The 57,671-nt window shown below is 67.9% G+C and carries 46 protein-coding genes (2 of these 46 cut by a window edge); 26 read left to right on the plus strand and 20 right to left on the minus strand.

Annotated features, from left to right (window positions below; genetic code table 11):
• Positions 1-2,257: the 3' portion of a catecholate siderophore receptor Fiu gene (locus tag CAL29_RS08215; RefSeq protein ID WP_094852393.1), read on the plus strand. It extends 53 nt beyond the left edge of the window; only the last 2,257 of its 2,310 coding nucleotides appear in the window; its start codon lies beyond the left edge, outside the window; the stop codon is at positions 2,255-2,257.
• Positions 2,258-2,427: 170 nt separating this feature from the next.
• Positions 2,428-3,108, plus strand: coding sequence for a Fe2+-dependent dioxygenase (locus tag CAL29_RS08220; protein ID WP_094852394.1), 681 nt, complete (start codon positions 2,428-2,430; stop codon positions 3,106-3,108).
• Positions 3,109-3,141: 33 nt separating this feature from the next.
• Here the strand turns inward: CAL29_RS08220 and serB are convergent, their stop codons facing one another.
• Together serB and mfd are read right to left on the minus strand one after the other, a co-directional pair.
• Entirely contained in the window at positions 3,142-3,999 is an 858-nt protein-coding gene (serB, locus tag CAL29_RS08225; RefSeq protein ID WP_094852395.1) for a phosphoserine phosphatase SerB, read from the minus strand.
• 110 nt (positions 4,000-4,109) lie between these two features.
• Positions 4,110-7,583: a transcription-repair coupling factor gene (gene mfd / locus CAL29_RS08230; RefSeq protein WP_094852396.1), complete on the minus strand. Its 3,474-nt coding sequence runs from the start codon at positions 7,581-7,583 to the stop codon at positions 4,110-4,112.
• A gap of 29 nt (positions 7,584-7,612) precedes the next feature.
• Between mfd and CAL29_RS08235 the strand changes: the two genes are divergently transcribed.
• The gene (locus tag CAL29_RS08235) at positions 7,613-8,455 is read left to right on the plus strand and encodes an IspD/TarI family cytidylyltransferase (protein WP_143277637.1); all 843 of its coding nucleotides are present in this window, start codon (positions 7,613-7,615) and stop codon (positions 8,453-8,455) included.
• Positions 8,452-8,937 (plus strand): 2-C-methyl-D-erythritol 2,4-cyclodiphosphate synthase, encoded by a 486-nt coding sequence (gene ispF / locus CAL29_RS08240; protein WP_094852397.1) that lies wholly within the window; start codon positions 8,452-8,454, stop codon positions 8,935-8,937. The genes CAL29_RS08235 and ispF overlap by 4 nt, the downstream gene beginning before the upstream one ends.
• A gap of 67 nt (positions 8,938-9,004) precedes the next feature.
• Here ispF and CAL29_RS08245 read toward each other — a convergent pair whose 3' ends face one another.
• The 4 genes from CAL29_RS08245 to risA all read right to left on the minus strand — a co-directional run bounded on the left by CAL29_RS08245 (position 9,005) and on the right by risA (position 12,386).
• Complete coding sequence (locus CAL29_RS08245) at positions 9,005-9,523, minus strand: carboxymuconolactone decarboxylase family protein (RefSeq protein WP_094852398.1); 519 nt, start codon at positions 9,521-9,523, stop codon at positions 9,005-9,007.
• Positions 9,524-9,618: 95 nt separating this feature from the next.
• Entirely contained in the window at positions 9,619-10,167 is a 549-nt protein-coding gene (locus tag CAL29_RS08250) for a peroxiredoxin (RefSeq protein ID WP_094852399.1), read from the minus strand.
• A 52-nt stretch (positions 10,168-10,219) separates the two neighbouring features.
• Positions 10,220-11,599, minus strand: coding sequence for a sensor histidine kinase RisS (risS, locus tag CAL29_RS08255; protein ID WP_094852400.1), 1,380 nt, complete (start codon positions 11,597-11,599; stop codon positions 10,220-10,222).
• Positions 11,600-11,651: 52 nt separating this feature from the next.
• Entirely contained in the window at positions 11,652-12,386 is a 735-nt protein-coding gene (gene risA / locus CAL29_RS08260) for a response regulator transcription factor RisA (protein WP_066639002.1), read from the minus strand.
• Positions 12,387-12,515: 129 nt separating this feature from the next.
• Between risA and tsaB the strand changes: the two genes are divergently transcribed.
• Together tsaB and CAL29_RS08270 are read left to right on the plus strand one after the other, a co-directional pair.
• Positions 12,516-13,808, plus strand: coding sequence for a tRNA (adenosine(37)-N6)-threonylcarbamoyltransferase complex dimerization subunit type 1 TsaB (gene tsaB / locus CAL29_RS08265; protein ID WP_094852401.1), 1,293 nt, complete (start codon positions 12,516-12,518; stop codon positions 13,806-13,808).
• Entirely contained in the window at positions 13,801-14,898 is a 1,098-nt protein-coding gene (locus CAL29_RS08270; protein WP_256977260.1) for a uracil-DNA glycosylase, read from the plus strand. Before tsaB ends, CAL29_RS08270 begins: the two co-directional genes overlap by 8 nt.
• A gap of 39 nt (positions 14,899-14,937) precedes the next feature.
• Here the strand turns inward: CAL29_RS08270 and lplT are convergent, their stop codons facing one another.
• Positions 14,938-16,272 (minus strand): lysophospholipid transporter LplT, encoded by a 1,335-nt coding sequence (gene lplT, locus CAL29_RS08275; RefSeq protein ID WP_094852402.1) that lies wholly within the window; start codon positions 16,270-16,272, stop codon positions 14,938-14,940.
• Between the two features lie 451 nt (positions 16,273-16,723).
• Here lplT and smc point away from each other — a divergent pair, with 451 nt between their 5' ends.
• The 5 genes from smc to CAL29_RS08300 all read left to right on the plus strand — a co-directional run bounded on the left by smc (position 16,724) and on the right by CAL29_RS08300 (position 25,987).
• On the plus strand, positions 16,724-20,254 hold the full coding sequence (gene smc / locus CAL29_RS08280) for a chromosome segregation protein SMC (protein ID WP_094852403.1): 3,531 nt from the start codon (positions 16,724-16,726) through the stop codon (positions 20,252-20,254).
• A 45-nt stretch (positions 20,255-20,299) separates the two neighbouring features.
• Positions 20,300-21,409 (plus strand): cell division protein ZipA C-terminal FtsZ-binding domain-containing protein, encoded by a 1,110-nt coding sequence (locus CAL29_RS08285; RefSeq protein WP_094852404.1) that lies wholly within the window; start codon positions 20,300-20,302, stop codon positions 21,407-21,409.
• Positions 21,406-23,529, plus strand: a complete 2,124-nt coding sequence (ligA, locus tag CAL29_RS08290) for an NAD-dependent DNA ligase LigA (RefSeq protein WP_094852405.1) — start codon at positions 21,406-21,408, stop codon at positions 23,527-23,529. Before CAL29_RS08285 ends, ligA begins: the two co-directional genes overlap by 4 nt.
• Before the next feature lie 512 nt (positions 23,530-24,041).
• Positions 24,042-24,470, plus strand: a complete 429-nt coding sequence (locus CAL29_RS08295) for a tripartite tricarboxylate transporter TctB family protein (protein ID WP_094852406.1) — start codon at positions 24,042-24,044, stop codon at positions 24,468-24,470.
• The gene (locus CAL29_RS08300) at positions 24,470-25,987 is read left to right on the plus strand and encodes a tripartite tricarboxylate transporter permease (RefSeq protein ID WP_094852801.1); all 1,518 of its coding nucleotides are present in this window, start codon (positions 24,470-24,472) and stop codon (positions 25,985-25,987) included. Before CAL29_RS08295 ends, CAL29_RS08300 begins: the two co-directional genes overlap by 1 nt.
• An 88-nt stretch (positions 25,988-26,075) precedes the next feature.
• On the opposite strand, the gene CAL29_RS08305 is transcribed toward CAL29_RS08300, so the two are convergent.
• From CAL29_RS08305 to CAL29_RS08315, 3 genes are read right to left on the minus strand one after another with little or no spacing between them, the layout of a single operon-like run.
• Entirely contained in the window at positions 26,076-26,852 is a 777-nt protein-coding gene (locus CAL29_RS08305) for a peptidylprolyl isomerase (RefSeq protein WP_094852407.1), read from the minus strand.
• A 55-nt stretch (positions 26,853-26,907) separates the two neighbouring features.
• The gene (locus CAL29_RS08310; protein ID WP_094852408.1) at positions 26,908-27,192 is read right to left on the minus strand and encodes a BolA family protein; all 285 of its coding nucleotides are present in this window, start codon (positions 27,190-27,192) and stop codon (positions 26,908-26,910) included.
• On the minus strand, positions 27,193-27,765 hold the full coding sequence (locus tag CAL29_RS08315) for a septation protein A (RefSeq protein ID WP_094852802.1): 573 nt from the start codon (positions 27,763-27,765) through the stop codon (positions 27,193-27,195).
• A 196-nt stretch (positions 27,766-27,961) separates the two neighbouring features.
• Here CAL29_RS08315 and CAL29_RS08320 point away from each other — a divergent pair, with 196 nt between their 5' ends.
• The 10 genes from CAL29_RS08320 (at position 27,962) to CAL29_RS08365 (ending at position 37,727) form a co-directional block, all read left to right on the plus strand.
• Positions 27,962-28,639 carry an energy-coupling factor ABC transporter ATP-binding protein gene (locus CAL29_RS08320; RefSeq protein WP_094852409.1) on the plus strand — a complete coding sequence of 226 codons (678 nt, stop codon included), beginning with the start codon at positions 27,962-27,964 and terminating at the stop codon, positions 28,637-28,639.
• Complete coding sequence (locus CAL29_RS08325; protein WP_094852410.1) at positions 28,636-29,232, plus strand: energy-coupling factor transporter transmembrane component T family protein; 597 nt, start codon at positions 28,636-28,638, stop codon at positions 29,230-29,232. The genes CAL29_RS08320 and CAL29_RS08325 overlap by 4 nt, the downstream gene beginning before the upstream one ends.
• A 125-nt stretch (positions 29,233-29,357) precedes the next feature.
• A complete protein-coding gene (locus CAL29_RS08330) occupies positions 29,358-29,912 on the plus strand; it encodes a biotin transporter BioY (protein ID WP_094852411.1) in 555 nt (184 codons plus the stop codon).
• Between the two features lie 126 nt (positions 29,913-30,038).
• On the plus strand, positions 30,039-31,205 hold the full coding sequence (locus tag CAL29_RS08335; RefSeq protein WP_094852412.1) for an ABC transporter substrate-binding protein: 1,167 nt from the start codon (positions 30,039-30,041) through the stop codon (positions 31,203-31,205).
• A complete protein-coding gene (locus CAL29_RS08340; protein ID WP_094852413.1) occupies positions 31,205-32,242 on the plus strand; it encodes a branched-chain amino acid ABC transporter permease in 1,038 nt (345 codons plus the stop codon). The genes CAL29_RS08335 and CAL29_RS08340 overlap by 1 nt, the downstream gene beginning before the upstream one ends.
• A gap of 13 nt (positions 32,243-32,255) precedes the next feature.
• The gene (locus tag CAL29_RS08345; RefSeq protein ID WP_094852414.1) at positions 32,256-34,088 is read left to right on the plus strand and encodes a branched-chain amino acid ABC transporter ATP-binding protein/permease; all 1,833 of its coding nucleotides are present in this window, start codon (positions 32,256-32,258) and stop codon (positions 34,086-34,088) included.
• Positions 34,085-34,840 (plus strand): ABC transporter ATP-binding protein, encoded by a 756-nt coding sequence (locus tag CAL29_RS08350; RefSeq protein ID WP_094852415.1) that lies wholly within the window; start codon positions 34,085-34,087, stop codon positions 34,838-34,840. The genes CAL29_RS08345 and CAL29_RS08350 overlap by 4 nt, the downstream gene beginning before the upstream one ends.
• A gap of 144 nt (positions 34,841-34,984) precedes the next feature.
• Positions 34,985-35,713 carry a haloacid dehalogenase type II gene (locus CAL29_RS08355; protein ID WP_094852416.1) on the plus strand — a complete coding sequence of 243 codons (729 nt, stop codon included), beginning with the start codon at positions 34,985-34,987 and terminating at the stop codon, positions 35,711-35,713.
• Positions 35,714-35,903: 190 nt separating this feature from the next.
• On the plus strand, positions 35,904-36,692 hold the full coding sequence (locus tag CAL29_RS08360) for a class II aldolase/adducin family protein (protein ID WP_094852803.1): 789 nt from the start codon (positions 35,904-35,906) through the stop codon (positions 36,690-36,692).
• A 141-nt stretch (positions 36,693-36,833) separates the two neighbouring features.
• Entirely contained in the window at positions 36,834-37,727 is an 894-nt protein-coding gene (locus CAL29_RS08365; protein WP_094852417.1) for an amidohydrolase family protein, read from the plus strand.
• Positions 37,728-37,730: 3 nt separating this feature from the next.
• Here CAL29_RS08365 and CAL29_RS08370 read toward each other — a convergent pair whose 3' ends face one another.
• From CAL29_RS08370 to CAL29_RS08400, 7 genes are all read right to left on the minus strand, one after another.
• Positions 37,731-38,645, minus strand: coding sequence for a LysR family transcriptional regulator (locus tag CAL29_RS08370; RefSeq protein ID WP_094852418.1), 915 nt, complete (start codon positions 38,643-38,645; stop codon positions 37,731-37,733).
• 76 nt (positions 38,646-38,721) lie between these two features.
• The gene (locus tag CAL29_RS08375; protein WP_094852419.1) at positions 38,722-40,227 is read right to left on the minus strand and encodes a M81 family metallopeptidase; all 1,506 of its coding nucleotides are present in this window, start codon (positions 40,225-40,227) and stop codon (positions 38,722-38,724) included.
• A gap of 75 nt (positions 40,228-40,302) precedes the next feature.
• Entirely contained in the window at positions 40,303-41,946 is a 1,644-nt protein-coding gene (locus CAL29_RS08380) for a dipeptide ABC transporter ATP-binding protein (RefSeq protein WP_094852420.1), read from the minus strand.
• Between the two features lie 49 nt (positions 41,947-41,995).
• The gene (locus tag CAL29_RS08385; protein ID WP_094852421.1) at positions 41,996-42,880 is read right to left on the minus strand and encodes an ABC transporter permease; all 885 of its coding nucleotides are present in this window, start codon (positions 42,878-42,880) and stop codon (positions 41,996-41,998) included.
• A 7-nt stretch (positions 42,881-42,887) separates the two neighbouring features.
• Complete coding sequence (locus tag CAL29_RS08390; RefSeq protein WP_094852422.1) at positions 42,888-43,829, minus strand: ABC transporter permease; 942 nt, start codon at positions 43,827-43,829, stop codon at positions 42,888-42,890.
• A gap of 16 nt (positions 43,830-43,845) precedes the next feature.
• On the minus strand, positions 43,846-45,447 hold the full coding sequence (locus CAL29_RS08395; protein WP_094852423.1) for an ABC transporter substrate-binding protein: 1,602 nt from the start codon (positions 45,445-45,447) through the stop codon (positions 43,846-43,848).
• A 94-nt stretch (positions 45,448-45,541) separates the two neighbouring features.
• Positions 45,542-46,837 carry a D-serine ammonia-lyase gene (locus tag CAL29_RS08400; protein WP_256977262.1) on the minus strand — a complete coding sequence of 432 codons (1,296 nt, stop codon included), beginning with the start codon at positions 46,835-46,837 and terminating at the stop codon, positions 45,542-45,544.
• Between the two features lie 244 nt (positions 46,838-47,081).
• On the opposite strand from CAL29_RS08400, the gene CAL29_RS08405 reads away from it, so the two are divergent.
• Positions 47,082-48,098, plus strand: a complete 1,017-nt coding sequence (locus CAL29_RS08405) for a LysR family transcriptional regulator (RefSeq protein WP_094852425.1) — start codon at positions 47,082-47,084, stop codon at positions 48,096-48,098.
• A gap of 4 nt (positions 48,099-48,102) precedes the next feature.
• On the opposite strand, the gene CAL29_RS08410 is transcribed toward CAL29_RS08405, so the two are convergent.
• A complete protein-coding gene (locus tag CAL29_RS08410) occupies positions 48,103-50,334 on the minus strand; it encodes a TonB-dependent receptor (RefSeq protein ID WP_094852426.1) in 2,232 nt (743 codons plus the stop codon).
• A 360-nt stretch (positions 50,335-50,694) separates the two neighbouring features.
• On the opposite strand from CAL29_RS08410, the gene CAL29_RS08415 reads away from it, so the two are divergent.
• Both CAL29_RS08415 and CAL29_RS08420 read left to right on the plus strand, forming a co-directional pair.
• Complete coding sequence (locus tag CAL29_RS08415; protein WP_094852427.1) at positions 50,695-51,138, plus strand: Rrf2 family transcriptional regulator; 444 nt, start codon at positions 50,695-50,697, stop codon at positions 51,136-51,138.
• Between the two features lie 2 nt (positions 51,139-51,140).
• Positions 51,141-52,064, plus strand: a complete 924-nt coding sequence (locus CAL29_RS08420) for an NAD(P)/FAD-dependent oxidoreductase (protein WP_094852428.1) — start codon at positions 51,141-51,143, stop codon at positions 52,062-52,064.
• A 72-nt stretch (positions 52,065-52,136) separates the two neighbouring features.
• Here CAL29_RS08420 and CAL29_RS08425 read toward each other — a convergent pair whose 3' ends face one another.
• Positions 52,137-52,994 carry an SDR family oxidoreductase gene (locus CAL29_RS08425; protein ID WP_094852429.1) on the minus strand — a complete coding sequence of 286 codons (858 nt, stop codon included), beginning with the start codon at positions 52,992-52,994 and terminating at the stop codon, positions 52,137-52,139.
• Between the two features lie 220 nt (positions 52,995-53,214).
• Between CAL29_RS08425 and CAL29_RS08430 the strand changes: the two genes are divergently transcribed.
• A complete protein-coding gene (locus CAL29_RS08430; protein ID WP_256977265.1) occupies positions 53,215-54,141 on the plus strand; it encodes an AraC family transcriptional regulator in 927 nt (308 codons plus the stop codon).
• A gap of 126 nt (positions 54,142-54,267) precedes the next feature.
• On the opposite strand, the gene acnB is transcribed toward CAL29_RS08430, so the two are convergent.
• Positions 54,268-56,853, minus strand: a complete 2,586-nt coding sequence (acnB, locus tag CAL29_RS08435) for a bifunctional aconitate hydratase 2/2-methylisocitrate dehydratase (protein ID WP_094852431.1) — start codon at positions 56,851-56,853, stop codon at positions 54,268-54,270.
• Positions 56,854-57,095: 242 nt separating this feature from the next.
• On the opposite strand from acnB, the gene CAL29_RS08440 reads away from it, so the two are divergent.
• On the plus strand, positions 57,096-57,671 hold the 5' portion of the coding sequence (locus CAL29_RS08440; protein ID WP_094852432.1) for a transglycosylase SLT domain-containing protein. It continues 36 nt past the right edge of the window; the window shows 576 of its 612 coding nt (coding positions 1-576); it begins with the start codon at positions 57,096-57,098; the stop codon falls past the right edge of the window.

Below are 57,671 nucleotides of genomic sequence, written 5' to 3' on the forward strand. Positions count from 1 at the left end.
CAGCGCCATGGGTACGGCCGCTGCATCCGTCCTGGCCACACTCGCGCTGGGCCCGGCGCCCGCCATGGCGCAGAGCGCCGCGTCGTCGGCCAATACGACCACGCTGGCGCCGGTCAAGGTCACCGGCGACACCGGCAACGCCTACAAGGCGGGCAAGCTGGAATCGCCCAAGTTCACGCAGCCGCTGGTGGACACCACCCAGACCGTGCAGGTGATCACGCAGCAGCAGATGAAGGACCAGCAGGCCACCACGCTGACGGAAGCCATGCGCAACGTCGCCGGCGCCGGTACCTTCTTCGCCGGCGAGAACGGCAACACCAGCACGGGCGACACGATCTACCTGCGCGGTTTCGACACTTCGAACAGCATCTATATCGACGGCATCCGCGACACGGCCTCGGTCAAGCGCGACATGTTCAACTACGACTCGGTCGAAGTCATCAAGGGCCCGTCCGGTTCGGACTACGGCCGCAGCGCGCCCAGCGGCTCGATCAACCTGAACACCAAGCAGCCCAAGCTGGAAGACAGCTTCGACGCCAGCTTCGGCATCGGCAGCGCCCGCTACAAGCGCGGCACCCTGGACTGGAATCGCCAGCTCGGCGACACCTCGGCCTTCCGCCTGAACGTGATGGGGCTGGACTCGGACCAGGCCGGCCGCAAGGAAGTCGAGAACAACCGCTGGGGCGTGGCGCCCTCGTTCGCCTGGGGCCTGGGCACCGAGAACCGCGTGTACGTCGATTTCATGCACCTGCGGCAGACCAACGTGCCGGATGGCGGCGTGCCCACCGTGGGCCTGCCCGGCTACAGCGCGCCGAGCGCGGCGCTGGGTTTCCTGAACAACGCCCCGCGCGTCGACACCAACAATTTCTACGGCACGTCCTCGGACCACGACTACGTGACCACGGACATGGCGACGATACGGCTGGAGCACGACTTCAACGCCAATACCACGCTGCGCAACACCACCCGCTGGGCGCGCACTAAGGAAAACTACCTGCTGTCGTCGTTCCTGGTGTCCGGCCTGCAGGCGGGCTATCGGGCCAACGATCCCTCGACCTGGTACGTGGCGCGCACGCCCAACCTGAAGAACGTCAGCAACCGCATCATCACCAACCAGACCAACCTGACGACCAAGTTCGACACCGGGCCGCTGAAGCATGACGTCAGCGCGGGTTTCGAACTGACGCGCGAAATGCAGGAAAACTACGGGATGAGCACGCCGGTCGCGACGGCGTTCAACCTGTACCACCCCGACAGCAGCGTCAGCGCGATGGGGATCCACAACAACGGCGCCGACGCGCATGCGCAGACCGACACCGTCGCCGCGTATATCTTCGACACGGTCGACGTGAACGACTGGTGGCAGGTCAACGGCGGCATCCGCGTGGACCACTACCGCACGACCTACGACAGCGCCACCGCCTGCGGCGGCACGGGCCGCACCGTCGTGCCTTGCGGCGGCGCGCCGACGGGTACGCCCATCACCACCATCGACACCAAGGCGTCGGGCAACCTGGTCGACTGGAAGCTGGGCACCTTGTTCCGCGTGGCGCCCAACGGCAATATCTACGCCAACTACGCGGTGTCGCAGCAGCCGCCGGGCGGGGCCAGCTTCACGCTGGCGGCCGACGGCGCCAACGCCAACAGCCCCGATTTCAAGCCGCAGAAGGCCAAGACCGCCGAACTGGGCACCAAGTGGGAGTTCTTCGACCGCAACCTGCTGGTCTCCGCCGCGCTGTTCCGCACCGAAGTCGAGAACGACGTGCAGACCGAGCCGGACGGCACGATCTCGCAGACCGCGAAAAAGCGCGTGCAGGGCCTGGAGCTGGGCCTGGGCGGCCAGATCACGCCGAACTGGTCCGCCACGGCCGGCTACACGATCCAGAACGCCACGGTGGAAAACGGTCCGGCGGTCACGCAGGCGGGCAACAACAACCTGAGCTACACGCCCAAGCACGCCTTCACGACATGGACGACCTACCAACTGCCCTACGGCTTCCGCCTCGGCGGCGGCGCGCGCTACGTGGGCAGCATGAGCCGCGGCACGGACGGCGCGGTGGGAACGCCGGACCACGTGCAGTCCTACTGGGTCTTCGACGCCATGGCCGGCTATACGGTGAACAAGAACCTGGACTTCCAGTTCAACGTCTACAACCTGTTCAACAAGGACTATGTGGCGGCGATCAACAAGAGCGGCTATCGTTACTTCCCGGGCGCGCCGCGCACGGTGCTGCTGACGGCGAATATCCACTTCTGATCGCGGATGCCGGGGAAGCCCACCCCGTACCCGCTTCGCGGGCCCCCTCAAGGGGGCGGCGTTGGCGGACCGGCAAAGCCGGCTCCGCTACGCCCTGGATGGGTACCGAGGCTTGCGCTCGGCCTTTTTTTGCAGGCAGGCCGCTTGAAGGTGAAGACGAGGCAATCGACATGATGCTGCACATACCCCAGATCCTGCGGCCCGAAGAGGTGCAGGAGATGCGCCGCCGCCTGGACGCGGGTTCCTGGGTGGACGGCCGGGCGACCGTGGGTACGCAGGGCGCCACGGTCAAGCGCAACCGCCAGCTCGACGAGAACTCGGAGCTGGCGCAGGCGCTGGGCGAATACGTGCTGCGCGCGCTGGCCCGCAATCCCGTCTATTTCTCGGCCGCCTTGCCCGCGCGCACGGTGCGGCCGCTGTTCAACAAGTACGCGTCGGCCGAGACCTACGGTTTTCACGTCGACGGCGCCGTGCGCACGTTTCCGGGCCCGGCCGGCTGGCTGCGCACCGACCTGTCGGCCACCCTGTTCCTGTGCGACCCGGAGGAATACGAAGGCGGCGAGCTGACCGTGCGTGACACCTATGGCGAGCATGCCGTCAAGCTGCCCGCCGGCGACATGGTGCTATACCCCGCCAGCAGCCTGCATTGCGTCACCCCCGTCACGCGGGGCGAACGCACCGGCTGCTTTTTCTGGATCCAGAGCATGGTACGCGATGCCGGGCGCCGCCAGATGCTGTTCGAGCTGGACCAGACCATCCAGGCGCTGCGCACGCAGCACGGCGAGAACGAGCATACGCTCGCGCTGACGAACCATTATCACAACCTGCTGCGCGAATGGACCGAGGTCTAGTCCATCGAATGCATTTCGCATTTCAGCCCAAGGTCACGCCTCGAACCAGTTCAGCACGCCGTCCAGTCCGGACACGTTGAGCGCATAGCGCGTCTGCTCGCGCACGATGGGCTTGGCGTGATAGGCCACGGACCAGCCCGCGGCGCCCAGCATCTGCAGGTCGTTGGCGCCGTCGCCCATGGCGATGACCTGCTCCGGCGCCGCGCCATGCCGGCGGGCGAATTCCCGCAGGCGCACGGCCTTGCCCTGCGCGTCGATGATCTCGCCGCGCACCTTGCCGGTCAGCACGCCGTTTTCGATCTCCAGATCATTGGCCTGGGCGCTGTCCAGCTTCAGGCGCTCGCGCAGCCGGTCGGTGAAGAAGGTGAAGCCGCCCGACACCAGCATGACCTTGATGCCGGCCGCCTGCGCGGTTTCGATCAGGCGTTCCGCGCCCGGGTTCAGGCGCAGACGCTCCGCGTAGACCTGCTCCAGCGCGCGCGCCGGCAGGCCGGCCAGCAGCGCGACGCGGCGGCGCAGGCTTTCGGAGAAATCGGCGATCTCGCCCCGCATGGCGGCCTCGGTGATTTCCGCCACCTTGGGCTTGACGCCCGCGATGTCGGCGATTTCGTCGATGCATTCGATGTTGATCAGCGTCGAGTCCATGTCCATCACCAGCACCTTGCAGTCCGACAGGCGGCTGCCCTTGGGCACGAAGGCCTGGTCGATGCCGTTGCGCTCGCACCAGTCGCGCACCTCGGCGCGGGTGGCGGCGTCGGTCTGCACGTCGAGCAGGCGGGCGGCGGTGGCGCTCAGGCGTTGCAGGCCCTGGGCCTGCGCCAGGGCGGCGACTTGCTCGGCCTGTTCGGCCGAGAGGGTGAGCGATTGCAGGACCAGGTGGTGGATCGTCATGGCGGGAAGGAGGATGGTGGGTGCGGTGATGGCCGCCGATCCGGTCCCGGGGAACAGGACGGGCCGGCGGCCGGGGCAGGGTCAGGTTTGCGAGGGTCGTTTCATGGCGGTCACGCCAGGGCGCGCAGCACGGTGCGTACGGCATCGACGCGCGCCGCGACCTGCTGGCCCTTGATCTCGACGCGCAGCTTGTCCTGGCCGGCCAGCTTGATGTGGCGCTGCTTCTGCACCAGCTCGATGATGCGCAGCGGGTCCACCGAGGGCTTGGGACCGAACTGGATCAAGGCCTGGCTTTCGCTGGCGTCGATCTTGACGATGCCCAGCGCCACCGCGGCCAGGCGCAGGCGGTGGGTGGCCAGCAGCGTGGTGGCGGCTTCCGGCAGCTTGCCGAAGCGGTCTATCAGTTCTTCCTGGATGCGGATGACCTCGTCGTCGTTCTCCGCGTGCGACAGGCGCTTGTAGACCGCCAGGCGCGCGTGCACGTCGGCGCAATAGTCCGAGGGCAGCAGGGCGGGGGTATGCAGGTTGACTTCGCAGGCGGCGTTGAAGGGCGCGTCCAGGTCCGGCTCCTCGCCGGCCTTGAGCGCGCGCACGGCCTCGTTGAGCATTTCCGTATACATGGAGAAGCCCACTTCCTGGATATTGCCCGACTGCGATTCGCCCAGCACTTCGCCCGTGCCGCGGATCTCCAGGTCGTGCATGGCCAGGTAGAAGCCCGAGCCCAGTTCCTCCATCGCCTGGATGGCCTCCAGCCGCTTCTTGGCGTTGCTGGTGATGGCGTCCTCGCCCGGCGTCAGCAGATAGGCGTAGGCCTGGTGGTGCGACCGGCCGACCCGGCCGCGCAACTGGTGCAACTGGGCCAGGCCGAAGCGGTCGGCGCGGTGGATGACGATGGTGTTGGCGCTGGGCACGTCGATGCCGGTCTCGATGATGGTGGTGCACAGCAGCACGTTGAAGCGCTGCTGGTAGAAGCCCTTCATCACCTGTTCCAGCTCGCGTTCGGCCATCTGCCCGTGCGCCACCGCGATGCGCGCCTCGGGCACCAGTTCCTCCAGGCGCGCGCGGCGGTTGTGGATGGTCTCCACCTCGTTGTGCAGGAAGTAGGCCTGGCCGCCGCGCTTGAGCTCGCGCAGCAGCGCCTCGCGTATGGTGCTGCCGTCCTCGCGCCGCACGAAGGTCTTGATGGCCAGGCGCTTCTGCGGCGCGGTGGCGATGACGGAGAAATCGCGTATGCCTTCCAGCGACATGCCCAGCGTGCGCGGGATGGGCGTGGCCGTGAGCGTCAGCACGTCGACCTCGGCGCGCAGGGATTTCAGCGCTTCCTTCTGGCGCACGCCGAACCGGTGTTCCTCGTCGATGATGACCAGCCCGAGCTGCTTGAACTGGACGTCCTTGGACAGGATCTTGTGGGTGCCGATGACGATGTCGACGCCGCCGCTGTTGATGCCCTGGATGGCGGCGGAGATTTCCTTGGCCGAGCGGAAGCGCGACAGCTCCACCACGCGCACCGGCCAGTCGGCGAAGCGGTCGGAGAAGGTCTGCGCATGCTGTTCGGCGAGCAGCGTGGTCGGACAGAGCAGGGCCACCTGCTTGCCGTTGGCCACCGCCAGGAAGGCCGCGCGCAGCGCCACTTCGGTCTTGCCGAAGCCGACGTCGCCGCAGACCAGGCGGTCCATGGGCTTGCCGGAGGTCATGTCCAGGATCACCGCCTGGATGGCGGCCGCCTGGTCGGCGGTCTCCTCGAAGCCGAAGCCCTCGGCGAAGGCCTCGTAGTCGTTCAGGGGCAGCTTGAAGGAGTAGCCTTCGCGCGCGGCGCGCTTGGCGTAGAGGTCCAGCAGTTCGGCCGCGGTGTCGCGCACCTGCTTCGCCGCTTTGCGGCGCGCCTTGTCCCACTGCCCGGAACCGAGCTGGTGCAGCGGCGCGGCCTCGGGGTCGGCGCCGCTGTAGCGCGCGATCACGTGCAGTTGCGAGACCGGCACGTACAGCGTGCTGCCGTTGGCGTATTCGAGATGCAGGAACTCCATCTCGCCTTCGCCCATGTCCATGTTCACCAGGCCGTGATAGCGGCCGATGCCGTGCTGGGCATGCACCACCGGGTCGCCTTCGCGCAGCTCCGACAGGTCGCGCACCATGGCTTCGACGTTGCTGGCGCGTTCCTGGGCGCGGTGGCCGCGGCGCGTGGCGGCGCCCTGGCCGGGGTAGAGATCGTTCTCGGTGATGAAGGCGACGCGCTCGCCGGGCAGGCTGAAGCCGGCCGTCAAGGGCGCGGCCAGCAGGGCCAGCTCGCTGTTGGAGGCGCGGAAGTCGTCGATGGACGCGGGCTCGGCGTCGGGCCGCAGGTCGAACTCGCCCAGCATCTGGCTCAGCGTTTCGCGCCGGCCCGCCGAGTCGGCGCACAGCAGCACGCGCCAGTGGCCGCTTTCCACCACCGCGCGCAGGCGGTTGACGGGATCGTCGGCGCGCCGCGTGACGGCCACGTCCGGCGCCGGGCCGATATCCGGATGCTTGCCGTCGGCCGTCAGCGCCAGGCGCTCGAACTGCTTGAGATGGCCGAACAGGCCTTCGCCGTCCAGGAACAGGCTGGCCGGCGGCAGCACGGGACGCTCGCGGTCGCTCTTGAGGAATTCGTAGCGGCTGGCCGTGTCCTGGCCGAAGCGGCGCATGGCTTCGTCGATGTCGCCCAGGGTGACGGTGATGGTGCCGGGCGCCAGGTAGTCGAAGAGGGTGGCGACCTCCTCGAAGAACAGCGGCAGGTAGTACTCCACGCCGGCGAAGGCGATGCCGGTGCCGATGTCGCGGTAGGGCACGGCGCGCGAAGGATCGCCCTCGAAGACTTCGCGAAAGCGCGCCCGGAAGCGGTTGCGCGCTTCCTCGTCCATGGGGAATTCGCGGCCCGGCAGCAACTGCACCTGGTTGACGGGGTACAGGCTGCGCTGGGTGTCGACGTCGAAGGCGCGGATCGATTCGATCTCGTCGTCGAACAGGTCGATGCGGTACGGCACCACCGAGCCCATGGGGAACAGGTCGATCAGGCCGCCGCGCAGGCAGAATTCGCCGGGCGCGGTGACCTGGGTGACGTGGGTGTAGTTGGCCAGCGTCAGTTGGGCGCGCAGGGCGGCCTCGTCCAGCTTGTCGCGCTGCTTGAAGGAAAAGGTGTACGCCGCCATGAAGCTGGGCGGCGGCAGGCGGTACAGGGCCGTGGTGATGGGCACCGTCAGCACGTCGACCGCGCGGTGCATGAGCGCGTCCAGCGTCTGCAGGCGCTGGGAGATCAGGTCGTGATGCGGCGAGAAAGCGTCGTAGGGCAGGGTTTCCCAGTCGGGCAACTGGCGCACGCGCAAGGCCGGCGCGAACAGGCGGATCTCCTCGGCCAGGCGCTGGGCCTCCAGCGGGTCCGCGGTGAGGATGACCAGCGGCCTGCCCGCCTGGCGCGCGATATCGGCCAGCAGCCACGCATCGCCGGAACCCGGCGGGCGCGGATGCGCGTATCGGGTTCCAGGCTTGAGCGCCGCGAGCAGGGAAGCGGTCGACGGGACCAGGGCGGCCGTGGCGGCCGCGATCGTGGAGGAGGATTCTGCTGACATGAGTGGAAGGATTATAAAATCTCCGGCCTATGTCCGTGTCTCTTCTTGCTCTCGTACCCGCCGCCGGCATCGGCGCCCGTGCCCAGCGTTCCGGCGCCGGCGCCGTCCAGGCCGGCCGCGCGCCGGCCTCCGCCGCGGGCGGCCCGGCGGCCGGGGGGGCTCATGCCGTGCCCCATGCCGTGTCCGATGCTGTGCCCGCGCCCACGCTCGCCCCCGCGCCGCTGCCGAAACAGTACCGGCTGCTGCGCGGCCAGCCCATGCTGCGCCATGCCGTCGCCGCCTTGCTGGCGGATCCGCGCATCGGCGAGGTGCGGGTGGCCGTCGCGCCGGACGACCCCTGGGCGGCGCCGGCGCTGGCCGGGCTGCCGCGCACTGTCGTGCGCTATTGCGGCGGGGCGACGCGCGCCGGCACCGTGGCCCAGGCCCTGGCCGACAGCGGCGCGGCGCCGGACGACTGGGTGCTGGTGCACGACGCCGCGCGGCCCGGCCTGCCGGCCGACGCGCTGGCGCGGCTCATCGACGCCTGCCTGGGCGACGCGGTGGGAGGGCTCCTGGCCCTGCCGGTCGCCGACACGGTCAAGGCTGGGCGGAAGGACGCCGGCGGGACGGCGGGCGCCGCGGCGGACGGGCCGGTGCGGGTGGCCCGCACGGTGGATCGCGACGGACTGTGGCTGGCGCAGACGCCCCAGATGTTCCGCGCGGGGATGCTCGCCGATGCGCTGGCCGCCGCCGCGCGCGACGGCGTGCCGGTCACGGACGAGGCCTCGGCCCTGGAAGCGGCCGGCCACGCGCCTTTGCTGGTGCCCGGCGCCTTGCGCAACTTCAAGGTGACCTGGCCCGATGATTTCGACTTGATGGAAAAATGGCTATGACTATCCCCTTCCGCGTAGGGCAGGGTTTCGACGTACACGCGCTGGTGGAGGGCCGCCCGCTGATCGTCGGCGGCGTGACGATCCCCCATACGCACGGCCTGCTGGGCCACTCCGACGCCGACGTGCTGCTGCACGCGGTGACCGACGCCGTGCTGGGGGCGGCGGGGCTGGGCGATATCGGGCGGCACTTCCCGGACACCGATCCCGCCTACAAGGGCGCCGACAGCCGGGTGCTGCTGCGGGCGGCCATGGCGAAGGTGGCCGAGGCCGGCTGGCAGGTGGTCAACGTGGACGCGACGGTGCACGCGCAGGCGCCGAAGATCGGGCCGCACGCCGCGGGCATGGCGGCGAACATCGCCGCGGACCTGCGGGTGGCGGTGGAGGCGGTCAACGTCAAGGCCAAGACCAACGAGGGCCTGGGCTACCTGGGACGCAAGGAAGGCATCGCGGCCACCGTCGTGGCGCTGCTGGCGCGCGCTTGAGAAAGTGAAAAGCCGATGGAAATCGTTCCATCGGCTTCGTTTCGGCGGCTTCGTTTGCTTGGCCGGCTTACTTGCCTTGCGCGGCCAGCACCTGGGCGGTGGCGTTCACCACGGCGGCGATGCGGCCGACGTCGCGCAGTTGCTCGGTGCTGTAGCCTTCCTGCTTCAGCAAGGCATAGTGCGACTCGACGCAGAAGTGGCACTTGCCGATGATGGAGGCGCACAGGGCGAATAGCTCGAAGCGCTTCTTGTCGACGCCGCCGCTGGTGGCGTAGGCGTTCATGCGCAACTGCGCCGGCAAGCCCTTGAGCTGGGCGTCGCCCGACATCTCGACGTAGGGATACCAGACGTTGTTCATGCCCATCAGCGAGGCGGCGGTCAAGGCGCCGTTGGCATCGGCCTCGGACAATCCTTTCTTGAAGGCCTCGACCAGCACCGGGCTGCGCGCGGCGAAGGCGGCGGCCAGGGCCGCGCCCACGGCATCTTCGGCGGGCAGGGTGGAGCGGCCGATCACCGAGTCCAGATTCAGGCGGATGTCCTTGGCCCAGTCGGGCACGAGTTCCTTGATGGATTGGATGAATTCCATAGTTTCTACCTATAATCCAGGGCTGTTAAAGCCCGGCGAACCGGGCTTGGGGCGCGGCCTGTGCACTCCATCGGAGTCCCAGGCCCGCTTGCGAATTACAGCGTGGCGCCGCCGACCGAGCGGTTGCAGGCGCACAGTTCGTCGGTTTGCAGACCGTCCAGCAGGCGCAGCACTTCTTCAGGGTTGCGGCCCACGTTCAGGTTGTTCACCGAGACGTGCTGGATGACGTTGTCGGGATCGACGATGAAGGTGGCGCGCAGCGCAACGCCGGCCGACTTCTCGCGGATGCCCAGTTGGTCGACCAGGGCGCCGGTGGTGTCGCCGAACTGGTAGTGACCCAGCTTGTTCAGGTCCGGGTGCTCGCGGCGCCAGGCCAGCTTGACGAATTCGTTGTCGGTGGAACCGCCCAACAGCACGGCGTCACGGTCTTCGAAATCCTTGGCCAGCTTGTTGAAGCCGACGATTTCGGTCGGGCACACGAAGGTGAAATCCTTCGGATAGAAGTAGATCACTTTCCACTTGCCGGGGAACGAGCTTTCGGTGATGTCTTCGAAGGCCGACACACCGTTCTCTTCGTGCTGATTGAAACCGGGCTTGACGCCGGCAACCTTGAAAGGCTCGAGCTTATCGCCAACAGTTTTCATGTGAACTCCTATTTGTTGGGGGTAGAAAATCTAGCAAGGAATAAATTCTACGCTATTGATTTTCACTGTCTAATTGATAATTTCTAATCTTGGTTTTGGGTAATTCTATCCGCGCCGTCAGTCCGCCGCCTTGCCGGGGGAGCATTTTCAGCGACCCGCCGACGTGCTTGAGCAGCCGCTCGACGATAGCCAACCCCAATCCCGCGCCGCTCACGCCCGTGCGCGCCGCTTCGCCGCGCGAGAAGGGCCGCAGCAGGCGTTCGACGTCGTCGGTGGCGATGCCCGGCCCGCGATCGGAAACCTCGATGGCGATGATATTGCCTTCGGGTTGCACCGCCATGACCAGGTGGGCCTGGCCGTCGCCGGAGCGGCCGTAGCGGCGCGCGTTCTCGATGAGGTTGCTGACGATGCGCTTGAGGTCCAGGGCGGTGATGCGGGCGCGCAGGCCGGGCGTGATGAAGGCCTCCAGCTCGCCGCCCGTGGAGGCGGTGTGGCTGCGCTCGCGCTCCAGCAATTCGGTCAGCACGCTGGAGATGTCCGTGGCCATCTGCGGCAGCGTGCCGGCGGGGCGCGCGTATTCCATCAACTGGCCGATACTGTGGTCGATCTGGGCCAGGTCCTCGTCGATGGCCTGGCGCGCGTCTTCCGAGACGCCGCTCATCTCGATTTCCAGCCGCATGCGCGCCAGCGGGGTGCGCAGGTCGTGGGAGATGCCGGCCAGCATCAGTTCGCGGTCCGCCTCCGTCTGCCGGATGTCCTTGGCCATGCGATTGAAGGAGGCGTTCAGGTCGCGGATTTCGGCGGGACCGTTTTCCGGCAGCGGCGCCGGGGTCTCCCCGCGCGACAGGATCTGCGCCGCGCGCGCCAGGCGCGACAGCGGCCGGTTCACGAAGCCCACGCTGACGGCCGCGCCCACCAGGGAGAGCAGCAGCGCGGTGGCGCCCCAGCCCAGCCATTCGATGCCGCCGGTCAGGCCGATCTGCTCCCGTTCGAAAACCAGCCAGTAGAGGTCGTGGTCGATCTGGAAGCTGACCCAGAAGCCCGGGACCTGGTTCACGCCCCAGGAAATCTGGGTTTCCGGGCCGAAGCGCGAGCGGATGTGGTCCGCCACGCGCTGCCAGTAGTCGTCATGGGGAAGGGGCTCGGCGAAATCGGTGACTTCGCGCGGATAGACCTGGATGCCTTCGTTGGTGGCGAGGTCCAGCAGCAGCTTGCTGCGCTCGTCCGCCTGCGAATACACCAGGGCCGTGCGTGTGATATTGACGGCCGTAACCACCCGCTGCGCCATCTGATTGGCGCGCGGTCCCAGCTCCATACTGAAAAACACCTGCAACCAGGCGCCCAGACTGACCAGCATCAAGGCGGCAAGCAGGAGAAAAGTACGGCCGAACAGCCCTAGACGTATACGCGACGCCATGCTTGAAAGGATCATGCCCGGGCCGGGCAGGGGCGTCGCCCCTCATGCCCCGGCCCGGGAGTATGGATCAGCTACCGCCGTCCGGCACGAAGACGTAACCCAGTCCCCACACGGTCTGGATGAATACCGGCTTCGACGGATTGGGCTCGATCAGTTTGCGCAGGCGCGAAATCTGGACGTCCAGGCTGCGGTCGAAGGCTTCGTACTCGCGGCCGCGCGCCAATTCCATCAGTTTGTCGCGCGACAGCGGGATTTTCGGGTGGCGGGCGAAAACCTTCAGGACCGAGAATTCGCCGGTCGTGATGGGCACTTGCTCGTTGTTGCGCGTCAGGGTGCGCGTGGACAGGTTCAGGACGTAGGGCCCGAACGCGATCGACTCGTTTTCCTGGCTGGGCGCGCCCGGATGCTCTTCCGTGCCGCGGCGGCGCAGGATGGCGTTGATGCGGGCCAGCAGTTCGCGCGGGTTGAAGGGCTTGGACAGGTAGTCGTCGGCGCCCATTTCCAGGCCGACGATGCGGTCGATTTCTTCCGCTTTCGCCGTCAGCATGATGATGGGCGTGTTGTCATGGCCCCCACGCAGGCGGCGGCAGATGGATAATCCATCTTCGCCGGGCAGCATCAGGTCCAGCACCAGCAGGTCGAAATGTTCGCGCTGCCAAAGCTTGCCCATCTCCTTGGCGTCCTCGGCCACGAATACGTTGAAGCCCTGTTCGGACAGGTAACGCCGCAGCAGGTCGCGCAAGCGGGGATCGTCGTCGACGACCAGGACCTTACGGGTGGGGGTAGTGTTTTGCGTGTTCATGGCGGCAAATGTAACAGCGCGGATTTTCGGCCGCTAGTGGGCGTTCACAAGATATTACACATTGGGAATATCGGTTGAAATCCCCCTTACAAACGAGGGGAAACCCGCTTTTCCGTACAATCTTTCTCCATGAATCTCACCCTTTTGGCCCTGGAAACGTCCTCTTCGCGCTGCGGCGTGGCCCTTCTCCATGGCGATCCCAAGAATCCCCGCGTCCTCGTCCAGGAGCATGAGGGCGCGCAGGAGCACGCGGAGCGGCTGCTGCCCATGGCGCGCGAACTGCTGGCGCAGGCCGGGCTGGACGTGGCCGACCTGGATGCCGTGGCCTTCGGCCAGGGGCCGGGCGGCTTCACCGGGCTGCGGGTGGCCTGCGGCGTGGCCCAGGGCATCGCGCTGGCGCGGGACATTCCGGTCCTGCCCGTGGTCTCCCACCAGGCCGTGGCCGCGCTGGTGCCGGCGCGGCCGGACCAGGCCCTGGTGGTGGCCCTGGACGCGCGGATGGAAGAGGTCTACCTGGCGGTCTACCGCCGGGTGGACGGCGCCGCCGACGATACCCGCTGGGATGTCCTGCAGCCGCCCATGCTGATCGCGGCCGCCGAGGCGGTGCCCTGGACCGAGGCCCAGGTCGCCGGCTGGAGCGGGCGCTGCGGCGCGCCCCTGTCCGTGGTGATCGCCGGCGACGCCTGGGACACCCTGGCCGAGCACATGGCGCCCCCGGCGGATTGGCCGCGTTTCGACGCCACCCGGCCCGAGGCGCGCCAGGTCGCCCGGCTGGCCGCGCAGGCGTGGCGCCGCGGCGAGGCCGTGGCGGCGGAACTGGCGGCGCCGCTCTACGTGCGCGACAAGGTCGCGTTCACGACGGCGGAGCGTATGCAGGGGCAGGGCGGCAATCCCCGGGCGGAGCCGGCCGCGCCCTCGGCGCAGCACCTGCCGCCCGTGCCGGCGGGGGCGGTGGTCGAACTCGGGCCGTTGCACAGCGACGACCTGGACGAAATGGCCCGCATCGAGGCCGCGGTGCAGGCTTTTCCCTGGACGCGCGGAAACTTCGCCGATGCGCTGGCCTCCGGCTACGACACCTGCGGCGTGCGCCGCGCCGGCCGCCTGCTGGGCTTCTGCATCCTGATGCATGCCCCCGACGTGTCGCACCTGCTGGTGATCGCCGTCGAGAAATCCCTGCACGGCCAGGGCCTGGGAACGCAATTGATGCGCTGGTGCGAGGAACGCGCGGCGGCGCGCGGCATCGGCGGCGTGCTGCTGGAGGTGCGGCCGTCCAATACCCGCGCCCTGGCCTTCTACGAACGGCACGGATTTCTCAAGATAGGCGTGCGGCGCGGTTATTATCCGGCCGGAAAAGGACAGCGCGAGGACGCCGTGGTGATGCAGAAGCGCTTGGCGCATGACGAAGAGGCAGGCAATGACTGAGGCGGGAGCCCCGGCGCCCTTGCGCGTCAATGCCCTGCAACGGGCCTGGCTGCGCGAGATCGGCATCGAGAAGGTATGGGCGCGCCAGGAGCCGGGCGAACCGGAGTCCGGCGCTGCCGGCCGTCCCGGCGCGGACGCCGCGATGGCGGGCGCGGCCGCATTGGCGGCGGCGCGCGGTTTGGCGCCGGCATCGGGGCAGGCTTCGGGGCAGGCCGGCGCCGCCACCCAGATCGGTGCGGCAGGCGCCGCGAGGGCCGTCGCCGCGGCGGATCCCGCGGCGGCCGCCGGCGCAATGGCTGCGGCCGCGGCCGGCGACGCTGGTGTCGGATCTGGTTCGGACGCCGGCGCCGGCGCGGCGCGCCCGGACGGCGCTCCCATGCGCCCCGCGGGTCCCGCCGGAGCGGCCGCCGCGGCTGCCCGCGGCCAGGCGCCGCGGCCGCCCGCGATAGGGGCCCGGCCGGGCGCCCAGTCCAGGCCGGCCGCCTCGGCCAAGGGCGAGCATGTCCCCGCGCCGATGCCCGACGTGAACACGCTGGATATCGATCAATTGCGCGAGCAGGTCAGCGGCTGCACCGCCTGCGGCCTGTGCAACGGCCGCCGCCAGGCCGTATTCGGCGACGGCGCGCGTCCGGCGCGCTGGATGGTGGTGGGCGAGGCCCCGGGGGAGCAGGAAGACCGCCAGGGGCTGCCGTTCGTCGGCCGTTCGGGCCAATTGCTGGACGCCATGCTGGCCGCCGTGGGCATGACGCGCCGCGACGACGTGTTCATCGCCAACGTCATCAAGTGCCGGCCGCCCGGCAACCGCAATCCCAAGCCCGAGGAAATCGCCGCCTGCAGTCCTTACCTGATGCGCCAGATCGCCTTGCTCAAGCCGGAACGCATCCTGGTGCTGGGCCGTTTCGCGGCCCAGACCCTGCTGGGAACCGACGCGGCGGTGGGCAGCCTGCGCGGACGGGTGCATACCCTGCGCGCCGACGACGGGCGGGAAATTCCCGTCGTGGTGAGCTATCACCCGGCCTATCTGCTGCGCAGCCCGAGCGAGAAGGCGCGCAGTTGGAAGGACTTGCGGCTGGCCGTGGCCGGCTCCTGAACTCGGAGCTCCTGAACCCGGGGCGCCCGACCCCGGGCGTCAATGCCGGCCGTGACCGTGACCGTGGCCGTGGCTCAGCGCCTGGCCATGGCCTTCCTGGCCGATCTGTTCCAGCAGCTCCGGCGTCTTGCGCAGGTTGTTGTGGCTCCAGCGCATGAAAATCAGCATCAGCAGGGCCACGGCGGTGCCGAAGATGAAGATCACGATGCTGATGGGAAGATCCAGGTACAGCAGCACGGTGTAGATCGCCACCATCAGCAGGATGTTCAACTGCTCGTTGAAGTTCTGCACCGCGATGGAATGGCCGGCGGACAGCAGCACGTGACCGCGGTGCTGGAGCAGGGCGTTCATCGGCACGACGAAGAAGCCGGCCAGGCCGCCGATCACCAGCAGCAGCGCGTACACGCTGGCGGTGGCGTGGACGAAGGGCATGAACAGCACCACCACCCCCATCAGGGCGCCGATCGGCAGCACGTCCAGGGCGCGGCGCAGCGGCACGCGTCCGGCCAGCACCGAGCCGATGACCGTGCCCACCGCCGCGACCAGCATCAGGATGGAGGACTGGCTCAGCTTGTAGCCCAGGTGGTGGCGGCCCCATTCGATCACGATCAGTTGCAGGGTCGCGCCCGCGCCCCAGAACAGGGTGGTGACCGCCAGGGAGATCTGGCCCAGGCGGTCCTTCCACAGGATGCGCACGTAGCCGCCGAAGGTGGTGATCAGCTTGATGGGGTTCTTCTGCTGCGGCGGATAGCGGACGTGGGTGTTGGGGATCACCAGGTTGCAGGCCGCCGCCACCAGGTACACCGCGGCGATCACCAGGATGGCGGCCTCCGCCGGGGTGTGGGCCAGGCGGCGCACCAGGGGGTAATGCAGCAGCGCGTGGGAGACGAAGGGGGAGATCAGCGCGCTGCCCAGGGCCGTGCCGAGGATGATGGAAAACACCGTCAGGCCCTCGATCCAGCTATTGCCCTTGATCAGCATGTGCGGCGGCAGCATTTCCGTGACGATGCCGTACTTGGCCGGCGAATAGGCGGCGGCGCCCACGCCGACCAGCGCGTAGGCGGCGCTGACTAGGTAGACCTGATGATCGTGGCTGATGCCCAGGCTGGCGTAGGAGAACATCAGCAGACAGCCCGCCACCTTCAGGGCGTTGGTCACGAACATGACGCGGCCCTTGGGGTAGGAGTCGGCGAAGGCGCCGACGAAGGCCGCCAGCAGCACGTAGGCCAGGGCGAAGGACCATTTCATGACCGGCGTCATCCAGTCCGGGCCGCGCAATTCCTCGATCAGGGCGATGGCCGCGATGAACAGCGCGTTGTCCGCCAGGGACGACAGGGCCTGTGCGGCCATGACCAGATAAAAGCCTCGTTTCAAAAGTGTCCCCGCGCGACGTCGTCGTCCAGTTGCCGGCCGTTCGCCGTTTTCAAAATATAGGCCGTGCAAGGGCTCCCACGCTCGCGGACGGGCCGCTTCGGCGCCCGCCATGGCGCATTTTTGGGCATGGGATGGCCCGCCGCCAAAAAAAAAAGTGTCAGCGAGTATAGCGTCCGGCGCCCCCATGGCGTCTTGGGAAGATTCCCGAAATGCCGGCGGGCGCGACCCCGCGAAGGTAATCAAGTGCATCGGCGGCGGCCCGTTTCGGGCGCTTGGGCCGCACATGGCGTACCTGCCCGGGGTTACACCTGGGGTATCATAGGGCCCGAATTGATTCCACGCGGTCCCCGAGGACCGGGTGCTTGCGTCGGCCCCCCGGGGCCGATTTGCAATCTGTGCGGCAGGTCCGTTCAACGCTTCGTTCAACCCTCCCGTCCGTCCCTGATCTATTGTGCGTCTTACCCAGTTAAAACTCGCCGGCTTCAAATCGTTCGTCGATCCGACCGTCATTCCCGTGCCCAGCCAGTTGGTGGGCGTGGTCGGTCCCAACGGTTGCGGCAAGTCGAACATCATCGACGCGGTGCGCTGGGTGCTGGGCGAGGCCAAGGCGTCCGAGCTGCGCGGCGAGTCCATGCAGGACGTGATCTTCAACGGCTCCGGCAACCGCAAGCCGGCCGCCCGCGCGTCGGTCGAAATGGTGTTCGACAACAGCGAGGGCCGGGCCGCCGGGCAATGGAGCAGCTACGCGGAAATCGCCGTGCGCCGGGTGCTGACCCGCGACGGCACCAGCAGCTACTACGTCAACAACCAGCAGGTGCGGCGCCGCGACATCCACGACATCTTCCTGGGCACCGGCCTGGGCGCGCGCGGCTACGCCATCATCGGGCAGGGGATGATCAACCGCCTGATCGAGGCGCGTCCCGAGGAACTGCGCGTCTACCTGGAAGAGGCCGCCGGCGTGTCGCGCTACAAGGAGCGCCGCCGCGAAACCGAGAACCGCCTGTCCGATACGCGCGAGAACCTGACCCGCGTCGAGGACATCCTGCGTGAACTGGGCAGCCAGTTGGACAAGCTGGAGGCCCAGGCCGAGGTGGCGCGCCAATACCGCGAACTGCAGGGCGACGGCGAGCAGAAGCAGCATGCGCTATGGCTGCTCAAGGAAACCGGCGCCCGCGAAGAACGGCAGAAGAAAAGCGCCGAGATCGAAAAAGCCCAGGCCGAGCTGGAAGGCGCGCTGGCGGGCCTGCGCGCCGGCGAGGCCGCCCTGGAAGCGCGCCGCCAGGCGCACTACGAGGCCAGCGACCGCGTCCATACCGCCCAGGGCGGCCTGTACGAGGCCAACGGCCAGGTCAGCCGCCTGGAGGCGGAAATCCGTCACGTCGTCGATTCGCGCAACCGGGTCCAGGCGCGGCGCGACCAGTTGCAGGCGCAGATCGCCGAGTGGGACGCCCAGCAGACCCACTGCACCGAACAGATCGCCCAGGCCGAGGAAGACCTGGCGATGGCCGGGGAGCGCGCCGCCGAGGCCCGCGCCCGCGCCGAGGATGCCCAGGCCGCGCTGCCCTCGGTCGAGGCCAGCGTGCGGGACGCCGCGGCCTCCCGCGACGAGATGCGCGTCGCGCTGGCGCGCGTCGAGCAGAACCTGGCGCTGGTGGCGCAAAGCCAGCGCGACGCCGATCGCCAGTTGCAGGCGCTGGAGCAGCGCCGCGAGCGCGTCCAGCAGGAAATGCGCGAACTGCAGACGCCGGATCCGGCCCACCTCGAACAACTGGCGGGCGATCGCGCCGCCGGCGAGGAGCAACTGGAAGAGGCGCAGGGGCAACTGGCCGAACTGGAAGCGCGCGTGCCGGTGGCCGACGCCGAGCGCAGCCAGGCCCAGGAAGCGGCGCAGCGCGAGGCCCAGGCGCTGGCGCGCCTGGAAGCGCGTCTCGCGGCCCTGGTCAAATTGCAGGACGACGTGCAGAAGCAGGGGGCGCTGGAGCCCTGGCTGGCCAAGCACGAACTGGCCAATATGGGCCGCCTGTGGCAGAAGCTGAACGTCGAGGCCGGTTGGGAAACCGCCCTCGAAGCCGTGTTGCGCGAGCGCATGGCGGCGCTGGAATTGCGCAACCTGGACTTCGCCAAGGCCTTCGTCGACGACGCGCCGCCCGCGCGGCTGGCGTTTTTCCAGGCGCCGGCGGCGGGGCCCGCCCCCGCGCCGGCCGCCGGCCTGGCGCCGCTGACCACGATGCTGCACCTGAGCGATCCGGGGCTGCGCAGCCTCATGGGCGACTGGCTGCGCGACGTCTACGTGGCGGACGATATGGCCCAGGCCCTGGCCGGCCGCGCCACGCTGCCGCCGGGCGCCGTCTACGTGGTCAAGAGCGGCCACCTGGTCGACGCCCATAGCGTGCGTTTCTACGCGCCGGACTCGGAGCAGGCCGGCTTGCTGGCGCGCCAGACCGAAATCGCCAACCTGCAACGCGAGGTCAAGGCGCAGCAATTGATCGCCGACCAGTCTCGGGCCGCCGTGGCGCGGGCCGAGGCCGCCTGGCAGCAGGTCTCGCAGTCGCTGGGGCCGGCGCGCCAGCGCGTCGCCGAGGTGACGCGCCGGGTGCACGACATCCAGTTGGAACATTCGCGCCTGCAGCAGCAGGCCGAGCAATCGGGCGAGCGCGGCAAGCGCCTGCGCGAGGACCTGGCCGAGATCACCGCCCACGAAGAGGACTTGCGCGCCACGCGCGAGGACGCCGAGGTGCGTTTCGAGACCCTGGACCAGGAACTGGCCGAACACCAGTCGCGCTTCGCCGACGCCGAGATCGACGGCGAGGCGCTGGCCGCCAAGGCCGACGCGGCGCGCGCCGCGCTGCGCGACCTGGAACGGGCGGTGCACGAAGCCGAATTCGCGCAGCGCGGCATCGAGGCCCGCATCCAGGACCTGCAACGCAACCAGCAACTGGCGGCCGACCAGAGCCGCCGCGCCACCGGCGAGCTGGAACAGTTGCAGGGCGAACTTTTCGAACTGGACGCCAGCGCCGCCCAGGCCGGGCTGCAGGAGGCCCTGGAGCTGCGCGCCGAGCGCGAGGAAGCGCTGCAGCGCGCCCGCATCGAGCTGGACGACCTGGCGGCGCAACTGCGCGGCGCCGACGAGGAACGCGCGCGCCAGGAACAGACGCTGGAGCCGCGCCGCGCCCGCATCACGGAACTGCAATTGCAGGAGCAGGCCGCGCGCCTGGCCGAGGAGCAGTTCAGCGAACAGCTCAATGCGCGCGAGGTGGACCGCGCCGCCCTGGCCGCGTCGCTGGCCGAGCGCCCGGACGAATGGCGCCGCGCCAACTGGCTGCAGTCCGAGGTGACGCGGATTTCGCGCCAGATCGACAGCCTCGGCTCGGTCAACCTCGCCGCCCTGGACGAACTGAACAGCGCGCGCGAACGCAAGGATTACCTCGATTCCCAGCAGAAGGACCTGCTGACGGCCATCGAAACGCTGGAAGACGCCATCCGCAAGATCGACCGCGAAACCCGCGAGCTGTTGCAGGAGACCTTCAACACCGTCAACGGCCATTTCGGCGAATTGTTCCCGCGCCTGTTCGGCGGCGGCGAGGCCAGGCTGTCGATGACCGGCGACGAAATCCTCGACGCCGGGGTGCAGGTGATGGCGCAGCCGCCGGGCAAGCGCAACAGCACCATCCACCTGCTGTCGGGCGGCGAGAAGGCCTTGACCGCGACGGCGTTGGTGTTCGCGCTGTTCAAGCTGAATCCGGCGCCGTTCTGCCTGCTCGACGAGGTGGACGCGCCGCTGGACGACGCCAACACCGAACGCTACGCCAACCTCGTCAGCAGCATGAGCGACCAGACCCAGTTCCTCTTTATCTCGCACAATAAGATCGCCATGCAAATGGCAAAGCAACTGGTTGGCGTTACCATGCAGGAACAGGGTGTTTCCCGTATTGTCGCCGTCGATATCGATTCCGCGGTGCAGATGGCCACCGAGGCCGCTTGATCAAGAACCTACCGAGACGCTGCCCTGGGGGCGCGATATAGACACATGAGTGATTTGCAGATCGGCCTGATCGTCGTGGGTGCCCTGCTGATATTGATGGTGCTGGGATTCAACTGGTGGCAGGATCGCCGGGTGCGCCGCAAGATGCAGGCGCATTTCCCGACCAACGAACACGACCCGCTGCTGGGCGCCGGCGATCCGCCGGCCGTCCGCGGCGGCGACGCGCCGCGCGAAGACGCGGCCCGGGATGCCCCGGCGGCGGCGCGGCGCGAGCCCGGACTGGGCAAGCGCGAGCCCTCGGTCGGGGAGAGCGGCGCGCGCGCGGCGCCCGCGCCGGCCGGCGAGTCGGACGATGCCGAGGAAGCCGATCCCGCCACCGAAGTCGTCATCGAAGTCGCCTTCGCCGAACCGGTGCGCGGCGCCGACCTGCAGTCGAGCCTGCAAGGCCTGCGCAGCGCGGGCCGCAAGCCCATCCGTATTTTCGGCGTGACCGACCGCGGCCGCCATCGCGCCCGCCTGCATGCCGACGAATCCTATAGCGCGCTGCAGGTCGCCGTGCTGCTGGCCAACCGGACCGGTCCGCTGACCGCCATCGAATGGTCGCAGGCCTGGGCCCGCGTGCAGGACCTGGCCGAGCGCTTCGAGGCCACCATCGAAGGTCCCGACCAGCAGGCCGTGCTGGAGCAGGCGGCCCGCCTGGACGACACCTGCGCGGCCCTGGATACCCAGGTCGGCCTGACCTTGCTGCTGGGCAGCGCCCAGCCCGCCGCCGAGGTGCTGGCGGTGGCGCGCGACATGGGCTTCATGCACGACGGTCCGCGCCTGGCGTGGATGTCCGACGAAGGCCAGCCCCGCTTCACGCTGACGCGCGGCGACGGCGCCGCCTTCGACGCCGGCATGGGCGGGGTCGAACGGTTGAACCTGCTGCTGGACGTGCCGTGCAGCCCGCCCGACGAGCATGCCTTCGGCCGCATGGTGGACGTGGGGCATCAATTGGCCCAGCGCCTGCGCGCCGAGCTGGTGGACGACCAGGGCAAGCCCCTGGCCGACGGATCGGCCGCCGTCATCGACGAGCGCCTGCAAGTCCTGTTTTCGCAGTTGGAGCAGGCGGGCCTGCGCGCCGGCAGCGAGCGTGCGTTGCGGGTATTTGCGTGACCGGATCCAAGGCAGCATCTTCGCTTTCGCCGCAGGAGGCGGTCGCCCGCCTGCGCGGCGAAATCGAGCAGCACAACTATCGCTACTACGTCCAGGACGATCCCTCGGTCTCCGATGCCGAGTACGACACCCTGATGCGCGAACTGATCGCGCTGGAAACGGCCCATCCCGAACTGGTCACCGCCGAGTCGCCCACCCAGCGGGTGGGGGCGGCGCCGCTGGCCGCCTTCGGTAGCGTCACGCACGCCGTGCCCATGCTGTCGCTGGGCAACGCCTTCGAGGCCGAGGACGTGCTGGATTTCGACAAGCGCGTCACCGACACCTTGCGCAGCGCCGGCCTGCTGGGGCCGGAGGACGAGACGGATTACTTCTGCGAGCTCAAGCTCGACGGCCTGGCCATCAGCCTGCGCTATGAAAAAGGCCTGCTGGTGCAGGCCGCCACGCGCGGCGACGGCCAGACCGGCGAGGACGTCACCTCCAACATCCGCACCATCAGGTCCGTCCCGCTGAAGCTCAAGGGCGCCGCGCCCGACGTGCTGGAAGTGCGGGGCGAGGTGCTGATGTTCCGCGCCGATTTCGACCGGCTGAACCAGGCGCAGGGCGAACGCGGCGAGAAAATCTTCGTCAATCCGCGCAATGCCGCCGCCGGCAGCTTGCGCCAGCTCGATCCGCGCATCACGGCGCAGCGCTCGCTGCGCTTCTTCGCCTATAGCTGGGGCGAGGTGCACGGCCTGCCGCGCTCGCAGCACGGGGAATACGAGGAACCGGCGCCGGGCACGCGCCAGACCTCCACCCTGCCGCGCGACACGCATGGCGGCATGCTGGCGTGGCTGGGCGAACTGGGCCTGCCCATCAACGTCAAGCACAACAAGCACGTGCGCGGCGCCGCCGGCCTGCTGGGCTTCTATGAGGACGTCGGCAAGCTGCGCGCCTCGCTGCCCTACGATATCGACGGCGTGGTCTACAAGGTCGATGCCTTGCCCGCGCAAAAGGTGCTGGGCTTCGTGGCGCGGGCGCCGCGCTTTGCCCTGGCGCACAAGTTCCCGGCCGAGGAGGCCACCACCGAACTGCTGGACATCGAGGTCCAGGTCGGCCGCACCGGGGCGATCACGCCGGTGGCGCGGCTCAAGCCGGTCTTCGTCGGCGGCGTCACGGTGACCAACGCCACCCTGCACAACGAAGGCGAGATCCGCCGCAAGGACGTGCGCAAGGGCGACACGGTGATCGTGCGGCGCGCCGGCGACGTGATCCCCGAGGTCGTCGGCCCGGTGCTGGCGAAACGGCCGCCGGAAGTCGCCGCCGGCGACAACGCCTGGACCTATCCCACCTCCTGTCCGGTGTGCGGCTCGGCCATCGAGCGTCCGGAAGGCGAGGCCATCGCCCGCTGCACCGGCGGCCTGTTCTGCGCCGCGCAGCGCAAGCAGACCTTGCAGCACGCGGCCGGCCGCAAGGCCCTGGACATCGAGGGCCTGGGCGAAAAGCTGGTCGAGCAACTGGTCGACAAGGGACGCGTGAAATCCCTGGCCGACATCTTCGGCCTGACCGCCGACGAGCTGGCCGAGTACGACCGCATGGGCGCCAAGTCCGCGGAAAACCTGGTGGCGGCGATCGACAAGGCGCGCCAGCCCACGCTGGGCCGCCTGCTGTTCGCGCTGGGCATCCGCCACGTGGGCGAGAGCACCGCGCGCGACGTGGCGCGTCACTTCGGCGATATGGACGCCATCATGAACGCCAGCGAGGAGCAGTTGCTGGCGGTGACGGACGTCGGGCCGGCCGTGGCCGCGTCCATCCATCGTTTCTTCGCCGAGCACCACAACCGCGAAATCATCGAAGCCCTGCGCAAGCACGGTGTGCACCCGGTGGCGGAAGCCGCGGCGCGCGGCGGCGTCCTGGCGGGCAAGACGGTGGTGCTGACCGGCACCATGCCCAACTGGACCCGCGACGACGCCACCCGCCATATCCTGGCGGCGGGCGGCAAGGTGAGCGGGTCGGTGTCCCGCAAGACGGCCTATGTGGTGGCCGGCGAGGATGCCGGCAGCAAGCTGGCCAAGGCGCAGGAACTGGGCGTGCCCATCCTGGACGAGGACGGCCTGAAGGCGCTGCTGGGCAGCGACGAATAGGGGAGTGGCAGGGGGCCCGGCCGGGCGCCGCGCGGGAAAGCGGCGCGCAAGTTCTTCTTAAGCCTGTCCAGATCGGTTCAGCCCCGAGCCCGGGCGCGGTGACGACACCGCCCCGGGCTTTTTTGCGCCCGATTATTCGATAAAGCGTCCATTTTCGCCGTCGGGTGCGGTCCATGGTCGCTTCTTTTGCATTAATTCAGATTCGGGAAAGTATTAATTCAATCGGCAGACAGATTTCATTCAGAAATTTGACATATCAGATTCAGCTAACAGTCGGCTTTCGTTCAGGAACTTGTTGCTTTTGCACCCTAGGTGAATACGCTAAGGCGGCCTATTTCCATAAAAACCGACAGCGAGCTGAAAGCGCCGCTGCCTAGTATCGCCTCCAGCGACGCGCGCAATGCATTTCCCCCGCGATGCGCGCCGCGCCCACAACAGCAATCAGCCTTTGGAGACAGCGATCCCATGCACCCCACCCACCGCCAGGCGGCCCGTCCGAGGGGATATCCGCTATGAACTTCAGTAACCGCAACTTCGTCAGGGGCCTGTTCCTGATCGTCTTCGCCCTGGTCTTCGGCGGTGCGGCGGCGCGCTACCCCTTGGGCACCTTCGCCCGTTTCGGCCCCGGCCTGTTCCCGCTGCTGGTCAGCGGCTGCCTGCTGCTGATCGGCCTCATCACGCTGGTGCGCGCGCGCCTCGTCGAGCCGGTGCCGCTGAACTACAACTTCAAGAACATCGCCATCATCATGGTCAGCCTGTGCGGCTTCGTGCTCGTCTCGCACTTCCTGAACATGCTCGTCGGCATCGTCTTCCTGGTGTTCTGCTCGACGCTGGCCGGCACCTCCTATTCGTGGGTCCGCAACGTGAAGATCTCCCTCGGCCTGATCGCCGTGGCCTTCGCTTTCAAACATCTCCTCGGCCTGGCGCTCCCGATACTATGATCGACATCCTGAACAACCTCGCGCTGGGCTTCGACCACGCCCTGACGCTCGAAAACCTGATGTATTGCGCCCTGGGCTGCACGGTCGGCACGCTGATCGGCCTGCTGCCCGGCCTCGGTCCCCTGTCCACCATCAGCCTGCTGCTGCCCATCACCTACAGCATTCCGGCCAGCGGCGCGCTGATCATGCTGGCGGGTATCTACTACGGCGCCCAGTACGGCGACAGCGTCAGCGCCATCACCATGAAGATCCCGCACGCCAGCAGCATCGTGGCCTGCATCGACGGCTATGCGATGAACCTCAAGGGCAAGACCGGCCTGGCGCTGTTCACGGCCGGCATGTCCAGCTTCATCGGCGGCACCGTGGCCATCGTGGTCCTGTCGACCATGGCGCCCGCGCTGGGCGAGGTGGGCCTGCTGTTCGGCCCGGCCGACTACTGCGCCCTGATGCTGCTGGGCTTCTTCTGCGTCAGCTTCGTCAGCAGCGGCAGCCTGCTCAACGGCCTGGCCATGGCCTTGATCGGCATCCTGCTCGGCGTCATCGGCACCGACGTCAACAGCGGCATGATGCGCTACACGATGAACCTGGTCTTCCTGCAGGATGGCGTGGGCCTGATCAGCATCGCCCTGGGCTGCTTCGGCATCGCCGAGATCGTCAAGAACCTGGACGCGAGGAATACGCTGACGCCCTTCAACGGCAAGATCAAGCTGATCCCGACCTGGGGCGAGTTCAAGCGCATCATCCCCAGCGCCTTGCGCGGCAGCGTGATCGGCTCGATCCTGGGCATCCTGCCCGGCGGCGGCCCGACCATCGCGCAGTTCGCCGCCTATGCCGCGGACAAGCGCTTCAGCAAGCACCGCGCGGAAATCGGCACCGGCGCCATCGAAGGCGTGGCCGGGCAGGCCGCCGCCGACGAGGCCGCGGCGCGCACCAGCTTCATTCCCCTGATGGCCATCGGCATTCCCGAGAACGCCGTGATGGCCCTGATGCTGGCGGCCTTCATCGTCAAGGGCATCCAGCCGGGGCCCAATATGATCGGCACCCACCCCGACCTGTTCTGGGGCCTGGTGGCGAGCATGTGGGTCGGCAACTGCTTCCTGCTGATACTGAACGTGCCGCTGGTGCGCTACTGGCTGTCGGTCTTCAAGATCCCGTACACCGTGCTGTTCCCTTGCATCCTGTTCTTCTGCTGCATCGGAACCTTCAGCATCAACAACAGCCTGGACGATATCTTCATCACCGCGGTGTTCGGCTTCATCGGCTACCTGTTCCTGCGCCTGGGCATGGAAGCGGCGCCGCTGATGCTGGGCTTCATCCTCGGTCCGATGCTGGAAGAAAACTTCCGCCGCGCCATGCTGCTGTCCCGCGGCGATTTCAGCGCCTTCGTGACGCGTCCCATCAGCGGCACCTTGTTCGCGGTCATCGGCGCCATCGTGGCCTGGCAATTGTTCGCCTTCATGCGCAAGGGCCGCAAGAAGGACGCGGCCGCGCTGCAAGTGCAGGCGCAGCACGATTGAAAAACGCCGGCCGGCCGTCGTCCAGGCCATCCGCAATAAAAAACGCGCCGCAATTGCGGCGCGTTTTTTATTCGACGGTCAGGCGGTATTACTGGATCTTGGCCTGGTCGCGCAGCGATTTCTGGTAGTCGGCCAGGGTTTGCTGGCGCAGCATTTCTTCCAGTTGCGGGCGAACCTGGTCCAGCGGCGGGAACTCGACCGGGCGGGTGTCCTCGACCTGGATGATGTGCCAGCCGTATTGCGTCTGCACCGGCTTGTCGGCGATGTCGCCCTTCTTCAGCGCGGTCACGGCCTGCGCGAACGGCGGCACGTAGTTGGTGGCGGGGGCCCAGCCCAGCTCGCCGCCCTTGTCGGCGCTGCCGGGGTCCTTCGAGTTCTTCTTGGCCAGGTCTTCGAACTTGGCCTTGTTGCCCTTGATCTGCGCGAGCAGGTCGTTGGCGGTCTTCTCGTCGGCGACCAGGATGTGGCGCACCTTGTATTCCAGCTTGCCGGCCTGTTCCTGCTTGACCTTGTTGTATTCGGTCTGGACCTGCTGGTCGGTGACCTTGTGCTTTTGCAGGTAGTCGGCCATCAGGGCGCGCACCAGGATGCCCTGGCGGGCCAGTTCGAGTTCGGTCTGGACGTCATCCTGCTTGGCGATGCCGGCCTTTTCGGCGGCCTGGACGAAAACCTGGCGGTTGATCATTTCCTGTTTGACCTGCTCGCGCAGTTGCGGCGAGTCGGTGGCGCCCTGGCTGACCAGCAGCTTGACGAATTGATCCACGCTCTTTTGCGAAATGGCCTTGCCGTTGACGGTCGCCACATTCTGGGCAAAAGCGGGAACAGCGATCGCGCAGGCCGCTGCCAACAGGATGATGCGTTTCATGTAAGTCCTTTAGCCTTCTGAGGGTAAGTTCAGGGGATGAGTTCAGGGATGAGATTCAGGGAATCCTGGTATCCAGCGCCAGCGCATGGATGGGATGGGGGATTAAATCTTGCAGCCGATCATACACCAGCCGATGCCGCGCAACCGGGGAGAGTCCGTGGAAACGGGAGGTGACAATGCGTACCGTGAGATGTGATGCGCCGCCGTGCGCGCCGGCGTGGCCGGCATGCAGGTGCGAGTCGTCGATTATGTCCAGCGTGACGGGATCGAGTTCACTCAGGCGGCCGCGGATAATCTCGGCGAGCTCGTCGAAATGGACGGGGGTTTTATTTTTTTCCATTCAGTTTTTCTCCGAGGGCGCGTCCTCGCCGGGCTCCGGCGGCTGGATATAACGGCCCAGCCAGAGCGATTGCGCCACCACGAAGGCCAGCATCAGCACGGTCAGGCCGAAGGCCTTGAACGACACCCACTGCGCTTCCGTGAAATGGCCGGAAAACGCCACGTAGAGATTGAGCGCGCCGGCCAGCAAAAAGAATATGCCCCAGGCGAGATTGAGGCGGTCCCATATGGGGACGGGTAACTGGATCTGTTTATCCAGCATGCGCCGCACCAGATTGCGCCCGAAAATAAAACGCCCGGCCAGCAAGGTAAGGCCGAACAGCCAGTAAAGCACCGTGGGCTTCCATTTGATGAAGGCGTCGTTGTGCAGGATCAGGGTGGCGCCGCCGAAAACGACGATGACCACCAGGTTGACCCAGTGCATGCCTTCGATGCGATGGCCGCGCATCCGCAGCCAGACGATCTGGCCGATCGAGGCGGCGATGGAGACGCCCGTGGCGACGTAGATGCCCGCGAAATAATAGGCAATGAAAAAAAGGAGTAAAGGGAAGAAATCGAACAGGAATTTTTTCATGCGGCCGGGCTCGGCGTTCGGCAAAAAAGGGGAGTCATGGGCGCGCCGGCGCGGGACCTCTTTGTCCCCGTTTCGGGCCGGTGCGTTCCGGCCGCGAGTGTAGCGCGCCGCCGCCTGGGCGGCGAAATCGGCGGTCGAGTACCTTTGGACGCCGAAACGGCGCAAAAGGTTCGCGCAAAGTGCATAATCGCGCCCCATGTTAATCGAGTTTGAACACGCCGTCGTCAAGAACGCCAGCGCCACGGTCCTGCATGGCCTGGACCTGACCTTGGCGGAGTCGCGCATTGCCGTGGTCGGCCCCAACGGGGCGGGCAAGAGCACTTTCGCGCGCCTGCTCAACGGTCTGGTCCTGCCCAGCGAGGGACGGGTGCGCGTGGGCGGCGTCGATACGCGCGAGGACGTCCGGGCGGTGCGCCGGCGCGTCGGCTTCGTGTTCCAGAACCCGGAAAACCAGATCGTCTTTCCCATCGTCAGCGAGGACATGGCCTTCGGCCTGAAGCGCCGGGTGCCGGACAGGAACGAGCGGCGCGCCCGCATCGCCGCCCAGTTGGATGCCCTGGGCATCGGCCACCTGGCCGATCGCGCCAGCCACCTGCTGTCGGGCGGGGAGCGGCAACTGGCCGCGCTGGCCGCGGTGCTGGTGACGCAGCCCGAGCTGGTGGTGTTCGACGAGCCGACCACCCAGTTGGACCTGCGCAATCGCAACCGGGTGCGCGACGCCATCGCGGCGCTGGACCGGCAGGCGGTGGTGGTCAGCCACGACCTCGACCTGCTGGCCGACTTCGACCGCGTGCTGGTCGTCGTCGACGGGCGGATCGCGGTCGACGACACGCCGGCGCCGGCGCTGCGCTGGTATCGGGAGCATTGCGGATGATGGAGCCGCTTTACCAGGACGGGAACGGCCCGCTGCATCGCCTGCCGGCCTGGCTCAAGCTGGGCGGGCTGGCGCTGGCCGGCTCCGTCCTGTTCCTGGTGCATCGCCTGGACGCGCTGGCCGTGGCATTCGCGCTGGCCGCGCTGATCCTGGCGTCGACCGGCGCGCGGCCGGCGGTGGTATGGCGCCATGCGCGCGGCATGCTGCTGATCCTGGCGGTGCTGGCCGCTTTCACGTTTTATTTCAACGGCGCCGCGGCGGCCGCCGAAATGGCGCTGCGCGTGGCCGCGCTGGTCGCCCTGGCGCTGGCCGTGACGATGAGCACCCGCACGGCCGCCCTCGTCGAGGTGTGCGAGCGGGTCTTGCGGCCGCTGGAGAAACTGGGCCTGGTCGATGCCGGCCGCGCCGCGCTGGCGCTGGCGCTGGCCTTGCGCTTCGTGCCCGAGATCTGGCGCAATTACCAGGAGATCCGCGAGGCCCAGGCGGCGCGCGGCCTGGGCAGCCATCCGCTGGCGGTGGTGGTGCCCTTGCTGGTGCGCACGCTCAAGCGCGCCGACGAGGTGGCCGACGCGATCGACGCGCGCGATGGCTAGGGCCGTGTCCCGAGGCTGCCCGCATGGACCGCGCGCATCGCGCTTCGGACTTGCGGGCCGGCGCGATGGCCCCACGCCGCCACGCGGTTCTTATCTTATTCATTCAGAGGGAAGGGGAGTTTCCTATGCGCACCCGTAATACCGTATCCGTCGCCCTGTTCGCGGCCCTGCTGGTCGTGCTCAGCCTGGTGCCGCCGATTCCGATGCCCGGCGTGCCGGTCCCCGTGACGCTGCAATTGCTGGGCGTGGTGCTGGCCGGCTGCATGCTGGGGCCGGTGCGCGGCGCGCTGGCCGTGCTGCTCTATCTGGTGCTGGCGGCCATCGGCCTGCCGGTCCTGCCGGGCGGGCGCGGCGGCCTGGGGGTGTTTTACGGCCCGACCGGCGGCTTCCTGGTCGGCATGCTGGTCGGCGCGGCGGTCTGCGGCGGGCTGGCGCGGCTGATGGCGCCGACCGCCGACAACCCCTTCGTGAGCGTGGTCGGCAATTTCCTGGCGGCCCTGGCCTGCGTGGCCGTCGTCTATGCCATCGGCACGCCGTGGCTGGCGGCGGTGACCGGCATCGACAACGGCAAGGCGATGCTGGGCATGTTGCCCTTCGTGCCGGTCGACGTCGCCAAGGCGGGGGTGGGCGCGCTGGTGGCTTACCGCGTCCAGCGCGTCTGGCCCATGCAGGGCCGCTGAACGGGGCGCCCGGGCCTGCCTTCCCGGGCCCTTCCTTATCCCTATAATGCGTTCTTTTCCCTGGCATTGCGCTACAGGGAGCGGCCGTGTCGGCCGGATCTTTCCCTCTGGCGGAGACAATAGAAGATGATCCGTATCAAGCATGTGCGCCAGGCCACGCTGGCCGCGCTGGTCATGGTCCTGCCCTGGGCCGCCCAGGCCCAGGTGAAAGTGGGCGTGACGGTGTCCAGCACCGGCCCGGCGGCGTCGCTGGGCATTCCCGAACGCAATACCGTGGACCTGCTGCCCAGGGAGGTGGCGGGGCAGAAGATCGAGTGGATCGTCCTGGACGACGCCACCGACCTGACGCAGGCGGTCAAGAACATGCGCAAGCTGGTCAGCGAGGACAAGGCCGACGTCGTCATCGGCAGCTCCGCCACGCCCGGCTCCATCGCCATGGTCGACGTCGCCGCGGAAACCGGCACGCCCATGATCAGCGTGGCGGCCAGCGCGAAGATCGTCGAGCCCGTCGACGACAAGCGCAAGTGGGCCTTCAAGACGCCGCAGAACGATGCCCTGATGGCGGAGGCGCTGGCCGACGCCATGGTCAAGGCCAAGGTCAGGACGCTGGGTTTCATCGGCTTCGCCGACGCATACGGCGAAAGCTGGCTGGACGAGACGAAGAAGGCGGCCGGGGCGAAAGGCATCAAGCTGGTCGGCGCGGAAAAATACGGCCGCACCGACACCAGCGTCACCGGCCAGGTCCTCAAGCTGATGGCCGCGCGGCCGGACGCCATCCTGATCGCGGGCTCCGGCACGCCGGCGGCCTTGCCGCAGAAGGAACTGCGCGCCCGCAACTACGGCGGCCTCATCTACCAGACCCACGGCGTGGCCAACGGCGATTTCCTGCGCGTGTGCGGCAAGGACTGCGAAGGCATGATCCTGCCCGCGGGCCCGCTGCTGGTGGCCGCGCAATTGCCGGACGACAATCCGGTCAAGAAGTCGGCCCAGGCCTATATCGACGCCTACGAGAAAGTCCACGGCGCGGGATCGGTCAGCACCTTCGGCGGCCATATGTGGGACGCCGGCCAACTGGTCGTGGCCGCGCTGCCGGTTGCCCTCAAGACCGGCGCGCAGCCCGGCACGCCGGCGTTCCGCAAGGCGCTGCGCGACGCGCTGGAAAACGTCAGGGAGCTGGCGGTTTCGCAAGGCGTCTTCAACATGAGTCCCACGGACCACGCCGGTTTCGACCAGCGCGCCCGGGTCATGGTGAAGGTGCAGGGCGGCAAGTGGGTGTATCAACCGGGGCTTTGATGGATTCCTCGATAGCGCTCATCCTGCTGCAGGATGGCCTGGTCAACGGCGCCATCTATGCCCTGCTGGGCATGGCGCTGGTGCTGGTGTTCGCGGTCACCCGCGTCATCTTCATTCCGCAGGGCGAGTTCGTGACCTTCGGCGCGCTGACCCTGGCCATGCTGGTGGACGGCAAGGTTCCCGGCACCGTCCACCTGCTGGTCCTGCTGGGCGCGCTGGTGTTTCTGCAGGAACTGGTCCGCGCCTTGCGCGGCGGCCAGTGGCGCGCGCTGCCGCGCGCCTTGCTGGCCTGCGTCGCGCTGCCCGCGGTCCTGTTCTGGGCGACGCGGCGGCTGGCGAGCCCGGACACGCCGCTGTGGGTGGACATGCTGCTGACCCTGCTGCTCATCGTGCCCATGGGCGGCATGATCCATCGCATCGTCTATCGCCCCCTGGCCGAGGCGAGCGTGCTGGTGCTGCTGATCACCTCGGTGGCGGTGCATTTCGTGCTGGTCGGCCTGGGCCTGGTGTTCTTCGGCGCCGAGGGCTGGCGCACGCCGGCCTTCATCGACGGCCAGGTGGACCTGGGCCTGACGTCCTGGTCGGCGCAGAGCCTGTTCGTCATCGGCACCGCGGCGGTGCTGATCGCCGCGCTGTGGCTGTTCTTCGGCAAGACCCTGTACGGCCGCGCCCTGCGCGCGACGGCCGTGAACCGGCGCGGCGCGCGGCTGGTGGGCATCAGCAGCGACATGTCGGGCGGCCTGACCTTCACGCTGGCGGCCCTGCTGGGCGCGGTCTCGGGCATCCTGATCGCGCCGGTCACCACCATCTATTACGACACCGGTTTCCTGATCGGCCTGAAGGGCTTCGTCGGCGCCATCATCGGCGCGCTGGCCAGCTATCCGGCCGCCGCCGCCGGCGCGCTCTTCGTGGGCCTGCTGGAAAGTTTTTCGTCTTTCTGGGCGAGCGCCTACAAGGAAGTCATCGTGTTCACGCTGATCATCCCGGTGCTGCTCTGGCTGTCGCTGCGCGCCGGGCCCGCGCACGACGAAGAGTGAGCCGGTCCCTCTCATGAAAAACCGCTTGCCCCTGATCGTCGTCCTGCTGGTCCTGGCCGCGCTGCCCTTGCTGCCCGCGACGCCGGAGTTCTGGATCACCCAGCTCAACTACATCGGCCTGGCCAGCCTGGTCGTGCTGGGCCTGGTGCTGCTGACCGGCGTGGCCGGCCTGACCTCGTTCGGCCAGGCCGCCTTCGTCGGCATCGGCGCCTATGCCACCGCCTGGCTCAGCACCGCCATGGCCTGGTCGCCCTGGCTGACCCTGCCGGCGGCCCTGCTGGCGACGGCGCTGATCGCCTACGTGCTGGGCGCCATCACGCTGCGGCTGTCCGGCCACTATCTGCCCCTGGGCACCATCGCCTGGTGCCTCGCCCTGTTCTATCTCTACGGCAACGTCGACGTGCTGGGGCGCTACGACGGCATCGCCGGCGTGCCGGCGCTGGATTTCCTGGGGCTGTCGCTGTCCAGCGGACGGCATATGTACTACCTGATCTGGGGGCTGGCGCTGCTGGCCGTCTGGGGCACGCGCAACCTGCTCGATTCGCGGCCGGGGCGCGCCATCCGGGCCCTGCGCAGCGGCGCCGGCATGGCCGAGTCGATGGGCGTGAACACCAACGGCTACAAGGTGGCCGTCTTCGTCTACGCGGCGCTGCTGGCCTGCGTGTCGGGCTGGCTGTACGCGCACATGCAGCGCGCCGTCAGCCCCAGTCCCTTCGGCCTGAACTACGGCATCGAATACCTGTTCATGGCGGTGGTGGGCGGCGCGGCGCACGTGTGGGGCGCGGTGCTGGGCTCGGGCATCATCCTGGTGCTGAAGGACCAGATCCAGAACTGGCTGCCGCGCCTGCTGAACGCCACCGGCAATTTCGAGCTGATCGTCTTCGGCGTCCTGCTGATCCTGATGCTGCAATATGCCCGCGACGGCGTCTGGCCCATCCTGGCGAACGCCTGGACGCGCCTGATGCCGGGCGATCCCGCGCGCCGGCGCCCGCCGCCGCCGGCCGCGGCGCCGCTGGGCCAGCGCGAAAAAGCGCCGGCCGGCACGCTGGTGCTGGAAGTGGACGCCATCCGCAAGACGTTCGGCGGCCTGGTGGCGGTGAACGACATCTCCTTCAAGGTGCGCGCCGGCGAGATCGTCGGCCTGATCGGCCCGAACGGGGCCGGCAAGAGCACGACCTTCAACCTGATCACCGGCGTGCTGCGGCCCACCGGCGGCAAGGTCGGCTTCATGGGCGAGCGGCTGGACACCCTGTCGGCGCGCGAGATCGCCCGGCGCGGTGTCGGCCGCACCTTCCAGCACGTGCAACTGCTGCCCGGCATGACGGTGCTGGAGAACGTGGCGCTGGGCGCGCACCTGCGTACCGGCGGCGGCATCTGGTCGGGCGTCCTGCGCACCGACCGCGCCGGCGAGGCCCGGCTGCTGCACGAGGCCGCGGCGCAATTGCAGCGGGTGGGGCTGGGCGACTATCTCTACGAGCAGGCGGGCAACCTGGCCCTGGGCCAGCAGCGCATCCTGGAAATCGCGCGCGCCCTGGCCGGCGATCCCACGCTGCTGCTGCTGGACGAGCCGGCCGCCGGCTTGCGCTACAAGGAAAAGCAGGCGCTGGCCGAGGTGCTGGAGCAATTGCGCGCCGAGGGCATGAGCATCCTGCTGGTGGAACACGACATGGATTTCGTCATGCGGCTGACCAACCACCTGGTGGTGATGGATTTCGGCACCAAGCTGGCCGAAGGGCCGCCGGCCGAGGTGCGCGCCAATCCGGCCGTGCTGGAAGCCTACCTGGGCGGCGTGGACGACGAGCTGGACCTCGCGCCGGCGGCGGCGCTGCAGGGAGGGCAGGGATGAGCGCCCCGGAATTGCTGCGCATCGACGGCCTGTCCGCGCGCTACGGCAAGGTGGCCGCCTTGGGCGCCACCTCGCTGTCGGTGGCGGCGGGCAGCATCGTCACGGTGATCGGCGCCAACGGCGCCGGCAAGTCGACGCTGCTCAACGCCATCATGGGCGCCTTGCCCGCCACCGGCCGCGCCGTGGGGGCCGTGCGCTACGGCGGCGAGGACGTGTCGGCCTGGCCCGTCGAGCGCCGGGTCGGCGCCGGCATGTCGCTGGTGCCGGAAAAGCGCGAGCTGTTCGCCACCATGTCCGTCGAGGACAACCTGCTGCTGGGCGGCTTTCGCCGCTACCGCGCGCGCGAGGCCGGCTGGCGCGACACCCTGGCCGAGGTCTACGACCTGTTTCCGCGCCTGCGCGAACGGCGCACGCAGCAGGCCGGCACGCTGTCCGGCGGCGAGCGCCAGATGCTGGCGGTGGGCCGGGCCTTGATGGCGCGGCCGCGCCTGCTGATGCTGGACGAACCCAGCCTCGGCCTGGCGCCGCGCATCGTGCGGGAAATCTTCCACATCATCGCGCGCCTGCGGCAGGGCGGGGTGGCCATCCTGCTGGTGGAGCAGAACGCCCGCGCCGCCTTGCAGGTGGCCGACCATGGCTACGTGCTGGAAACCGGCGAAGTGGTGCTGGCCGGCCCGGCCCGCGAACTGGCCGGCAATCCGCGCGTGGTGGAAAGCTACCTCGGCCTGGGCGGCAAGCCGGACCAGGACTAGCCTCGCGCGTCGCGCCGGGTCCGTCCGTCGCGGTCCGCGAGGGCGCGGCGGCGGCCCGGTATGATGACTGCCTCCCTGGCCCGCCGGTCAGTTTCTTGTGGGCCGCGCGGCCGTATGCTGGGTTCTACCTGTGAGGAGACAGTCATGCAGAACGAAGACGCGGCCGGCGCGCCGGTCAAGGCGCTGGTTTTCGATACCTTCGGCACGGTCGTGAACTGGCGCGACAGCGTCATCCACGAGTTGCGCGACCTGGGCCGGCGCAAGGGCCTGGACGCCGACTGGGTGGCCATGGCCGACGCCTGGCGGGCAGGATACGCGCCAGGCATGGATACCGTGCGCCAGGGCAAGCGCCCCTGGACCAGCGTGGACGTGTTGCATCGCGAACGCCTGGAGGTCCTGCTCGATCAATTCCAGGTGCAGGGGCTGACGGAAGCGGAGAAAGACCACCTGAACCGCGTCTGGCATCGCCTGGACCCCTGGCCCGACAGCGTCGCCGGCCTGCGGCGGCTGAAGAGCAAGTACATCATCTCGACCTTTTCCAACGGCAGCGTGCCCTGCCTGGTGAACATGGCCAAGCACGGCGGCCTGCCGTGGGATTGCGTGTTTTCCTCCGACATCGTCCAGCATTACAAGCCGGACCCCGAGATGTACCAGGGCGTGGCCCGCTTCCTCGGCCTGCCGACCTCGCAGGTGATGGTGGTGGCGGCGCACAACAACGACCTGCGCCATGCGCGCGCGAACGGCCTGCGCACGGGCTACATCCACCGGCCCACCGAATACGGCCCCAACCAGTCCAAGGACTTGCGGGCGGAGGAAACATGGGACCGGATCGCCTCGGACATCGGGGATTTCGCGAGCCAGATGGGGGTGTGATCCGTTTTGCCCGGTGGTGCAAGCGGATGCCGTTGGCGGCCGGTTGACGAGTAGACGTTGCAGCGCACCATCGAAACGGGGGAAACGCCGCTTTCTCGAAAATTCAATGCCGGGCGGCGGCCGGCTGGGTAAGCTGTTCGAGTCGGCCGCCGAAGCGCGGCGCCGTGTTTTCGCTATCCGGAGATTCGCCATGATGAAGCATGAACTGAAAATTTCCTCAATGCAGGACAAGGTCTCCGAGGCGGAGTGGGAAGCCCGCGTCGACCTGGCCGCCTGTTATCGCCTGGTGGCGCACTATGGGATGTCGGACATGGTGGCCAACCACATTTCGCTGCGCGTGCCGGGGGAGGACGGCTCCTTCCTCATCAACGCCTATGGCTTGCTGTACGAGGAAATCACCGCCTCCAGCCTGCTGAAGATCGATCACGAGGGCAATATCCTCAGCAAGCCCGACTTCGGTCCGCACCTGTCGTACGGCGTCAATCGCGCCGGCTTCGTCATCCACAGCGCCATCCACGAGGCGCGTCCCGAAGTCGATTGCGTCATCCACACGCATAGCTGGCCCGGCATGGCGGTGTCTTCGCTGGACTGCGGCCTGCTGCCGCTGAACCAGACGGCGATGCGCTTTCTGAAGATCGGCTATCACGATTACGAAGGCGTGGTGCTGGACCTCAGCGAGAAGGAATCGCTGTGCCGCGATCTCGGCCAGAACGAGGCGCTGATCCTGCGCAACCACGGCCTGCTGACCGTGGGCCGCACCATCGGCGAGGCCTTCAACTGGATGCACCGGCTGGAGCTGTCCTGCCGCGCGCAACTGGCCGCCATGGCCTGCAACGCCCCGCTGCGCTACGTCTCCAAGGAAGTGCAGGAGGCCACCTACAAGCAGTACCAGCCGGGCACCCGCCGTCCCTACGGCCAGATGGAATGGCCGGCCCTGCTGCGCCTGATGGATCGCCTGGATCCGTCCTACCGCACCTGATCCGCCGCGCCTGGCCTGCCGAGCCCGGCTCCCGGGCTTGTCCATCGCGCGGCGGCAATGCCCGCGCCGATCCGCTCCGCGCCCGCCCGCGCGCGAGCGGATCGATTCCATCGACCGAATCCCCTTCCCGTGAGTACCACGATGACCCGTGCCTGTTTGCCTCCCCACGCCGATGTCACGCCGCCGAGCTTTGCCGCGCCGGCCGGCGCATGCGATTGCCATGCCCACGTTTTCGGCCCCTATGCGGAATTCCCCCTGGACGAGGACCGCAGCTACACGCCGCCGGAAAACGGCGCCGAGCGCTTCATCCAGCACCTGGACAGGCTGGGCCTGTCGCGCGGCGTGCTGGTGACCGCCAGCGCCCAGGGGGATGACAATCGCAACGTGGTGGCGGCGCTGCGCGCCTATCCGGATCGCCTGCGGGCGGTGGCGGTGGTGCGCGCCGGCATCGGCGATGCCGAGCTGGACGCCCTGACCGAGGCCGGCGTGCGCGGCGCGCGCTTCAACCTGTACAAGCACGAAGGCAAGGCGGTCTATCGCAACGGCGTGGGCCTGGCCGATTTCGAGGCGCTGGCGCCGCGCCTGAAGGAACGCGGCTGGCATGCGCAGATCTGGGTGCACGCGCCGGACTTGCCGGAGCTGTCCTCGACGCTGCTCAAGCCAGGCATCGATCTGGTGGTCGATCACATGGGACGCATGAACACCGCGCGCGGCGTGGAGGATACGGGGTTCCGCTACCTGTGCGAACTGCTGCGCGCCGGCCGGGCCTGGGCCAAGATTTCCGGCGCCGACCGCAACACGGCCAGCGGGCCGCCCTATGCGGACATCACGCCCTTCGCGCAAGCCTTGCTGCGCGCGAATCCGCGACAGGTGGTCTGGGGCACCGATTGGCCGCACATCAATTACTACGAAGCGGCGAAGGTGCCCGACGACGGCGCGCTGCTGAACCTGCTGGGGGAATGGCTGGCGGACGAGAATGCGCGGCGGCAGGTGCTGGTGGACAATCCGGCGCGGCTGTACGGTTTCAGCGGCTGATTTTCAGCCGCGGGGATGCTCCTGGCCGGCGCCATGCGCGGTGGCCAGGAATTCGAAGAGATCGCCCGCGGCCGGCCGCAGTTGCTGGCGGTCGCGCGCGCACAGGTAGAACTGGCGCGCCGCCCAGTCGTCCTTCAGGGCGATCTTCACCAGGCCGAGCAGGCTCAGGTAGGTATCCGCGATGGGCTCGGGCATGATGGCGATGCCCAGGCCCTCGCGCACCATGCGGCAGCGGGCTTCGTAGTTGGCGACCTGGATCTTCACGTTCAAGGGACCGCTCAGCGTGGGGCCGGCCAGCTCCATGAAGGCCTCGAAGGAATGGCGCGGGAAGTAGCCGAGGAAGTCGTAGGCCCGCGCCTCGTCCAGGTGCAGGGCGGCGGCCCGCGCCAGGGGATGGCCCTGCGGCAGGACGAGGACGACGCGGTCGTTGCGATAGGGCAGGGAAAGAACGCCCGGCGCCGGCCCGCTGGCGTGGTAGATGCCGAGGTCGACTTCCTGGTCCGACACCATGCGCGGGATGTCGCCGCTATAGGCCTCCACCAGGTCGACGCGGGAGCGCGGAACCTGGCGCTGGAAGTGGGCGATGTCGATGGGCAGGAATTCGATGATGGCCGAGCGGTTGGCGGCCAGGCGGATCTTGGGGATGCCGTCCGGCGAGAACTCCTCGCACATGTCCTCCAGCGTGCGGACGCTCTGAAGAATGGCGCGGGCCTTGTGATAGAGCGCGGCGCCTGCGGGCGTCGGCTCGACGCCGCGGTTGTGGCGCAGGAGCAGGGCGGTGCCCACCTGGCGTTCCAGTTCGGCGATGCGTTTGCTGGCGGCGGAGGTGACGAGGTTTTCGCGCTCGCCGGCCTTGGAGAGACTGCGCTCCTCGATGGCGGCGACCAGCATCTGCAGGGCGGACAGGTCGATTTTCATGCTTCAGCGAGTTTAGAGGAGCCGCTCCCCTCTTACAACAGAGGGGCGGCGCACGACTCGACGAGAAGCCGGAGTCCTATCGCATGCGCTCGCCGGCCCGCGGTCCGTTCGGACCCAGCCGCATGCCGGCGGGCAGGTGTTTCCACGGCAGGGCCTCCACCGCCATGGGCATGGAGCCGGGCGCGGTCGCCACGATGATTTCCTGCGCGATCGGCGTGAAGTCGGCGCGGAAATGCACGGCGCTCTTCACCACCAGGATCGCCTGTTCGGTCGGCTCGATGCCGACGTAGCGGAACATGGCCTGGTCCGCCATCTGCGCCTTGTTGCTGGCCACCACGATGCGGACGTCCCCGATGCGCAGGCAGGCGGACGGTCCCAGGTCGAACCTGATGCCGCCGTAGAACGGACCGGTGGCGTCGAATTTGCCGTCGGAGACCGATTCGACCAGGAATTCCTCTTCGAGCGGACTGTCGTCGGGCAGGCCGGCATGGCCGCCCAGCGACAAGCGCACCCGCGCGCCGGCGCCGGCTTCCCGGACGCGCCGCGCCGTCCCGGGGTCGACGATCAGGCCGATGGCGGCGCGTTTCGCGCCGTTGCGCAACAGCGCGCGCAGCATGCCCGTGGTGTCCGAGTTGCTGCCCGCGCCGGGATTGTCCTGCGCGTCGGCGATCACGATGGGCTTGCCGGCCGATTCGGCGGCGCGCATCGCGTACCGCACCGCCTCGTCGGGGTCGTACAGCTTGCCGGCGAACAGCGGCTCGGCCTGGTTCACGGCATCGGCCAGGGCGCCGGCCGCGGCGTCGGCCGCCTGCTGCGTCTGCGCGTAGGCCCAGACGCGCTGGCCGCACTCGGGAAAGTCCGCGGCGGGAAAACCCTCCACGTAGGAAACATGCACCGCCCCCGTTTCCAGTTCGGCCACCCGCCGATACAGGCCGCGCGCCGGTTCGATGTCCGTGCACTGCCAGCAGATCGGCGTCAGGAAGTCGAAGGTGCGGTCGGCCTGGAAGAAGCGCTTGCCGTGCGCCAGCCGCTGGCGCAGAAAGGCATGGGCGCGGCGGCCGGTCTCCGCCATGTCCACGTGGGGATAGGTGCGGTATGCGATCAGCCCGTCCGCCATGTCCAGCATCTGCCGCGTGACGTTGGCGTGCAGGTCCAGCGAGGCGACGATGGGAATGTCCGGCCCGACACAGGCGCGGACGCGGCGCAGCAGTTCGCCTTCGCCGTCGTCGAAGCTTTCCGTGACCATCGCGCCGTGCAGGTCCAGGTAGACCGCGTCCACGGGCATGGCATTGGCGATGCCGGCGACGATCAGGGCGGCGATGCGCTCGAACGCGCCGTCGGTGACATGGGCGGAGGGGCTGGCCGCCGCCCAGGTGGTCGGCGCCAGGGTGTCGCCGCCGTCCATGGCGGCCTGCGCGAAGCCGGCGGCCGGCAGGTTGGCGCCGGCGATCGCGGGCCACAGCGCCTCGCCCGAGGCCAGGCTGGGACGTCCGCCGCCGACCACGAAATCTTCATAACCGGCCTTGTCGGGCGCGAAGGTGTTCGTCTCATGCTGGAAACCGCCATACGCGATGCGCGTCATGTTCACTTTCTCCGCTAGGGTTGCGTTGCGTGGAAACGATAGTTGCGTGGAAACGATACGGGTCGGGCAGGCCGCCTACGCGGCCTGCGCAACCGGCTGGAAATGCTGGAAGTCCCAATGCCTGCCCGGGGCCGCGTCGATCAGCGCCCGGGTGTAGTCGTTCGACGGCTGGCTGAGCACGTCGCGCGCCGCGCCGGCCTCGACGACGCGGCCATGCTGCATCACCACCAGCGTGTCGCAGATCTGCGCGGCGACGCGCAGGTCATGGGTGATGAACAGCACGCCGACGCCGACCTTGCGCCGCACCGTCTCCAGCAAGGCCAGCACTTGCGCCTGCACGGAGACGTCGAGCGCCGAAACGGCTTCGTCGGCGATCAGCACGTCGGGTTCCATCACCAGCGCGCGGGCGATGCAGATGCGCTGGCGCTGCCCGCCGGAGAACTGGTGGGGATAGCGCTGCAAGGCGTCCGCCTGCAGGCCCACCAGCCGCAGCGCTTCCGCCGCCTTGGCCAGCGCGGCCGCGCGCGGCATGCCGTAGTTGACCAGGCCCTCGATGATGGAGTCGCCCACCCGGCGGCGCGGGTTGAGGCTGCGATAGGGGTCCTGGAACACGATCTGTATGCGCTTGCGCATGGCCGACAGGGCGCGGCCGTCCAGTCCCGCCAGGTCCTGTCCATGCAGTTGGATCTCGCCCGAGGAGGGCGCGATCAACTGCGCCACGCAGCGCGCCACCGTGGACTTGCCTGAGCCGGACTCGCCCACCACGCCGAGGATTTCGCCGCGGCGCAGGCTGAAGGAGATGTCCTGCGCGGCTTGCACGGTGTCGTCGCGGCTGAACAGGCGGCGGCCGCCGTAGCGCTTGCCCAATCCGCGCACGGCCAGGATGGCTTCGCTGGCGACGGCGTCGCGGGCTTGGGGGATGAGGCTGGGCACCGAGGACACCAGCATGCGCGTGTATTCCTCCCGGGGGCGCGCCAGGATCTCGTCGCGCATGCCGGTCTCGACCACGCGGCCGGCGTTCATGACCACGATGCGGTCGGCGATCTCGGCCACCACGCCGAAGTCGTGGGTAATGAAGACGACGGCGGTGCCGTGGCGCGCCTGCAGCTCGCGGATCAGCGCCAGGATCTGCTTCTGCGTGGTCACGTCCAGCGCCGTGGTGGGCTCGTCGGCGATCAGCACCTTGGGATCGAGGATCAGGGCCATGGCGATCACGATGCGCTGGCGCTGTCCGCCCGACAACTGGTGCGGATAGGAGCGATAGACCCGCTCGATGTCGGGCAGATGCACCGAGGCCATCATGGCGAGGACGCGCTCGCGCCGTTGGCGCCGGTCCAGGCGGGTATGCAGCCGCAACACTTCGTCTATCTGGCGGCCCACCGGCTGCACGGGATTGAGGGCGGTCATGGGTTCCTGGAAGACCATCGACAGCGTCGACGCGCGCAGCGCCCGCATGCGGGCGGGGCTGGCCCGCAGGACGTCCTCCCCGCCGACCTCGATGCTGCCGGCCGTCGGCGCCAGGCTGGCGCGGTCGAGCAGTCCCATGGCCGCCATCGAGGTCACGGACTTGCCCGATCCCGATTCGCCGACGATGCAGACGGTTTCTCCGGCGCGCACGTCGACGCTGACGTCCTGCACCACGACGCGCCCCGGCTCGCCCTGCGGGCCGCGCAGGCGCACGGTCAGGTCGCGGATTTGGAGTATGAGAGGGCGATCCATCCTTATTCCTCGGTCATGGCGGTAATGGTTGTCATGGCGTCCACGGCGTTCACATGCGGCGCGCCATGCGCGGATCGAGCGCGTCGCGCATGGCGTCGCCCAGGATGTTGACGCTCAGCACGGTCAGGGACAGCAGCACGCCGGGATAGAGCACCAGCCCTGGAATGAGCTGGAAGTAGGAACGGCCGTCGGCCATGATGTTGCCCCACGACGCCACCTCCGGCGGCACGCCCGCGCCCAGGAAGCTCAGGATCGATTCGGTGATCATCGCGGAGGCGAACACATAGGTGCCCTGGACCACCAGCGGCGCCAGCGTGTTCGGCACCAGGTGACGCAGCATCAGCTTGGCCGGCCGGGTGCCCAGCGACAGCGCGGCCTCGACATAGGGCTCGTGGCGCACGCTCAGGATCACGCCGCGCACGAGGCGCACGACGCGCGGGATTTCGGGGATGGTGATCGCCGCCAGCACCGTGGCCAGGCTAGCGCCGGAGAGCGCGATCAAGGCGATGGCCAGCAGCACGCCCGGGATGGCCATCATGCCGTCCATGATGCGCATGACCACCGCGTCGATCCAGCGGAAGTAGCCGGCCAGCACGCCGATCGCCAGCCCCAGCGCCACGCTGGCCAGCGCGGCGCCCAGGCCGACGACCAGCGACACGCGGGCGCCGTACACCACCCGGGAATACACGTCGCGCCCATAGGCGTCGGTGCCCAGCCAGTGGGCCGCGGAGATGCCTTTCAGGCGTTGCGCGGGGTCGAGCTGCATCGGATCCATGGTGTGCAGCCAGGGCGCCAGCACGGCGAGCAGCGCCATGCACAGCAGGATCAGGACCGCGATCGCGGCGGGCCGGCCGTTGACCAGCCGGCGCGCCAGCGTCGGCGGCGCCGTGGCCGGGACGGCGCCGGCCTCGGGGGAAGTCGCGGATAGCGTCATGGCGTCCTCAGTAGCGGATGCGGGGATCGAGCACCGTGTACAGGATGTCGATCGCCAGATTGATCAAGACGTAGATCAGCGCGAACAGCAGGATCAAGGCCTGGATGACCGGGTAGTCGCGGCTGAGCACCGCGTCGACGACCAGCCGTCCCACGCCGGGGAAGTTGAAGACCGATTCCGTCACCACGACGCCGCCCAGCAGCATGGCGATGCCGATGCCGATCACCGTGACGATGGGGACGGACGCGTTGCGCAGGGCATGGCCCAGCAGCACGCCCACCTCGCGCAGTCCCTTCGACCGCGCGGTGCGGATGTAGTCCTCCGCCATGACCTCGATCAGGCTGGTGCGGGTGATGCGGGCGATCAGCGCGATATAGACGGTGCTGAGCGCCAGGGTCGGCAGCGCCAGGCTGCGCGCGAACGGCAGCAGCCCGTCCGACAGCGGGCGGTAGCCCTGGATCGGCAGCCAGCGCAGATCGACCGCGAAGACCAGGATCAGCACATAGCCGATGACGAAGACCGGCACCGAGAACCCCAGCACGGAGCCCGCCATGACCGCGCGGTCCAGCAGCTTGCCTTGCCGCCAGGCCGCCACGATGCCCAGGGGCAGGGCGATCGCCACCGACACCAGGATGGTGCAGAGGGTCAGCGCGATGGAGGGGCCGGCGCGGTCGGCGATCATGGACGTCACCGAGGCGCCGGACAGCAGCGATACGCCCAGGTCCCCGCGCAGCAGTTGGCCCAGCCACAGGAACAACTGCAGGTACACGGGCTGGTCCAGTCCCATGGCATGGCGGATCTGCTCCAATTGCGCCGGCGTCGCCGAATCGCCCGCGATGATCGCGGCCGGGTCGCCCGGCGTCAGCCGCAGCATCGCGAACACGATGACCGCGACCATCGCCAGCACCGGAATCGTCGCCAGCAGCCGCCGCATGATGAATGAAATCATGGCGGGTCCTTGCGCGTTATTTGGCGGACTTGATAATGCCCCAGAACACCGAGATCGGCCCGTTCACCGGATGGGACAGCGTGCTGCGGTAGCCGGTGGGCACGGTGAACTGGCCCATGGGCAGCAGCACGCCCTCGTCGATCACCAACTGCTGGATCTCGGCGGCCAGCTTGCGTTGCTCGTCCGGGTTGCCCGACAGCGCGAACTGCATGCGCAGCTTCTCGATGGCGGGCACGTCCGGCCAGCCGAACCAGGCGCCCTTGCCGTTGGCCGCCACGCCGAAGGCGCGCAGGGGATCGATGACGTCGGCCATCACGTTGTTGGTGGAGAAGATGTTCCAGCCGCCCTTGTCCAGCGGCGCCATGGAGGCGCGGCGCGACACCAGCGTCTGCCAGTCCATGGCTTCCAGCTTGACGTTGAAACCGGCCTTGCGCAGCGCCTGCGCGATGACGATGGGCTGGGCCTTGACCGTTCCCAGGTCGGTGGGCTGCAGGATGACCACGGGCTGCGTCTTCGGATCGTAGTGCGCTTCCTTCAGCAGCGCCTTGGCCTTCTCGATGTTGCCCTTTACCGTCACGTCGGCGCCGGCGTCGCTTTCGAAGGGCATGCCGCAGCCGAAGATGGCGGGGCAGGTGCGGTAGTACTTGGGATTGCCCACCAGGGCCTGCAACACTTCCTGCTGGTCCACCGCATACATGGCGGCCTGGCGCACGAGCTTATTGTCGAACGGCGGATTGAGGAAGTTCATGCGCATGACGGTCTGGTTGCCGGTCGGATCCAGGACGGCGAGCTTCACGTCGGGCTGGTTCTCCAGCAGGGGCAGCATGTCGTAGGGCACCTGCTCCATATAGTCGATTTCGCCGCTGGCCAGGGCGTTCACCGCCGTCATCGGGTCGGGCATCGTCACCCACTTGACCCGGTCTACGTTGACCACCTTGCCGCCGGCGGTGCCGCTGGGCGGCTCGGCGCGGGGCACGTAGTCCTGGTTCTTCTCGAAGACGATCTGCACGCCCGGCTTGAATTCCGCGGTAACCATCTTGAAGGGGCCGGAGCCGATGTATTCCTTGATGGCTTCGGTGGGCGGCGTCCTGGCGATGCGCTCCGGCATCATGAACGGCGGCACGCCGCTGGTCTTGGCCAGCGCGCGGATCGCCAGGTCGGTGGGCGCGGAAAAGCTCATGGAGAAATGTTCGGCGTCGATGGGCTTCATGTCGGTCATGAGCTGCGTCATGATCTGGCCCATCTTGTCCTGCGCGGCCCAGCGTTTGATCGACATCACGCAGTCGGCCGCCGTCACGGGCGCGCCGTCATGCCATTTCAGGCCCGGGCGCAGCGTGAAGGTGTAGGTCTTGCCATCGGCGGAAACGTCCCACTTTTCCAGCATCTGCGGATGTATCTTGCCCTGCACGTCGGTGCCCAGCAGGGTATCGAAGATCATGTAGCCGAAATTGCGCGTGATGTAGGCCGTGGTGATGATCGGGTCCAGCACCCGGATGTCCGATTGCATCACCGCGGTTATCTGCGTCGCCGCGGCCGCCGGCGTGGCCGCTCCCGTGGCCAGCGCGCCGGTGAATGCCAGCGCGGCACAGAGGCGTCTTGCCGAAAACGTGATGCCCATGGTCTTGCTCCCTTGACTTGTCGTTGAAATGAATCCCGCTCGCCGGACGGACCGGCGATTGCGGGAACGGCGCCGCGAGGCGCCGCCTTCCTGCTCAGGCGCGCGCCGGAACCGCGGCTCGGCCGCGCGCCAGGAATGCCTGGAATTCTTCCGGAGGAACAAATCTGCCGCCGGTGCTCCAGACGATGTGCGTGGCGCGCGCGAGGCTGTCGCCCGGCGCGTGCTCGCGCAGGTAGGCCTCGCCCACGGCGTGCGACAACAACATGCGCGGACCGCTCAGCGCGGCGGCGGCGGAGGGCTCGACCTGCAAGCCCTGCATGTCGTGCAGGGCCGCGAGGTCGGCGAACAGGGTGGCGTCCGCGGCGGTGGCGACGCCGGACAACAGGTGGCGCATCTGCGCATAGGCCAGTTCGGACGCCACCGGCACGGCCAGGCCGTCGGCTTCGGTGACGTTGTCCATGCCGGCGTCGTAGACGCTGATGCCGGGACGGTCCGGATGACGCATGCGCGTCAGGAAGCAGGCCGCGGCCGTCGGCTCGACGAACCAGCAGTGCGCCGCGTCGCCGAACACCTGCTTCAGTCCGAAGGCGATGCCGGCCGGCGCGCCGCCGACCCCGCAGGGCAGATAAACGAATAGAGGGTGCCGGACGTCGACCGCGATGCCTTGTGCCGCCAGTTGCTCGCGCAAGCGCAGCGCCGCCACGCCATAGCCCAGGAACAGCGTCAGCGATCGTTCGTCGTCGACGAAATGCGCTTGGGGGTCGTTTTCGGCGGCCAGCCGGCCGGTGTGCACGGCGGCCGCGTAATCGCCGGCATGTTCGATGACGTCCACGCCGTGCGCGCGCAGCTTGTCCTTCTTCCACTGCCTGGCTTCGGCCGACATGTGCACCGTGGCCCGAAAGCCGAGGGAGGCGGCCATGATGCCTATGCTCATGGCCAGGTTGCCGGTGGATCCGACCGACACCGTATGCCGCGCGAAGACGCGCCGGGCGGGCGCGTCGGCCAGCGCCGCGTAATCGCCGCCGGGCGCAATCAATCCATGCTGCAAGGCCAGGCGTTCGGTGTAGGCCAGGACTTCGTAGATGCCGCCGCGTGCCTTGATCGACCCCGCCACCGGCAGGTCGTGGTCCGCCTTCACCAGCAGCCGGCCCCAGTCCGTCCGCGCTGGCGGCAGCGCCAGCAGGGGGCCGGCATTTTGCGCAGGCACCGGCAGCAGCGCCGATTCGATCTGCCCGTCGGCCGCGCGCAGTTCGGGAAACAGGCGCGTGAGCAAGGGCGCGAAGCGAGCCAGGCGGGCCTGCGCGTCCTCGATGTCGGCAAGGCGGATGTCGGCCTCGGCCAGCACGTCCGCCGCCGGGCGCAGATCCGGGTTTACCCAAAGCTCCGCCATGGGACCCGCCTGACTGTCGTTGTCCTGCCGCATGCTTTTCCCTTGTATCGTTTTTTCGCTCGATCGCTCCAAGGCGGAAGACGTTTCCCCGGATGCGGCAAGCGGCCTTGGCCGTGCGGCATCGGGAGCTACGTTCTGCCCTGCGCGTTGCGCGGATGTGATGGGAATCATCATCCATGGATAGTGCGCGAGCGTACAAATCATTTATATTGAGACTCCCATTAGTCAGGCTAATAGGAAGGACATGCTCTCCGCCTCCTTGCTGACGTGGCTGCGCGCGTTCGACGCCGCCGCGCGACACAACAGCTTCACGCTCGCGGCGGAAGAACTCCACGTTACGCAAGGGGCGATCAGCCAGCAGGTCAGGCACCTGGAGGATTGGCTGGGCACGCCGCTGTTCCAGCGCGGCCGGCGGCAATTGAGCCTGCTGCCGCCAGGCGTGCGGCTCAAGCTGGCGGTCAAGGAGTCCTTCCACATCCTCGAGCAGACGGTGACGTCGCTGCGGCCGCCGGCGCGCCAGCCCGTGCTGCGCCTGAACTGCTCGCCCTCGTTCGCGATGCAATGGATCACGCCGCGCATCGGCGACGTGCTGGCCGACAATCCGGACCTGTCCTTGCGCGTCTACGGCGAGTTCCATGCGTTGAACCGCAGCCGCATGACCCAGGAGCACATCGAGGCGGCCGTGCGCTTCGACCTGGGCGGCTATGAGGACGTGCACGCGGTGTCGTTTCTCGACGAGTGGCTGCTGCCCGTGGCCTCGCCCGCGTTCCTGGCCGGCCATCCGGAGATCCGCGCGCCGCAGGATATTCCCGTGGCCCTCATGCTGCACGACGAGCTGCCCTGGGACAGCGCGGGCGATCACGAGGAATGGAATCGATGGCTGACGCTGGCCGGCGCGCCGGTGCCCCGCGTGCACACCGGCCAGCACTTCAATCTTTCGTTATTGGCGGTCAATGCCGCGATCAGCGGGCAGGGCATCGCCATGGGCCGCATGGGGATCGTGATGGACGCCTTGACGACCGGGCGCCTCGCGCCCGTCTTGCCGCTGGCGGTGGCCTCGGAGGCGTCCTATCGCTATGTGTGCATGGACATCGACAATCCGCGCGTGATCGCGGTGGCGCATTGGCTGAGGCAGGAAAGCCTGCGGTTTCGCCGGCAGCGGCAGGAATGGTTCCGGCGCAACAAGGTGGCGCAACGCCGGGCCGGGGCGAAAGGAAGGCTTCGCCGTGCCGCGGAAACGCCCGCGGCACGGCGAGCCTAGGACCTTAGAAGTCCACCGACACCGACAGCTTCGCCGTGCGCGGGTCGCCCTGGGTCAGGTAGCCGCCCCAGGCCGAGGCCCAGTAGGCCTTGTTGAAGACGTTGTCCACGCCCAGGCGCCACACGACGTCGTGGCGATCGATCTTCATGGCGTAGCGCACGCCCAGGTCCAGCGTGGTGTACGGCTTCAGTTTCTGCGTGTTCGCCGCGTCCAGGTATTGCGTGCCGGCATGGTTGACGCGGCCTTGCAGCGTCAGGCCGTTGACCCAGGGCAGATCCCATTCGCCGCCCAGGATGGCGGTGTACTTGGGCACGCCGGGCGCCTTGTTGCCCTCGGTGTCGTCGCCGGTCTTGGTGAGCTTGGGATCGATGAAGGTGACGCCGCTGAGCAGGCGCACGCCACGGATCGGCTCGCCGAAGACGTTCAGTTCGACGCCGCGGTTGCGCTGGCGGCCGGCCGGCGAGAAGTCGCCGTTGTCGTGCAGCAGGCCCACTTCCTTCTCGATCTGGAAGACGGCCAGCGAGGCGCCGTAGTTGCCCATGTCCAGCTTGGCGCCGGCTTCGTTCTGCTTGGACTTGCCCGGCGGCAGGATGCGGCCCGGGGTGTTGGAGTCGTTGGGCGCCGTGTCGCCCTGTTGCAGGCCTTCGATGTGGTTGGCGTACAGCGAGAGATGCTCGACCGGCTTGACGACCAGGCCGAACACCGGCGAGTTCGCCGACTTGTCGTAGCTGCTGCCGACCGAACCGTCGTAGTTGTAGTTGGTGGTCGTCAGGTCCTGGTGGCGGATGCCCGCGGTGAAGAGGACGCGGTCGTTCAGGAAGGACATGGTGTCGGACACCGACGTGCCGCTCATGCGGCTGCGCGCGGTGACGCCGGGGTCGCTCATGTCGCCGCCGCCCGCCGTGGGCGCGGCGATATCGAGCAGCGGCGTGTGGTACAGGTTGGTGCTGAAGGAGTTGCCGAAGGTATAGGCGGAACGCTTCTTCAGGTAATTGCTGGAGAAGGCGACCGTCAGCGAGTGCGAGACGGGGCCCGTATCGAACTTGCCGCGCACGCCGGTCATCAGGCCGAAGGTGTCCGAGCGGTAGGGCACGTCCATGCGGCTGGAAACGCTGTCGCCGTTGCCGTCCACCTTCAGCGAGGAATAGGCGCCGTACTCATTGGCGTGGTTCATGCCGAAGCCGGCGAAGGCGGTCCAGTTGTCGGCGATGTCGTATTCCACCTTGGCCATGCCGAAGGTGTTTTCGGTCTCCGAATAGGTCCACGGCTGCGCGTAGTTGTCGCGCGCGGAAGGCACGTCGGGAATGCCGTAGCCGCTCTGCACCTGGACCATGGGGCGTCCCTGGCTGGTGCGCTGTTTCTGGTAACCGAAGTCCAGCGAGGCGCGCAGGCGCTCGCCGCGGTAGTCCAGGCCGACCGACCCGAAGGTCATGCGCTGGCCTTCGTCGCCGATGCCGACGTCGCCTTCCCGCTGCAAGGCGTTCACCCGTATGCCGAACTGGTTGCTCGCGCCGAAGCGGCGCGCGATGTCGGCGGAGACGCCCACCTGCGAGGAGCTGCTGTAGTCCAGGCCGACGCGCGTCAACGGATCGTCGCCCGCGCGCTTCGGCTCGATGTTGACCATGCCGCCGATGCCCGAGCCGCCGGGCGGCACGCCGTTCAGGAAGGCGCTGGGGCCCTTGAACAGTTCGACGCGCTCGATGCCCTGCGTGGAGATGATCTGGCGCGGCATGACGCCGTACAGGCCGCCGTAGGAGATGTCGTCGCCGTTGAGGGCGAAGCCGCGGACGACGAACTGCTGCGCGTCGTTGCCGTAGCCCTTGGTGACCTGCACCGAGGGGTCGTTGCGCAGGACGTCGCCCAGCGACTTGGCCTGCTGGTCCTCGATCAGCTTGGAGGTGAAGCTGGTGACGCTGAACGGCACGTTGGCCGCGTCCTGCTCGCCCAGGATGCCCAGGCGTCCGCCCTTGGCGACCTGGCCGCCGGCATAGGTGGGCGGCAGCGCGTCGCCCTGGGTCGCCGTGCTGGCGCCGACGACGTTCACCGGCGCCAGCGTGGTCGTGGCGGTATTGTCCTGCGCCGTCTGCGCCCAGGCGTTGCCCAGGAAGGGGGCGGCGCCCAACGCGGCATAGGCCAGGGCGGCGCGCACGGCCAGTGAGGTGGGACGCATGGCCAACGGGCCGGGACGACGCGCGTGCAAGGCGTCGCCTGCCGGAGTGACGGCGGGAGAGGACATCGGATTTTCCTTGGCGGGAGTAAGCATGCGGCCCGGGGGTCTTGCGACAAGCGGGCGCGATCGACAATTGAGATTGAGTAAAGATTGAGTAAAGCGGATTTAAAACAAGAATTATTCTTATTATCTTAACCGTGGCGGCTTTTTGCAATTCGACTGTTGTGCCGATCAGACGCCAAAACCGCGAAATCGGGCCGGAAAAAAGGGATAAATCATGGAGATGACCGATCCACCCGATGCCGCTGAAAACGTCCACGCGCCGCGCGGCTGACGCTGCTTGTTGCCCCTGAGGGAGGCGTAGGCGTCGACTGGCGCCCGCCGGCGGCCTTGACGCGCGCCTCAATATGAAACATCATAAGTTACATGAAACGCGACAGCCGCTTGTCTTCCGTCCTGCATGCGCTGCTACACATGGCCGAGCAGGAGGGACCCGTCACTTCCGAAACCCTGGCGCAATGCCTGGGCACCAACCCCGTCGTCGTCCGGCGCACCATGGGGTATCTGCGAGAGGCAGGCATCGTGACCTCGGATCGCGGCCACTCGGGAGGGTGGCGCATCCATGCCGACCTTCGCACCGTCACCCTGCGCCAGTTGCACGAGGCGTTGGGCGAACCTGCCATGTTTGCCATCGGCAACCGTAACGAGGCGCCGGCGTGCCTGGTCGAGCAATCGGTGAATGCCGCGCTGGAAGGCACGCTTGCGGAGGCGGAGGTGCTGCTGCTCAAGCGGTTTTCGGAAATCACCCTGGCCGACCTGGCCGCCGATTTTGCACGGCGGCATGCGGCGGCGCGACGCGCAAGGAGTTGACCATGCATCACGACGTCATCGTCATCGGCGGCAGCTATGCGGGCATGGCCGCGGCCCTGCAATTGCTGCGGGCGCGCCGGTCCGTTCTGGTGATCGACGCAGGCGAGCGGCGTAACCGTTTCGCCAGCCATTCGCATGGTTTTCTCGGCCAGGATGGCGTTCCCCCGGGCGACATCGCGGCGAACGCGCGCCGCCAGCTCGAAGCCTATCCGACGCTGGCCTGGCTTGAAGGCCGGGTCGAGGCCGTTACAGGACGGGTGGACGAATTCACGGTCACGACTGGCGATGGCGGATCGCACCGGGGCCGCCGCATCCTGCTGGCCGCCGGCGTGATCGACCGCCTTCCCGCCGTCGCCGGACTCGCCGAGCGCTGGGGCAAGGCGGTCTTCCACTGCCCGTACTGCCATGGCTACGAACTCGGCCAGGGCCGAATCGGCATCGTCGGCAATGGCCCGATGTCCGTTCATCAGGCCGAGCTGCTCACGGATTGGGGCGATGTGACCTTGCTCGTCAACGGCGCCGTGGAACTGAGCCAGGAGGCCAGGTCCGCCTTGGCGCGCCGCGGCGTGTCGATCGAGGACGCGCTCATCGACAGGATCGAAGGACATGCCGATGTGGCGCTGGCGGACGGACGGCGACTGCGTTTTGCGGGCCTGTTCACCGCGACGCGCACCTCTCCCTCCGATTCCCTGGCCGAAGCGACGGGCTGCGCGCTGGAAGAGACGCCCATGGGAAGCCAGGTGCGCACCGACGCCGAGAACAAGACTTCGGTGACGGGGATATTCGCCTGCGGCGACGTGGCGCGCGCCCCTCACTCGGTGTCGCTGGCCGTGGGCAACGGCGCCATGGCAGGCGCCCAGGTCCACCGGTCGCTGCTGTGGCCCGAGACCGTCGCGCCAATGCGAGCGGGAGGCGGCGGCCGATGACTCCCATTTCCGACCCGGCGACCGTATCGAGCCCGCCTGGCGCCTCTCTACACGGCCTGGCCCCGTACAGCGTCAATCGGTAAAGTCCGTGGCGTCGGACGCGCCGCGCCAGGCATCCAGATCCTGGCGCACGGCTTGCATCTTCTGTTCGGCCAGCGCATTGGCAATCCTGCCTGCGAACAGATGCACCGGCGGCTCGGCGACGCTGGCCGCTTGCAGGATCAAGGTCGCCACTTTATCGGGATCGCCCGCCTGCTTGCCATCCAGGCCGTCGATGTGGAGATCCAGCGAGGCCTGGGCTGCGGTGTAATCGGCAATGGCGCGCTCTGCCACCATCAGCGTGTCCTTGGACAGGAATCCGGTGCGCACCGGGCCGGGATAGACCACCGTGGCCCTGATGCCCAGTTCGGCAAGTTCCGCCGCCAGGGTTTCGGTCAGCCCGGCCAGTGCGAACTTGGTGGCCACATAGCTGCCCCAGCCCGCGTAGCCGCCCTGGAAGCCCACGATCGAGGCCACGTTGAACACATGGCCGCTGCGCTGGCTGCGCAGGTGCGGCAGCGCGTGACGCAGCACGTGCAAGGGGGCGAACACGTTGACGTCGAAGTTGCGGCGTAGCTCGGCATCGGTCAAGGCTTCGATCGTGCCTTGCTGGCCATAGCCGGCATTGTTCACCACACGGTCCATGCGACCAAGGGTGGCAATGGTCCGGTCGATGGCAGCCTGCACGCTCGCCTCGTCGGCCAGGTCCACCTCCAGCGTCAACAGCCGATCGCTGCCATCGCCAAATGCCCGATGCAGGCTGGTCAGCGTGCGCGAAGTGGCGGCCACGGCATCGCCTTGCGCCAGTGCCTGGCGGGCCAGCGACAGGCCGATGCCGCGTGCGGCGCCGGTGATGAACCATACCTTGGGATTCTGTATTTGCTGATGCATGGACGGATGCTCCTTGTTGCTCCGCGCCGGTCGAACACGACGGCGGAGAGGATGAATGAACAAGGAGAAATCGTAGGGGGAGCGGCTTGGCCGGACCAGGTCAAAGCCTCTTGCATGATTGCCTGATCCTATTTGGACGGTCATGCAATCGGTCCTGGAATGCAAAAATATGGCTATTCCATTGAAGGGGATGAACGCCGTGCCAGGGAGACAGCCCGACATGTCACGACAGGCCGAAATGGCGACATTGATCCGGCAGCTTGCCCCGCAGGAAGGCCACACCCGCTCGCTGCTCGATGGCGTGCGCTTGATGCGTGCGGATCGCCCCTTGGGACGCACGCCGGTGCTTTACGAGCCGAGCATCGTGATCGTCTGCCAGGGCCGCAAGCGCGGCTACCTCGCCGACCGGATTTACCGCTACGATGCCCAGCACTACCTGGTGCTCTCGGTGCCGCTGCCGTTCTCGACCGAGACCGATGCCAGTCCCGAAGAACCTTTGCTGGCCGTGTCGATCCGGTTGGACATGACAGCCGTCGCTGATCTGGTCATGGAGGTCGATCACCATGCCAGTCCCACATCCACGTCCCCTCTCGGCATCGTCTCGACGCCATTGGACGCCACGCTGGCCGACGCCACCGTGCGCCTGCTGCGGGCCTTGCGCTCGCCGCTGGAAGCCAGGGTGCTGGGGCCTTCCATCGTGCGGGAACTGTGCTTTCGCGTCCTGTTGGGCGAACAGGGCGGCGCCATCCGCGCCGCGCTGGCCAGCCATGGCAACTTCGGCCGCATCGCGCGCGTGCTGCGGCGCATCCACGGCGATTACGCCCAGCCGCTGGACGTGGCCTCGCTGGCGCGCGAGGCGGGTCTGAGCGTGCCGGCCTTCCATGCGCATTTCAAGGCAGTGGCCGCGACATCGCCCATCCAGTACATCAAATCGGTGCGGCTGCATCAGGCGCGGCTGATGATGATCCGCGACAACGTTACCGCCGCCGGCGCCGCCGCGCGGGTCGGCTACGAAAGCGCGTCGCAGTTCAACCGCGAGTTCAAGCGGCTGTTCGGCCGCAGCCCCGGAGAAGAGGCACGCGAAATGCGCTCGGCCTTTGCGCTCATGGAGCCTGCCCGGCTCGAGGTCGCCGCCGTCGCGCATTGAACGCCGCCGCTTCCTGCCCGGGCGCTTTCGGCATCCAGTGGCGTCATCGTGAAAAAAAACCCGGCACGAGGCCGGGTTTCATTTGTCCGGCGGCCTCAAGGCCGCCGGGCGGGGTCAGGCGTTGGCTCAGACTTCGACCACGTCGGCCACGTCCTTGTAGTCCTCGATCTTGTCGAAGTTCAGGTACTGGTAGATCTTGTCGCCGTTCTCGTTGATCACGCCGATGTCGGCCATGTACTCCTCGCGGGTCGGGATGCGGCCCAGCTTGGAGCAGATGGCGGCCAGTTCCGCCGAGCCCAGGTAGACGTTGGTGTTCTTGCCCAGGCGGTTGGGGAAGTTGCGGGTGCTGGTCGACATGACGGTCGCGCCTTCGCGCACCTGGGCCTGGTTGCCCATGCACAGCGAGCAGCCGGGCATTTCGGTGCGCGCGCCGGCGCTGCCGAAGACGCCGTAGTGGCCTTCCTCGGTCAACTGCTGGGCGTCCATCTTGGTCGGCGGGGCGACCCACAGCTTGACCGGGATGTCGCGCTTGCCTTCGAGAAGCTTGGACGCCGCGCGGAAGTGGCCGATGTTGGTCATGCAGCTACCGATGAACACTTCGTCGATCTTGGCGCCGGCGACGTCGGACAGCGTTTTCACGTCATCCGGGTCGTTGGGGCAGGCGACGATGGGCTCATGGATGTCGGCCAGGTCGATCTCGATGACGGCGGCGTATTCCGCGTCGGCGTCCGGCTCCAGCAGTTGCGGGTTGGCCAGCCAGGCTTCCATGGCCTGGATGCGGCGGCGGATCGAGCGCTCGTCCTGGTAGCCGTTGGCGATGAGCCACTTCAACATCACGATGTTGCTGTTGATGTATTCGATGATGGGCTCTTTGTTCAGGCGCACCGTGCAGCCGGCGGCCGAGCGTTCGGCCGAGGCGTCCGACAGTTCGAAAGCCTGTTCGCACTTCAGGTCGGGCAGGCCTTCGATTTCCAGGATGCGGCCGGAGAAGATGTTCTTCTTGTTCTGCTTTTCGACGGTCAGCAGGCCGGCCTTGATGGCGTACAGCGGAATGGCGTTGACCAGGTCGCGCAGGGTGACGCCGGGCTGCATCTTGCCCTTGAAGCGCACCAGCACCGATTCCGGCATGTCCAGCGGCATCACGCCGGTGGCCGCGGCGAACGCCACCAGGCCCGAACCGGCCGGGAAGGAGATGCCGATGGGGAAGCGGGTGTGCGAGTCGCCGCCGGTGCCGACGGTGTCGGGCAGCAGCATGCGGTTCAGCCAGGAGTGGATCACGCCGTCGCCCGGCTTCAGCGAAATGCCGCCGCGGTTGCTCATGAAGGCCGGCAGCGTGTGGTGCGTCTTGACGTCCACGGGCTTGGGATAGGCGGCGGTGTGGCAGAACGACTGCATCACCAGGTCGGCCGAGAAGCCCAGGCAGGCCAGGTCCTTCAGTTCGTCGCGGGTCATGGTGCCGGTGGTGTCCTGGCTGCCGACCGAGGTCATCTTCGGTTCGCAGTAGGCGCCGGGGCGCACGCCCTTGCCTTCGGGCAGGCCGCAGGCGCGGCCGACCATCTTCTGCGCCAGGGTGTAGCCCTTGGTGCTGGCGGCGGGATCCTGGGGCAGGCGGAACAGGGTGGAGGGCGGCAGGCCCAGGGCCTCGCGCGCCTTGGAGGTCAGGCCGCGGCCGATGATCAGCGGAATGCGGCCGCCGGCGCGCACTTCGTCGAACAGCACGTCGGACTTGACCTGGAATTCGGCGATGACCTTGCCGTCCTTCAGCGCCTTGCCTTCATAGGGACGCAGCTCGATCTCGTCGCCCATGTCCATGCTGGACACGTCGAGCTCGATCGGCAGGGCGCCGGCGTCTTCCATGGTGTTGTAGAAGATCGGGGCGATCTTGCTGCCCAGGCAGACGCCGCCGAAGCGCTTGTTCGGCACGAAGGGGATGTCTTCGCCGGTGAACCACAGCACCGAGTTGGTGGCCGACTTGCGCGAGGAGCCGGTGCCGACCACGTCGCCGACGTAGGCGACCAGGTTGCCGCGCTGCTTCAGTTCGTTCAGGAACTTGAGCGGGCCCACCTTGCCGGGCTCGTCCGGCTCGATGCCGGGACGGGGGTTCTTCAGCATGGCCAGCGCGTGCAGCGGGATGTCCGGGCGGCTCCAGGCGTCGGGCGCGGGCGAGAGATCGTCGGTGTTGGTTTCGCCGGTGACCTTGAAAACGGTCAGCTTCAGGCTTTGCGGCACTTCGGGGCGGTTGGTGAACCACTCGGCGTCGGCCCAGCTTTGCAGCACGGACTTGGCGTTGGCGTTGCCCTGGTCGGCCTTTTCCTTGACGTCGTGGAAGGCGTCGAACATCAACAGGGTGGTCTTCAGGCCGTTGGCGGCGATGGCGCCCACTTCGGCGTCGTCCAGCAGTTCGATCAGCGCGCTGATGTTGTAGCCGCCCAGCATGGTGCCGAGCAGTTCCGTGGCCTTGGCGCGGCTGATCAACGGACACGATTCCTTGCCCAGCGCCACGGCGGCCAGGTACGAGGCCTTGACCTTGGCGGCGTCGTCGACGCCGGCGGGCACGCGGTGGGTGATCAGATCGAGCAGATAGGCTTCCTCGCCGGCCGGCGGCGCCTTCAGCAGTTCGATGAGGTCGGCGGTCTGCTGCGCCGACAGGGGCAGCGGGGGAATTCCCAAGGCCGCGCGTTCGGCGACGTGTTGGCGATAAGTTTCTAGCATGAAGGTGCCTGCTTAGCGGTTGGTGAGGGAAGAGTCTCGGGGCGGATTGTAGTAGCCCGCCCGCGCGGGATCAAGGGGTCTTATATCTTATATAAGACATAAAACCGACGGCGCCGGCCGGGGCCCGGCGTAAAAGGCCTTGCGGACGTACACCGTTACAATCGGCGCTCCCATTTCCATGGCGCCGGAGGCGCGCATGCCCCATCCCGTTCCGCTTGCACCGAGGTCGCACCGGAGGCGTCGTGCGCGCGCTTAGCCTCGCCGTCCTGCTGGCGGTCCTGGGCGCGCTGGCCGGCTGCGCCACCTCGCCGCCCCGCAATCCCGACGATATCTGCGCCATCTTTCGGGAAAAAGACGACTGGTACGACGCCGCCGTCTCCACCCAGAAGAAGTGGGGCGTGCCCGTGCAGGTGCCGTTCGCCATCCTGTACCAGGAATCCGGCTTCCGCGAGGACGCCAAGCCGCCGCGCGACTACCTGCTGTGGATCATTCCCTGGGGGCGCGTGAGTTCGGCCTACGGCTACGCCCAGGCCAAGGACGAGACGTGGGACGACTATGTGCGCGAAAACAGCCGCTGGTTCGCCCACCGCGACGATTTCGGCGACGCCCTGGACTTCATGGGCTGGTACATCGCCAAGACCCGGCGCCTGAACGGCGTGGCCACCTCGGACGCCTACGGCCAGTACCTGAACTATCACGAAGGCTGGGGCGGCTACCGCGCCGGCACCTATCGCAAGAAGGCCTGGCTGATGGCGACCTCGCGCAAGGTGCAGGCCCGGGCCGAGCGCTACCGCGCGCAATACGCGGCATGCAAGAAG

Source organism: Bordetella genomosp. 10 (assembly GCF_002261225.1).
Lineage (GTDB): Bacteria > Pseudomonadota > Gammaproteobacteria > Burkholderiales > Burkholderiaceae_B > Bordetella_C.

Coding starts and splice junctions, on each gene's coding strand:
- CAL29_RS08220 (WP_094852394.1), top strand. CDS start 2,428: ATGATGCTGCACATACCCCAGATCCTGCGGCCCGAAGAGGTGCAGGAG.
- serB (WP_094852395.1), bottom strand. CDS start 3,999: ATGACGATCCACCACCTGGTCCTGCAATCGCTCACCCTCTCGGCCGAA.
- mfd (WP_094852396.1), bottom strand. CDS start 7,583: ATGTCAGCAGAATCCTCCTCCACGATCGCGGCCGCCACGGCCGCCCTG.
- CAL29_RS08235 (WP_143277637.1), top strand. CDS start 7,613: ATGTCCGTGTCTCTTCTTGCTCTCGTACCCGCCGCCGGCATCGGCGCC.
- ispF (WP_094852397.1), top strand. CDS start 8,452: ATGACTATCCCCTTCCGCGTAGGGCAGGGTTTCGACGTACACGCGCTG.
- CAL29_RS08245 (WP_094852398.1), bottom strand. CDS start 9,523: ATGGAATTCATCCAATCCATCAAGGAACTCGTGCCCGACTGGGCCAAG.
- CAL29_RS08250 (WP_094852399.1), bottom strand. CDS start 10,167: ATGAAAACTGTTGGCGATAAGCTCGAGCCTTTCAAGGTTGCCGGCGTC.
- risS (WP_094852400.1), bottom strand. CDS start 11,599: ATGATCCTTTCAAGCATGGCGTCGCGTATACGTCTAGGGCTGTTCGGC.
- risA (WP_066639002.1), bottom strand. CDS start 12,386: ATGAACACGCAAAACACTACCCCCACCCGTAAGGTCCTGGTCGTCGAC.
- tsaB (WP_094852401.1), top strand. CDS start 12,516: ATGAATCTCACCCTTTTGGCCCTGGAAACGTCCTCTTCGCGCTGCGGC.
- CAL29_RS08270 (WP_256977260.1), top strand. CDS start 13,801: ATGACTGAGGCGGGAGCCCCGGCGCCCTTGCGCGTCAATGCCCTGCAA.
- CAL29_RS08285 (WP_094852404.1), top strand. CDS start 20,300: ATGAGTGATTTGCAGATCGGCCTGATCGTCGTGGGTGCCCTGCTGATA.
- CAL29_RS08295 (WP_094852406.1), top strand. CDS start 24,042: ATGAACTTCAGTAACCGCAACTTCGTCAGGGGCCTGTTCCTGATCGTC.
- CAL29_RS08305 (WP_094852407.1), bottom strand. CDS start 26,852: ATGAAACGCATCATCCTGTTGGCAGCGGCCTGCGCGATCGCTGTTCCC.
- CAL29_RS08310 (WP_094852408.1), bottom strand. CDS start 27,192: ATGGAAAAAAATAAAACCCCCGTCCATTTCGACGAGCTCGCCGAGATT.
- CAL29_RS08315 (WP_094852802.1), bottom strand. CDS start 27,765: ATGAAAAAATTCCTGTTCGATTTCTTCCCTTTACTCCTTTTTTTCATT.
- CAL29_RS08320 (WP_094852409.1), top strand. CDS start 27,962: ATGTTAATCGAGTTTGAACACGCCGTCGTCAAGAACGCCAGCGCCACG.
- CAL29_RS08325 (WP_094852410.1), top strand. CDS start 28,636: ATGATGGAGCCGCTTTACCAGGACGGGAACGGCCCGCTGCATCGCCTG.
- CAL29_RS08330 (WP_094852411.1), top strand. CDS start 29,358: ATGCGCACCCGTAATACCGTATCCGTCGCCCTGTTCGCGGCCCTGCTG.
- CAL29_RS08335 (WP_094852412.1), top strand. CDS start 30,039: ATGATCCGTATCAAGCATGTGCGCCAGGCCACGCTGGCCGCGCTGGTC.
- CAL29_RS08340 (WP_094852413.1), top strand. CDS start 31,205: ATGGATTCCTCGATAGCGCTCATCCTGCTGCAGGATGGCCTGGTCAAC.
- CAL29_RS08345 (WP_094852414.1), top strand. CDS start 32,256: ATGAAAAACCGCTTGCCCCTGATCGTCGTCCTGCTGGTCCTGGCCGCG.
- CAL29_RS08350 (WP_094852415.1), top strand. CDS start 34,085: ATGAGCGCCCCGGAATTGCTGCGCATCGACGGCCTGTCCGCGCGCTAC.
- CAL29_RS08355 (WP_094852416.1), top strand. CDS start 34,985: ATGCAGAACGAAGACGCGGCCGGCGCGCCGGTCAAGGCGCTGGTTTTC.
- CAL29_RS08360 (WP_094852803.1), top strand. CDS start 35,904: ATGATGAAGCATGAACTGAAAATTTCCTCAATGCAGGACAAGGTCTCC.
- CAL29_RS08365 (WP_094852417.1), top strand. CDS start 36,834: ATGACCCGTGCCTGTTTGCCTCCCCACGCCGATGTCACGCCGCCGAGC.
- CAL29_RS08370 (WP_094852418.1), bottom strand. CDS start 38,645: ATGAAAATCGACCTGTCCGCCCTGCAGATGCTGGTCGCCGCCATCGAG.
- CAL29_RS08375 (WP_094852419.1), bottom strand. CDS start 40,227: ATGACGCGCATCGCGTATGGCGGTTTCCAGCATGAGACGAACACCTTC.
- CAL29_RS08380 (WP_094852420.1), bottom strand. CDS start 41,946: ATGGATCGCCCTCTCATACTCCAAATCCGCGACCTGACCGTGCGCCTG.
- CAL29_RS08385 (WP_094852421.1), bottom strand. CDS start 42,880: ATGACGCTATCCGCGACTTCCCCCGAGGCCGGCGCCGTCCCGGCCACG.
- CAL29_RS08390 (WP_094852422.1), bottom strand. CDS start 43,829: ATGATTTCATTCATCATGCGGCGGCTGCTGGCGACGATTCCGGTGCTG.
- CAL29_RS08395 (WP_094852423.1), bottom strand. CDS start 45,447: ATGGGCATCACGTTTTCGGCAAGACGCCTCTGTGCCGCGCTGGCATTC.
- CAL29_RS08400 (WP_256977262.1), bottom strand. CDS start 46,837: ATGGCGGAGCTTTGGGTAAACCCGGATCTGCGCCCGGCGGCGGACGTG.
- CAL29_RS08405 (WP_094852425.1), top strand. CDS start 47,082: ATGCTCTCCGCCTCCTTGCTGACGTGGCTGCGCGCGTTCGACGCCGCC.
- CAL29_RS08410 (WP_094852426.1), bottom strand. CDS start 50,334: ATGTCCTCTCCCGCCGTCACTCCGGCAGGCGACGCCTTGCACGCGCGT.
- CAL29_RS08415 (WP_094852427.1), top strand. CDS start 50,695: ATGAAACGCGACAGCCGCTTGTCTTCCGTCCTGCATGCGCTGCTACAC.
- CAL29_RS08420 (WP_094852428.1), top strand. CDS start 51,141: ATGCATCACGACGTCATCGTCATCGGCGGCAGCTATGCGGGCATGGCC.
- CAL29_RS08425 (WP_094852429.1), bottom strand. CDS start 52,994: ATGCATCAGCAAATACAGAATCCCAAGGTATGGTTCATCACCGGCGCC.
- CAL29_RS08430 (WP_256977265.1), top strand. CDS start 53,215: ATGTCACGACAGGCCGAAATGGCGACATTGATCCGGCAGCTTGCCCCG.
- acnB (WP_094852431.1), bottom strand. CDS start 56,853: ATGCTAGAAACTTATCGCCAACACGTCGCCGAACGCGCGGCCTTGGGA.